This window comes from Streptomyces macrolidinus, assembly GCF_023887685.1.
Lineage (GTDB): Bacteria > Actinomycetota > Actinomycetes > Streptomycetales > Streptomycetaceae > Streptomyces > Streptomyces macrolidinus.
Genome location: NZ_JAMWMR010000007.1, coordinates 113,212 through 169,263 on the forward strand (window position 1 = coordinate 113,212; position 56,052 = coordinate 169,263).

Annotated in this window: 54 protein-coding genes and 1 tRNA gene (2 of these 55 cut by a window edge); 22 read left to right on the plus strand and 33 right to left on the minus strand. The window is 70.4% G+C overall.

The genetic code is table 11. The features are described 5' to 3' along the window. Both NGF19_RS11065 and NGF19_RS11070 read left to right on the plus strand, forming a co-directional pair. Nucleotides 1-260: the final stretch of an ABC transporter ATP-binding protein gene (locus NGF19_RS11065; protein ID WP_252424496.1), read on the plus strand. It extends 799 nt beyond the left edge of the window; the window shows 260 of its 1,059 coding nt (coding positions 800-1,059); its start codon lies off the left edge, out of view; it ends in the stop codon at nt 258-260. Next, nucleotides 247-1,146: an ABC transporter permease gene (locus NGF19_RS11070; protein WP_372505645.1), complete on the plus strand. Its 900-nt coding sequence runs from the start codon at nt 247-249 to the stop codon at nt 1,144-1,146. The genes NGF19_RS11065 and NGF19_RS11070 overlap by 14 nt, the downstream gene beginning before the upstream one ends. On the opposite strand, the gene NGF19_RS11075 is transcribed toward NGF19_RS11070, so the two are convergent. The 15 genes from NGF19_RS11075 to NGF19_RS11145 form a co-directional block, all read right to left on the minus strand. Further along, complete coding sequence (locus tag NGF19_RS11075; protein ID WP_252424498.1) at nt 1,136-1,693, minus strand: NUDIX domain-containing protein; 558 nt, start codon at nt 1,691-1,693, stop codon at nt 1,136-1,138. The two genes, NGF19_RS11070 and NGF19_RS11075, sit on opposite strands and share 11 nt — an antisense overlap. A 42-nt stretch (nt 1,694-1,735) precedes the next feature. Next, a complete protein-coding gene (locus tag NGF19_RS11080) occupies nt 1,736-2,896 on the minus strand; it encodes an amidase (protein WP_252424725.1) in 1,161 nt (386 codons plus the stop codon). Between the two features lie 59 nt (nt 2,897-2,955). Further along, nucleotides 2,956-4,161 (minus strand): tetrahydrofolate dehydrogenase/cyclohydrolase catalytic domain-containing protein, encoded by a 1,206-nt coding sequence (locus tag NGF19_RS11085; RefSeq protein WP_252424500.1) that lies wholly within the window; start codon nt 4,159-4,161, stop codon nt 2,956-2,958. Further along, complete coding sequence (locus NGF19_RS11090; protein WP_252424502.1) at nt 4,158-4,616, minus strand: hypothetical protein; 459 nt, start codon at nt 4,614-4,616, stop codon at nt 4,158-4,160. Before NGF19_RS11090 ends, NGF19_RS11085 begins: the two co-directional genes overlap by 4 nt. A gap of 24 nt (nt 4,617-4,640) precedes the next feature. Further along, nucleotides 4,641-5,753, minus strand: a complete 1,113-nt coding sequence (locus NGF19_RS11095) for a zeta toxin family protein (protein WP_252424504.1) — start codon at nt 5,751-5,753, stop codon at nt 4,641-4,643. Then, on the minus strand, nt 5,750-6,022 hold the full coding sequence (locus tag NGF19_RS11100) for a hypothetical protein (RefSeq protein ID WP_252424506.1): 273 nt from the start codon (nt 6,020-6,022) through the stop codon (nt 5,750-5,752). The genes NGF19_RS11095 and NGF19_RS11100 overlap by 4 nt, the downstream gene beginning before the upstream one ends. An 81-nt stretch (nt 6,023-6,103) precedes the next feature. Beyond that, nucleotides 6,104-6,490: a DUF4913 domain-containing protein gene (locus NGF19_RS11105; RefSeq protein WP_252424507.1), complete on the minus strand. Its 387-nt coding sequence runs from the start codon at nt 6,488-6,490 to the stop codon at nt 6,104-6,106. Beyond that, nucleotides 6,487-8,244: a type IV secretory system conjugative DNA transfer family protein gene (locus NGF19_RS11110; protein WP_252424508.1), complete on the minus strand. Its 1,758-nt coding sequence runs from the start codon at nt 8,242-8,244 to the stop codon at nt 6,487-6,489. Before NGF19_RS11110 ends, NGF19_RS11105 begins: the two co-directional genes overlap by 4 nt. Then, on the minus strand, nt 8,241-9,743 hold the full coding sequence (locus NGF19_RS11115; RefSeq protein WP_252424509.1) for a putative type IV secretion/conjugal transfer ATPase: 1,503 nt from the start codon (nt 9,741-9,743) through the stop codon (nt 8,241-8,243). The genes NGF19_RS11110 and NGF19_RS11115 overlap by 4 nt, the downstream gene beginning before the upstream one ends. Next, on the minus strand, nt 9,740-11,233 hold the full coding sequence (locus tag NGF19_RS11120) for an SCO6880 family protein (RefSeq protein WP_252424510.1): 1,494 nt from the start codon (nt 11,231-11,233) through the stop codon (nt 9,740-9,742). Before NGF19_RS11120 ends, NGF19_RS11115 begins: the two co-directional genes overlap by 4 nt. 102 nt (nt 11,234-11,335) lie before the next feature. Beyond that, the gene (locus NGF19_RS11125) at nt 11,336-12,550 is read right to left on the minus strand and encodes a hypothetical protein (RefSeq protein WP_252424511.1); all 1,215 of its coding nucleotides are present in this window, start codon (nt 12,548-12,550) and stop codon (nt 11,336-11,338) included. Between the two features lies 1 nt (nt 12,551). Then, nucleotides 12,552-13,328 (minus strand): DUF8175 domain-containg protein, encoded by a 777-nt coding sequence (locus tag NGF19_RS11130; RefSeq protein ID WP_252424512.1) that lies wholly within the window; start codon nt 13,326-13,328, stop codon nt 12,552-12,554. A 46-nt stretch (nt 13,329-13,374) separates the two neighbouring features. After that, nucleotides 13,375-13,674 (minus strand): hypothetical protein, encoded by a 300-nt coding sequence (locus NGF19_RS11135; RefSeq protein ID WP_252424513.1) that lies wholly within the window; start codon nt 13,672-13,674, stop codon nt 13,375-13,377. Nucleotides 13,675-13,858: 184 nt separating this feature from the next. After that, entirely contained in the window at nt 13,859-14,149 is a 291-nt protein-coding gene (locus NGF19_RS11140; RefSeq protein WP_252424514.1) for a hypothetical protein, read from the minus strand. Further along, nucleotides 14,146-14,592 (minus strand): DUF6668 family protein, encoded by a 447-nt coding sequence (locus NGF19_RS11145; protein WP_308288473.1) that lies wholly within the window; start codon nt 14,590-14,592, stop codon nt 14,146-14,148. The genes NGF19_RS11140 and NGF19_RS11145 overlap by 4 nt, the downstream gene beginning before the upstream one ends. 290 nt (nt 14,593-14,882) lie before the next feature. Between NGF19_RS11145 and NGF19_RS11150 the strand changes: the two genes are divergently transcribed. From NGF19_RS11150 to NGF19_RS11165, 4 genes are all read left to right on the plus strand, one after another. Then, entirely contained in the window at nt 14,883-15,920 is a 1,038-nt protein-coding gene (locus tag NGF19_RS11150; protein ID WP_252424515.1) for a peptidoglycan DD-metalloendopeptidase family protein, read from the plus strand. A 26-nt stretch (nt 15,921-15,946) separates the two neighbouring features. Continuing rightward, nucleotides 15,947-16,657: a hypothetical protein gene (locus NGF19_RS11155; RefSeq protein ID WP_252424516.1), complete on the plus strand. Its 711-nt coding sequence runs from the start codon at nt 15,947-15,949 to the stop codon at nt 16,655-16,657. A gap of 438 nt (nt 16,658-17,095) precedes the next feature. Next, nucleotides 17,096-17,887, plus strand: coding sequence for a hypothetical protein (locus tag NGF19_RS11160; RefSeq protein ID WP_252424518.1), 792 nt, complete (start codon nt 17,096-17,098; stop codon nt 17,885-17,887). A gap of 772 nt (nt 17,888-18,659) precedes the next feature. Beyond that, nucleotides 18,660-20,291: a tetratricopeptide repeat protein gene (locus NGF19_RS11165; RefSeq protein ID WP_252424520.1), complete on the plus strand. Its 1,632-nt coding sequence runs from the start codon at nt 18,660-18,662 to the stop codon at nt 20,289-20,291. Between the two features lie 114 nt (nt 20,292-20,405). Here NGF19_RS11165 and NGF19_RS11170 read toward each other — a convergent pair whose 3' ends face one another. The 13 genes from NGF19_RS11170 to NGF19_RS11230 all read right to left on the minus strand — a co-directional run bounded on the left by NGF19_RS11170 (nt 20,406) and on the right by NGF19_RS11230 (nt 36,696). Further along, complete coding sequence (locus NGF19_RS11170; RefSeq protein ID WP_252424522.1) at nt 20,406-20,669, minus strand: DUF6406 domain-containing protein; 264 nt, start codon at nt 20,667-20,669, stop codon at nt 20,406-20,408. Continuing rightward, nucleotides 20,666-22,327: a C2 family cysteine protease gene (locus NGF19_RS11175; RefSeq protein WP_252424524.1), complete on the minus strand. Its 1,662-nt coding sequence runs from the start codon at nt 22,325-22,327 to the stop codon at nt 20,666-20,668. Before NGF19_RS11175 ends, NGF19_RS11170 begins: the two co-directional genes overlap by 4 nt. A 356-nt stretch (nt 22,328-22,683) precedes the next feature. Continuing rightward, on the minus strand, nt 22,684-25,485 hold the full coding sequence (locus NGF19_RS11180) for an ATP-binding protein (protein WP_252424526.1): 2,802 nt from the start codon (nt 25,483-25,485) through the stop codon (nt 22,684-22,686). Beyond that, complete coding sequence (locus NGF19_RS11185; RefSeq protein ID WP_252424744.1) at nt 25,482-26,486, minus strand: hypothetical protein; 1,005 nt, start codon at nt 26,484-26,486, stop codon at nt 25,482-25,484. The genes NGF19_RS11180 and NGF19_RS11185 overlap by 4 nt, the downstream gene beginning before the upstream one ends. Before the next feature lie 195 nt (nt 26,487-26,681). Continuing rightward, entirely contained in the window at nt 26,682-27,095 is a 414-nt protein-coding gene (locus NGF19_RS11190; RefSeq protein WP_252424528.1) for an HD domain-containing protein, read from the minus strand. Between the two features lie 45 nt (nt 27,096-27,140). Then, complete coding sequence (locus tag NGF19_RS11195) at nt 27,141-27,800, minus strand: 3'-5' exonuclease family protein (protein ID WP_252424530.1); 660 nt, start codon at nt 27,798-27,800, stop codon at nt 27,141-27,143. Nucleotides 27,801-28,259: 459 nt separating this feature from the next. Then, nucleotides 28,260-28,451: a hypothetical protein gene (locus tag NGF19_RS11200; protein WP_252424532.1), complete on the minus strand. Its 192-nt coding sequence runs from the start codon at nt 28,449-28,451 to the stop codon at nt 28,260-28,262. Between the two features lie 101 nt (nt 28,452-28,552). Further along, nucleotides 28,553-29,509 carry an EamA family transporter RarD gene (rarD, locus tag NGF19_RS11205; RefSeq protein WP_252424534.1) on the minus strand — a complete coding sequence of 319 codons (957 nt, stop codon included), beginning with the start codon at nt 29,507-29,509 and terminating at the stop codon, nt 28,553-28,555. A gap of 259 nt (nt 29,510-29,768) precedes the next feature. Continuing rightward, a complete protein-coding gene (locus tag NGF19_RS11210; protein WP_252424537.1) occupies nt 29,769-30,848 on the minus strand; it encodes a 2-oxoacid:ferredoxin oxidoreductase subunit beta in 1,080 nt (359 codons plus the stop codon). Beyond that, on the minus strand, nt 30,841-32,769 hold the full coding sequence (locus tag NGF19_RS11215; protein WP_252424539.1) for a 2-oxoacid:acceptor oxidoreductase subunit alpha: 1,929 nt from the start codon (nt 32,767-32,769) through the stop codon (nt 30,841-30,843). The genes NGF19_RS11210 and NGF19_RS11215 overlap by 8 nt, the downstream gene beginning before the upstream one ends. A gap of 243 nt (nt 32,770-33,012) precedes the next feature. Continuing rightward, complete coding sequence (locus NGF19_RS11220) at nt 33,013-33,672, minus strand: LuxR C-terminal-related transcriptional regulator (protein ID WP_308288474.1); 660 nt, start codon at nt 33,670-33,672, stop codon at nt 33,013-33,015. Nucleotides 33,673-33,886: 214 nt separating this feature from the next. Continuing rightward, on the minus strand, nt 33,887-35,236 hold the full coding sequence (locus NGF19_RS11225; RefSeq protein ID WP_252424543.1) for a sensor histidine kinase: 1,350 nt from the start codon (nt 35,234-35,236) through the stop codon (nt 33,887-33,889). 266 nt (nt 35,237-35,502) lie between these two features. Next, nucleotides 35,503-36,696, minus strand: a complete 1,194-nt coding sequence (locus tag NGF19_RS11230) for a sensor histidine kinase (RefSeq protein ID WP_252424545.1) — start codon at nt 36,694-36,696, stop codon at nt 35,503-35,505. A gap of 237 nt (nt 36,697-36,933) precedes the next feature. Between NGF19_RS11230 and NGF19_RS11235 the strand changes: the two genes are divergently transcribed. From NGF19_RS11235 to NGF19_RS11295, 13 genes are all read left to right on the plus strand, one after another. Next, nucleotides 36,934-37,356 (plus strand): NADH-quinone oxidoreductase subunit A, encoded by a 423-nt coding sequence (locus NGF19_RS11235; protein WP_252424727.1) that lies wholly within the window; start codon nt 36,934-36,936, stop codon nt 37,354-37,356. Next, the gene (locus NGF19_RS11240) at nt 37,347-38,015 is read left to right on the plus strand and encodes an NADH-quinone oxidoreductase subunit B (protein ID WP_252424547.1); all 669 of its coding nucleotides are present in this window, start codon (nt 37,347-37,349) and stop codon (nt 38,013-38,015) included. Before NGF19_RS11235 ends, NGF19_RS11240 begins: the two co-directional genes overlap by 10 nt. Beyond that, entirely contained in the window at nt 38,012-39,238 is a 1,227-nt protein-coding gene (locus NGF19_RS11245; RefSeq protein ID WP_252424549.1) for an NADH-quinone oxidoreductase subunit C, read from the plus strand. The genes NGF19_RS11240 and NGF19_RS11245 overlap by 4 nt, the downstream gene beginning before the upstream one ends. 35 nt (nt 39,239-39,273) lie before the next feature. Further along, nucleotides 39,274-40,242 carry a complex I subunit 1/NuoH family protein gene (locus tag NGF19_RS11250; protein ID WP_252424551.1) on the plus strand — a complete coding sequence of 323 codons (969 nt, stop codon included), beginning with the start codon at nt 39,274-39,276 and terminating at the stop codon, nt 40,240-40,242. After that, entirely contained in the window at nt 40,242-40,910 is a 669-nt protein-coding gene (locus tag NGF19_RS11255) for a NuoI/complex I 23 kDa subunit family protein (protein ID WP_372505646.1), read from the plus strand. The genes NGF19_RS11250 and NGF19_RS11255 overlap by 1 nt, the downstream gene beginning before the upstream one ends. Beyond that, nucleotides 40,907-41,545: an NADH-quinone oxidoreductase subunit J family protein gene (locus tag NGF19_RS11260; RefSeq protein WP_252424552.1), complete on the plus strand. Its 639-nt coding sequence runs from the start codon at nt 40,907-40,909 to the stop codon at nt 41,543-41,545. Before NGF19_RS11255 ends, NGF19_RS11260 begins: the two co-directional genes overlap by 4 nt. Continuing rightward, complete coding sequence (nuoK, locus tag NGF19_RS11265; RefSeq protein ID WP_252424553.1) at nt 41,545-41,910, plus strand: NADH-quinone oxidoreductase subunit NuoK; 366 nt, start codon at nt 41,545-41,547, stop codon at nt 41,908-41,910. Before NGF19_RS11260 ends, nuoK begins: the two co-directional genes overlap by 1 nt. Continuing rightward, nucleotides 41,907-43,898 carry an NADH-quinone oxidoreductase subunit 5 family protein gene (locus NGF19_RS11270; RefSeq protein WP_252424554.1) on the plus strand — a complete coding sequence of 664 codons (1,992 nt, stop codon included), beginning with the start codon at nt 41,907-41,909 and terminating at the stop codon, nt 43,896-43,898. The genes nuoK and NGF19_RS11270 overlap by 4 nt, the downstream gene beginning before the upstream one ends. A gap of 6 nt (nt 43,899-43,904) precedes the next feature. After that, nucleotides 43,905-45,479 (plus strand): complex I subunit 4 family protein, encoded by a 1,575-nt coding sequence (locus tag NGF19_RS11275; protein ID WP_252424555.1) that lies wholly within the window; start codon nt 43,905-43,907, stop codon nt 45,477-45,479. Further along, a complete protein-coding gene (locus NGF19_RS11280) occupies nt 45,476-46,975 on the plus strand; it encodes an NADH-quinone oxidoreductase subunit N (RefSeq protein WP_252424556.1) in 1,500 nt (499 codons plus the stop codon). Before NGF19_RS11275 ends, NGF19_RS11280 begins: the two co-directional genes overlap by 4 nt. Nucleotides 46,976-47,187: 212 nt before the next feature. Next, nucleotides 47,188-48,051 carry a zinc metalloprotease HtpX gene (gene htpX / locus NGF19_RS11285; protein WP_252424557.1) on the plus strand — a complete coding sequence of 288 codons (864 nt, stop codon included), beginning with the start codon at nt 47,188-47,190 and terminating at the stop codon, nt 48,049-48,051. Then, nucleotides 48,048-48,440, plus strand: a complete 393-nt coding sequence (locus NGF19_RS11290) for a YccF domain-containing protein (protein ID WP_252424558.1) — start codon at nt 48,048-48,050, stop codon at nt 48,438-48,440. Before htpX ends, NGF19_RS11290 begins: the two co-directional genes overlap by 4 nt. A 77-nt stretch (nt 48,441-48,517) precedes the next feature. After that, a complete protein-coding gene (locus tag NGF19_RS11295) occupies nt 48,518-49,084 on the plus strand; it encodes an SMI1/KNR4 family protein (RefSeq protein WP_252424559.1) in 567 nt (188 codons plus the stop codon). 121 nt (nt 49,085-49,205) lie between these two features. On the opposite strand, the gene NGF19_RS11300 is transcribed toward NGF19_RS11295, so the two are convergent. Further along, complete coding sequence (locus tag NGF19_RS11300) at nt 49,206-50,432, minus strand: APC family permease (RefSeq protein WP_252424729.1); 1,227 nt, start codon at nt 50,430-50,432, stop codon at nt 49,206-49,208. A 234-nt stretch (nt 50,433-50,666) separates the two neighbouring features. Between NGF19_RS11300 and NGF19_RS11305 the strand changes: the two genes are divergently transcribed. After that, complete coding sequence (locus tag NGF19_RS11305) at nt 50,667-50,933, plus strand: GlsB/YeaQ/YmgE family stress response membrane protein (RefSeq protein WP_252424561.1); 267 nt, start codon at nt 50,667-50,669, stop codon at nt 50,931-50,933. Nucleotides 50,934-51,039: 106 nt separating this feature from the next. Here the strand turns inward: NGF19_RS11305 and NGF19_RS11310 are convergent, their stop codons facing one another. Further along, entirely contained in the window at nt 51,040-51,528 is a 489-nt protein-coding gene (locus NGF19_RS11310) for a YajQ family cyclic di-GMP-binding protein (RefSeq protein ID WP_252424563.1), read from the minus strand. Nucleotides 51,529-51,752: 224 nt separating this feature from the next. On the opposite strand from NGF19_RS11310, the gene NGF19_RS11315 reads away from it, so the two are divergent. Next, nucleotides 51,753-51,834, plus strand: a tRNA-Tyr gene (locus tag NGF19_RS11315). 202 nt (nt 51,835-52,036) lie between these two features. On the opposite strand, the gene NGF19_RS11320 is transcribed toward NGF19_RS11315, so the two are convergent. After that, nucleotides 52,037-54,259: a serine/threonine-protein kinase gene (locus NGF19_RS11320; protein ID WP_252424565.1), complete on the minus strand. Its 2,223-nt coding sequence runs from the start codon at nt 54,257-54,259 to the stop codon at nt 52,037-52,039. Between the two features lie 139 nt (nt 54,260-54,398). On the opposite strand from NGF19_RS11320, the gene NGF19_RS11325 reads away from it, so the two are divergent. Further along, on the plus strand, nt 54,399-54,611 hold the full coding sequence (locus NGF19_RS11325; protein ID WP_252424566.1) for a hypothetical protein: 213 nt from the start codon (nt 54,399-54,401) through the stop codon (nt 54,609-54,611). Nucleotides 54,612-54,650: 39 nt separating this feature from the next. Here the strand turns inward: NGF19_RS11325 and NGF19_RS11330 are convergent, their stop codons facing one another. Beyond that, nucleotides 54,651-55,307, minus strand: a complete 657-nt coding sequence (locus NGF19_RS11330; RefSeq protein WP_252424568.1) for an SDR family oxidoreductase — start codon at nt 55,305-55,307, stop codon at nt 54,651-54,653. A gap of 207 nt (nt 55,308-55,514) precedes the next feature. After that, nucleotides 55,515-56,052, minus strand: partial view of an amidohydrolase family protein gene (locus NGF19_RS11335; RefSeq protein WP_252424570.1) — the end only. The gene runs 713 nt beyond the window's last position; only the last 538 of its 1,251 coding nucleotides appear in the window; the start codon falls outside the window, past its right edge; its stop codon occupies nt 55,515-55,517.

Sequence of the window (56,052 nt, forward strand, 5' to 3'; positions counted from 1 at the left end):
CGGCCGGGGCGCGCGGCCGTCTCGTCGTACGAACCCCGGACACGGCCGACGCGGCTCGCGTGCTGAAGGAACAGGGCGTGGCCGACGTGGTGGTGGAGGAGGAGCGGGTGACGGGGGAGCCACCGGAGGGTGAACTGGCCGATCTGAACGCGGCGTTGGTCGTCGCCCGGGTGCGCGTACGCGGCTTCGGCGTCGAACGCGCCTCGCTGGAGGACGCGTTCGTGGCACTGACGGGAGAGGGCTTCGATGTCGCAGGTTGAGATGTCGGGGGCCGAGTTGCCGGCACCTGCGCTCCGTAAGCCGAACCCTCTGTGGACGCTCGGGTTGGTGCGCAGCGAGCTGGGGACCACCTTCCGGCGGTGGCGTACGCGGGCGCTGCTGGCCGTGCTGGCCGCCGTACCGATCCTGATCGGGATCGCCGTCAAGAGCGAGACCGGCGGGGGGACCGGTGGTGGCGGACACGGCGGCGACGCCGGTCCGGCGTTCATCGCGCAGGTCACCAACAACGGGCTGTTCCTGGTGTTCACGGCGCTGGCCGCGACCCTTCCGTTCTTCCTGCCGATGGCGATCGGCGTCATCGCGGGCGACGCGATCGCGGGCGAGGCCAACTCCGGGACGCTGCGCTATCTGCTGGTCGCCCCCGCCGGCCGTACCCGCCTGCTGTTCGCCAAGTACACGACCACGATGGTGTTCTGCCTGGTCGCCACCCTCGTCGTCGCCCTCTCGGCGCTGGCGGTGGGCGCCCTGCTCTTCCCGCTCGGCGATCTGACGACGATCTCGGGCACGCGTATCAGCTTCGCCGACGGGCTCGTACGGGCCCTGCTGATCGCCCTGGTCGTCGCCGCGTCCCTGGTCGGTGTGGCGGCGCTCGGGCTGTTCGTCTCCACCCTCACCAACAGCGGCATCGCGGCGATGGCGACGACCGTCGGCCTGGTGATCACGGTCCAGATCCTCGACCAGATCCCCCAGTTGCACGCGCTCCAGCCGTATCTCTTCTCGCACTACTGGCTGTCCTTCGCGGACCTCATGCGCGAACCGGTCTACTGGAACGACCTGCTCCGCAACCTCGGTCTCCAGGCCCTGTACGCGGCGGCGTTCGGCTCGGCGGCCTGGGCTCGCTTCACGACGAAGGACATCACGGCGTAGGGGGCTCAGGGGCGGTCCCATGCTCGAGGCCGAGCAGCAGGGCCATCACCCCCACCAGCGTGGCGCTGCTGACGATCTGCCCGTCCGCGATCAACGCGCGCAGCCCGGACAGCGGGATCCACTCCAGGCGGTCCGACTCGTTGCGTTCGGTCGGTTCGCCGACGCGGGTGGCGTCGTCCGTACGGAAGACGTGGTGCCGGGAGTCGGTGATGCCCGCGGCGGGCTGGGCGTGGACGAGCGGGCGCAGCGAGCCGGGGCGCCGGCCGGTCTCCTCCTCGAGTTCGCGCGCCGCCGCCGCGAGGGGCGTCTCGCCGTCCTCGACCAGCCCCATGGGCAGCTCCCAGGCCCAGGTGTCGGTGACGAAGCGGTGGCGCCACATCATCAGGACGCGGTCGTTGGCATCGACGGCCGCGACGACGGCGAGGTCCCGCAGCCGGACCACGTGGTAGTCGCAGCGGGTTCCGTCGGGTTGCTCGACATCCAGGGAGCGCAGGCGTACCCAGGGGGTGTCGTAGAGGGGACGTTCGCCGTGGATGGTCCAGCGCATGGGGGTTCGTTCCTCTCGGAGGTGCGGAGGTGCGGGGGTCCGTTACGGCGGGGGCATGTGGGCCTGGGCGAGGCTGATCAGCAGATCCTCCCTGCCGTGCGCAGCGACGATCTGCAGGCCCAGAGGGCAGCCGTCGGCACCGATCCCCGCCGGGATGCTGATCGCCGGATGCCCACTCAGGTTGAACGCCCAGGTCAGGGAGGTGGAGTAGCGCTCGCCGGGACCGTCGTGGCCGTGCGGGGGGTTGGGGGTCGTGGGAGTCAGCAGCAGGTCGGCGCCGTGGAAGAGGTCGGCCAGGCGTCGGTCGTTCACGGCCCGGATGCGCTGTGCCGCGTTGTGGTCGGTGCCGGGGGAGGAGCGCAGGGCGAGCCAGGCGGGGGCGGGGTCGTCGAGGCGGAGGGGCGTGTCGGGGCGTACGAGCCGTAGGGCCCCGGAGTCCGCGAGTCGATGGGCGGCGGCATGGGCGAGGGCGACGGGCTCCGGGTCGGGCGCGGCGAACCCGAGATCGGGAGACCAGACGGCGGTGGGCACGGCGGTGCTCCCCGCGCGCGCTTCGCCCGCCATCACCCGCCAGTACACCGCGACATCCGAGGCGCACCGGGCGAGGACGCCGGGGGCCGCGAGGCCCGTACGGTCGCCGGAGGGGAGCCGCCCGTTCGTGGACTTCAGCCCGACCACCCCGCACCACGCCGCCGGGATCCGCACCGAGCCCGCCCCGTCACTCCCGGTCGCCAGCGGAACGAGCCCGGCGGCGACGGCTGCCGCCGACCCGGCGGAGGAGCCGCCCGGGGTACGGTCGGCCCGCCAGGGGTTGACGGTACGGCCGTGGCGCCCAAGTCCCCATGTCTTCCAGGCGGTTCCCGGCCCGGGAACGGCGGTGGCGCCGACGGGCACACACCCGGCGTCGACCAGCGGACCCGCCGCCCGCAGCCCGTACCGCCCCTTGACCCCGATCGGCACCCCGGCCAGCGGAAGCCGCTCACCGCCCGCGACCCGAGCATCCACCTCCAGCGCCCACCGCACGGCGTCCTCGCCCCAGACCTCGACGAAGGCGCACAGCAGCGGGTCGACGCGTCCGATCCGCTCGAGCGCGGCCGTGACCACGTCGACGGCTGTTCGCTCGTGGGCGTGGACGGCTGCGGCGATCTCTTCGGCGGTGTCGATACTGGTGCTCCCTTCGTGGGCGGTGTCCTCAGCCGTCAGCGGCGGCTGCGTCGTGACTCGGGGTTGAGGTGCGCGGTGCCACGAGGGATGTCCGGGGCTCAGCGCCCAGGACCCGGGCCGGGAGGTGCCGGAGGCTTGGGGGCGTGGGTACGCGGCGGGGCCACGGGGCCCGGGGGCGGGGTCTGAGCCGACTGCGCGGGGCCGCCAGACCCGAGTCCGCGGAGTCTGGCGGCGTTGGCCACCGGATTGTTCGAAGCCGGGGTCGACTGTTGTGCCACGGACGTCTGCTGCGCGGAAGGCTCCGCTGTTGTGGCCGAGGCGCCGGAAGCTGTCGTCCCTTGGGCCTGCTGCTCCTTGGGCGTCTGCTGTGTGGGGGTTTGCGTGGTCGCGGCCGAGGCGCTGGGAGTCGTCGCCCCCTGGGCCATCTGCTCCTTGGTCAGGTAAGGGCGCGGCTCGACCTTCCAGGACTGCGCGTTCGGGTCGACCTCCTTACGGATCACCCGTTCCATGAGGGTGGCCATCTCGACCGGACCGATACCGCCGGGCACAGGGGTGAGGTGCTGCGGGATGTGGTAAGCCGCGTGCTGGACGTCTCCGCGCACGCTGCCATCCGCCTGCGGTACGAAACCGGAGTCCACGACCAGCCGGTGGTGCGGTTGAAGATGCTCGGGACCGAGAATGCCCGGATTGCCGGTGACCGAGACGACGATATCGGCGTCTCGTACCTTCAACAGGTCGTCACCGGCGTCGAGTTCCATGAGCCGGTGCCCCTGCTCCCGCAGGGTGGTGACCACGCCTTGGCCCACGAAGCCCTTGCTGCCCACGACCGCGATGGTCGGATCGTCCTGGGCGAATGGCTCCACCACGCGGCAGATGCCCTCGGCGGTGGCACAGGCCTGGTAGGAGGAGCGGCCTTTGAGGAGGGCATCGATGTCCTTCTGCGGATCCATCCGCTCCACGAGCGGTCGCAGATGGGCCGGCGGCGGGAACTGCACGATGATCGCGCGGGTTTGGGGATCCTGGTTGGCGCGTTCGAGAACCTCGGCGAACTGAGCACGCGTCGTCTCTGGTGGCAGGACGATGTGGTCGGCCTTGAAGCCGAGGTGCTCGAAGCTCTTCACCTTCTGTTCGGCGGAGACTTTCGAGGCCTGGAGCCGTATCTGCCAGTCGGGCGGATCGGTGGCGGCCGGCTCGAAGCGGATGATCGCCACTCGCCGATCCGTTGGCTCCACGGTGTCGCGATAGTGCTGGTACAGATTCCTGGCCTGCCGCAGGACGTCCCGTCCTGACACATGCTCGGTCACATGTCACCTGCCCCGCCGTGCCCGATGCGGGCCAGCACCTCGTTGACGGGTTGCAGCCGCAGCCCCTGGAACAGCTTCTCCACGTCCGACGTCGTGAGCGGCTGGTCACCGCTCAGATCGTCCCGGTGGCCAGCCTCGCCTGTAGTGAGAGCGATCCGGGTGAAGGTCTCGGGGCCCGCCGGGTCGTGGTACGAGAACTCTCCGAAGTGGGCGATCCACTCCACCCGACTGAGGTCCGAGCCAAAGGCCTGGCGCAGGGTCGGCAGCACAGCGTCGGCCACGCCGGCGAAGTCGTCCGTGATGCCGCGGTCGTCGGGATTGCTTGCCAGCTCGGACACGATCGCTACCGCCCGACGGGTGGCTGGGTCATAGACCGCACGGACCAGGGTGTGGGCCCTGCCCGCCCGGTGGTGATACCAGTCGACGATGTCTTCGAAGTACGCGTTGGCTGCCATCTCTTGCTCCTTGCTTGAAGTCGGTCAGCGGTGCGGACCAGGGTTCTTGGGCTGCTGCGGAAGGCCTGGCGTCTGGGAAACCGCCGAGCCCGATGGCCGGGAGGGGCCGGTGGTCGGTGTGCCCGTCGTCGATGCGGCGCCGTCGACGGAACGCAGGCGTCCGGCAGCGGCAACCCGCACGATGCTGTCGTCTCTCTTGAACACCGGAGCCTGGGCCTTCGGTTCACCGGACGTCAGCCCGCGTGTGGGGGAAGCCTGACTCGCCGCCTTGTCGAAGCTGCCACGGTCCGTCGTGATCAGCGCGGTGGCGAGCCCCTTCTCGGTGAGCTTCTCGGCGTTGTCACGGCCGATCGAGTAGCCTCGTCCCGACTCACTGCGCGCATAGAGGTCCTTGATCATCCCCTCGGGTGCCATGCGGCCGCCGTACGAGTCACGCCCCGCGTCGAATTCCCGCCGACCCGCCTCCCAGCGGGCGGCGTTCTGTGCGAGGCACTGCTCCAGGGGCACCTCCACGGAGAGAACGACGCGCTTGTCATAGCCCTCCCGTTGCAGATCCGCCAGAAGCCGGGAGTTCTTGTCGAGGTTCTTCAACGTGGCGTCGTACAGCAGGTTGTAGCCCTCGCTGCGGGCCCATACCTCGAACTGGTCCTGGAGAAGGGCCGACTCCCGGTGGAGGAGAGAGGCCATTTCCGACGGGGACAACCGCTTGCCGCCAGGGAAGCTCAGTTGCTCCGCCGTGAGTTGAGGCGCGCCTCCATGAGCGACGAGAGCGACCTTGAACTGATCGGGGTCCAGGGCCACATACCTACTCAGGTCGACCCCATGGGCACGTGCAAGCTCGCGGCCTAAATCCGAGTCCTCGCCCTGCCAGCGAGCCAGATTGTTCTGTGCCGAACCCTTGCCGGCGCCTGGTGCCCCCGCTGTCAGAAGCGCGGCATGGCCGTCCCGGGGCAGGCCTTGGCAGCGTGCCTGGAACTCTTCCAGAATCGCACCGTGCATGCGCCTGCGTTCCGGGGTCCACAGTCCTCCTTGTGAGAGGCGGTCGAAGGTGTCCTCCGGACCGGGTGCGAGATCGCCACCCGGGCCGATGCGGCGCTGCAGTTCCTGATAGAGCGGCCGGTAGTCGTCTCCGCTCATGCGTCCTGTGTCTTCCGTCGACGGTGGATCTCTTCGACGTCCTCTTCTGTGAGCCGTCCCAGCAGGCTCTCGCCGTAGATGACCGAGGCCGTGTTGTCCTGGTGGCTGGGCTCTGGCTGCGCCTCGTCCCAGTCCTCCTCCTCCAGAGGCCAGGCGGCAATGGTTTCCAGCATCTCCTCGCGCGGGATATCACCGGCTGCGTACCGCTTGATGTAAGCGCGGAGTGAACGTTCGTCAGCCACGGATAGTTCTTCTTCCTGTTCGGCCATCTGGATATGGCTTGGGGCCGTGAGTGGTGAGAGTCACGGGTCTGCCCATTGAACACGGGTGCGTCGCCCTGTCGGCTGCGGTCAACCGTCGTACGGCTCGACCACCGGCCCCGCCTTCGCCCGGTGGCTGCCCTCCTTGCATCCCGCGAACGGGCCGTTGGGGGAGCGGAGTTCGGTCAGTACCGGGCCGAGGTGGTCGCGGTGCCAGACGGCCGGGCCCGAGGCGCCCGCCGACGGGTCGGTGCACTCCTGCCAGGCCAGCCACAGGGCGTGCAGGCGGGCCACGGCCTCCAGGTGTTCCCACCAGCGCGGGCACCAGGGGTGGGAGGAGGAGACCTCGCGGCCGTAGACCGGGAGCAGGAGGTCGGAGACCCACAGGGCCAGGTTGCGCATCTCCTCGGCGTACTCGACCCCGTCGAGGTAGAGGATGAACGACGGTGCTGCGGGCTGGGCTTCGGACGTGGTCATCGGACGGCCTTCTCTACGGCGCGGGCGGTGATGGCTTGGACCTCGGCCTGGGCGGCGGCCTGGATGCGGTCGGCTCCGGGTTCGGCGTACCAGGGGCGCAGCTTGACCATGGCGGGCTTGATGCCGGTGGCCAGGAGCAGCGCGGTGCCCTTGGGCAGGGCGCGGATGCGGTCGGCGGGCAGGATGCGCTCCAGCCGGTAGGAGGTGGAGCGGGAGCGGCCGTCCTTGCTCTTGGAGTAGCTGACCGTCGACACGTCGTGCTCGCCGACCAGCCGGGAGACCTTCTCGACGAAGTCCGCGTCGTCCAGACCCGCGCCCAGCAGCTTGATGGTGGCCGCACCCCACAGGGCGTCCATCCCGGCCTCGCCCCACACGCGTACGCCCTGGCGGTAACTCTGCAGCAGGGTCACGATGTTGACGCCTCGGGAGCCGAGGTGGGAGTACAGGTCGGGCAGGTCGGAGATGCGGCAGACGTTGGCGGCCTCGTCCAGGACCGCGGTCATCGGCGGGTCGAGCCGGCCGCCCAGCCGTTCGGCCGCGACGACGCCCGCGCGCAGTACCGAGTCGGCCGCCGCCGCGATGACGCCCGCAGCCGACCCGCCGCCGTCCTTCGACAGCAGATACAGGGTGTCGCGGGTCAGGACGTGCCGCTCCGGGAGGAACTGCGGCATCTTCGGGTCCGGTGTCACCCAGGCGGCGATGGCCGGGTCCAGGAGGCAGGCCACGCACTGGCGGGCCGTCTCGTAGATGCCGTCCCGGGTTTCGACGGCACCCTGGATGGTGCCCTGCAACTGGTCCGCGAGCGCGGGCATGGCCGCGTCGCGCAGCAGGTCGATGGGGGTGCGGTCGGCCGGGTCGGCGAGCCAGGCCAGCACCTCGACGACTCCGCGCCCGCCGCGGTTGGCGGCGTGGAACAGCGCGGTGAGCGTGTTCTGCGCCGCCGAGATCCAGAAGTCGCGCTTGGACGCGTCGTCGTTGACCGCGCCCACGAAGTGACCCGCGAGGCGCCGCGCGCCCTCGATCGTGGCGGCGTCGGCGAGCATGTCCCACCACATCGCGCGCGGGGTGTGCGCGATGCCCTGAGGGTCGAACACCCATACCTGCCCGGCCCGTTCGCGCTCGGCGCGGGTGACGCTGTAGACGTCCGCCTTGTTGGAGGTCAGCAGCACACTGCCCTGCGCGCGCAGCACGCGCGGTACGGCGATGCCGGTGGACTTGCCCGCGCGCGGCGCCATCAGGTCCAGTTCCACGTCCTCGTAGCTGGAGCGCAGTTCGGGGCCGCCCGGTTCCAGGTTGCCCAGGAGGTTGCCGGTCTCGTCCGGGTGCAGCTTGGGCGACTTGGACAGCGAGGGGCGCAGCGCACGGGCCCGGTCGGCGGCTCCCTTGGGGAGCATCGCGGCCAGTTCCTTGCGTCCGGCGAGGCCGGAGGGGCGGGAGACCCGGCCGCGTACGAGGAGGACCAGGACGACCACGAGGGCGACGAACACTCCGAAGGTCGTCGCGATGCCCGCCGTCACCGCGGTGCTCGACGCGTTCGGCCACAGTGCGCCGGGGCCCTCCTTGACCAGCGTGGCCAGGGTCTTCAGCGAGAACGGGGGCGGGTTCCAGCCGCCGCCGGACAGTGCCGCGCCGAGTGAGCCGCCCAGCCAGGCACCGGTGAAGGTGCCGCCGACGAGGACGGCTGCTCCGGGGATGATCCACGGCAGCAGGTCGTCGCCTCCGGAGTGGCCCTTGCGCGCGGGACGTGCACTCATCTCGACGCCTCCGTCGGCTTCGTGAGGTTCAGTCCGTTTCCGGCCCAACGCGTGTTGGTGTTGTGGAGGTTGCGCTCCGTCTCCGTGATGGACACCTTGATCGGGATACCGGGACGGCCACCGACCTTGATCAGGAAGCGACCCCGGCCCGGAGGCTCCTCATGGCCGCCGGTGCTGGCCCAGCCGGGCGGCGACGACCAGGAGGAGACCAGCTCGATCTCGCGCTCCGACATGCCGACGATCTCGCCCAGTTCCCGCATCTCGGTCCGCGGAAGGCCCGCGCACACGACCATGCCGGCACGCTCGACGAAGCCGCGCGCCTTGGCCCGGTCGGCCTCACTGCCCAGCGCCTCCGCGTCCTTGAGGGTGTGCGTGATCTTGGCGTCGCCGAGGCCGAGCGACCGGTTGAGCCGGGTCAGGGCGTCGATCCGCTCGACGATGCCGGACGCGGCGCGCAGCGGTCGCCACAGCTCGTCGAGGACGGTGAAGAACCAGCGCTGCGGGGCGAGTCCGGCGTCCGCGAGCGCGTGCGCCGCCGACACCGTGCCGAGCCCGTCCGACCAGGCGGCGAGCATCGCCGCCGCGGTGAGCTGGGTGTCGGCCTCGCCGATCCGGGAGATGTCCACGCACACGGCGGGCGAGGCCGGGTCGATCCGGGTCGACGTCTCGGCCGCGAACGTGTCGCCCAGAGGACCGTCGAGGATACCGAGCAGCGAGCGGTGCAGCGGGTCGACGGCCTCCTGGTAGCGGGTGACGTCGCCACGGTCCAGGGTCACCGCGCGCACCCGGTCGGGGCCCTCGTCCAGGACCCGCAGCAGATCGGGCAGCAGCGGGGCGCGCCCGGGCTTCGTCCGCTCGGTCAGATGGTGCAGGCAGGCGGAGAGCACCGACTGCTCGTGGTCGTCCATCGGCCGGCCGCGCACGATCGTGATCAGCGCGGCGACCATGTTGAGGACACGGCCGTGCGCCTCGGCGGCCAGCACGCGTCCGCGCTCACCGCCGATCCGTACCGCGGCCTCGCCCATCGCGCCCGGGTCGAGGACGTTGATGCCGCCGACGCCGCGCCCGATGGAGATCACCTGGCCGCCGAGCGCCCGCACGGTGTCGGCGTAGTCGGGCTTGAGGTCGCCGAGCACGAGCGGGGTGATGCCGGTCGCCGCCATGCCGATCAGCATCCGGTTGACCAGGGTCGACTTGCCGAGGCCGGGCATTCCGAGCATGAACAGCGACGGGTTGGAGATGTAACGGGCCCGGGTGAACCAGGAGATGGGGTCACCGCACACGGTCGCGCCGGTGTGCAGATGCTGGCCCAGGGGCACGCCGGTCATCGGGGCGCCCGAACCGGCGGCGAACGGCCACAGACCGCAGGCCTGCACGGTGGTCGCGCGCCACATCGAGGGCGGGTCGACATAGCCGACCTGGCCGCCGCCCGGCCCGAGCCAGCCCCGAGGCGGGGCCACGGCCGGGCGCTGCGGACGCTGTTGCTTGCTCTTGCTCACAGAGCCTCCCTGACCTGGTACGGAACGAGCGTGTGTTCCCACGGGAGCAGTCCGACGGGCAGGGTGCAGGTGAAGGCGGAGGCCTGCATCCGGTCGGCCGGGCGCATCAGGATGCGGGAGGACGCCTGGAGGTTGCGTACGGTGATCGCCGCGTCCTGGAGTTCCCGCTCGCTGTCGACGGTGACCGTCACCATCAGCGAGAACTCCACGAGACCCGCGCCGGAGGCCTCCTCCGCCGCGGTCTGCTCGGCCGCCCGGATCTCGGAGCTGGCGCGTGCCTGGACGAGCCCGCCGCGCGAGCCGGCCATGAAGTGGGCGGCGCGGCGGTCGCCTTCCACGATGCGGGCGGAGGTCGCCGGGTCGATCGGCCGGTAGACGAGCGAGACCCGCTTGCGGCGGGTGCCGGGCGCGGGCTCCAGCAGGCCGCGCAGCACGCTGGAACGGACGGTGCCGCGCGGGGCGAGCGTCAGCATCCAGGTGCGGGAGACACCCGAGTCGTGCTTGTACGCGTTGACGGTCTCGACCGTGGCGGCCGGGCCGGCGTCGGCCCACTCCAGGCCGGTGGTGGAGTGCTCGGCGCGGGCGCTGAGGATGTCCGGTGCGACGGCCGGGTCGTAGGCCACACGCACGACCTCGGCGAGCCGTTCGGCCGAGAGCGGGTACGCGGAACCGCCGCCCGCGGCGACCAGTCCGGACAGCAGTCCGGGAAGCCGCATGGACAGGTCGGTGATGATGTCGTCGCTGTCCCGCTTGGGGCCGCCTGCCGGGCCGTAGGTGAGGGCGATGTACGTGTGCATCTCCGAGGAGGCGGTGGGGTAGCGCTCGACCACCTCTTCCATCACGGCGCGGGCCGCGGCGGGGGCGTCGGGGGAGATCCGGGGCAGCACTTCGGCGGCGAGCCGGGTGCCGGTGTCGGGCGCGGTCTCGACCACGACCTGGGCGCCGCGCAGACCGGGCTCGTGCGCGAGCCGGGCCAGCCAGTCGCCCCAGGACGCCACCCAGATGTCGACCTGCTCGGGGTCGACGAGCGAGCCGCCGTCGGGCTCACAGGCGAGGACCAGCGTGTAGAGGTTGCGGCCCGGGTGGTGAATCACGCCGAACGGCCGGTCGTAGGCGTCCCGGCCCTCGTACATCCTGGTACGGGCAAGCAGTCCGGGCGGCTGGAAGCGGCCCCCGGGGCGCTGGGACAGAGGCCCGGAGACATAGGTGGTCGAGCCGTTCGCCTTCCGCTTCATCCAGCCGATGCGCAGGGCGATGACCTGGTAGACGTTGCGGCCGTCGACGGTTCGCAGCGCGAGCGGGGCGAGGAGGAGCGCCACGGGAATGAGCACGATGACGGCCGCCGCGAGGGAGGCCAACGAGGCCAGCAGCGCCACCAGCAGCCCGGCGAAGGCGACGACGGTACCGAGGAGGCCCAGCGGGCCGAGGCCGGGGCGGCGAGGGCGCCGCCAGTTCCCGTAGGTGGGACGCGTCAGGGCGTCGGTGGACATGGGTTTCCTTCTTCCGGCTACTGCGGCAGGGAGGCTTGGCAGGTGAGAGGGGCGTCCGGGCCGGGGTGTTCTTCCCCGGCCCGGTATCGACGGTCCGACGGGTTACTGGTTGTGGCCCTTCATCCCGTCGTTGTCGTCGAGGGAGTTCACGACCTCCGAGGCCGCGGCGATCTGGGTCTGCACGACGAGTGCGGCAGCCTGTACGCCCATGGCCACGCCTGCTGTGGCGGCTCCGGCGGCTGCTCCGCCCGCGGCGCCGGCGCTACCACCTGCACCGCCGCCTCCGGCCGGGGCGCCCGCCCCGGCGGAGGGCGAGCCCTTCGGCCCACCGCCGCCTCCCCCTCCACCGCCGCCTCCGCCGCCCATGCTGGCCGCGCCGCCGGAGGCGATGCTGACGGCGCCGCTGGCCAGGTTGTTGACGGCGTTGAGGGTGACCGTGCCGCCGGAGGTGCTGCCGAGGGCCGCGGTGGCCGGGACGATCAGCTTCAGCAGGGCGGGCAGGGCGAAGACGGAGAGGATGAGCATGCCCATACCGGCGATGACCTGGTTCAGATGTCCGTCGCCGTTCTTCTGGCTGTGCGCGCTCTGGGTCAGGGCCGTCGCCGAGTAGATGATCAGCGCGGCGGCCGGCTTGTAGAGCAGCCAGGCGGCGAGCCAGCCGGTGTGCTTCTTCCACCATCCGTCGCCCCAGCCGGTCATGGAGGAGACGGCCGCGAGCGGCAGGGTGCCCACCAGCATGATCAGCACACCGATGCGGATGTACATGAGACAGATCTGGACGAAGGACGACAGCATGACCAGCAGACCGAAGATGAGGATGAGGCCGGGCGAGCTGAGGTACATCACGCCGAGGATCTTGTTGGCCGTGTCGCCGAGGTTGGACCGCTGGTAGATGTCATGGGCGTACGAGTCGGAGGCGGCGCTGAGCGCCTGGATGACGGGTACCGCGAGCCCGCCGACCAGAAGGACCTTCCACATGCCCATGAAGGCTTGCTTCATGGGCTGCCCTTTGCGGTCGATGGCCATCTTGACCGCCGCTATGAGCAGGCTTGCCACGGCTACGTAGCCGACCAGCCAACTGGTCACGCCGTGGATGCTCGTGGTGGGTGCGGACGGATCCCCGGCGTCGATGTTCATCCAGACGCCGTTGAGCGCCTTGAGCGTCTCAGACGTCGCGACACCGATCGCCTTGGCGAAGGCCTGCACGGCGCCGCCGGTGACGACCTCGCCGCCCTTCTCGAAGGGGAACTTGACGCCGTCCTTAACACACTGGAGCGGGTCGGCGGCACATTTGGCGAGCTTGTCTCCGATACCCATCTCACGCCCCCCAGGTGACGAAGCCGTCGGTGCCGTCCACGCGCGCCCCGCCGCTGTACACGGCGCCGTCCTGGTCGGGGGCCACCTTCCAGTCGCCGTCCTGCCAGCGAACGGTCACCGACAGGGAGCCGTACTGGTCGGTGTCCGGCACCCGTATCAGGAGCATCACCGTCGCCTCCCGCTTGCTGTACGAGAGGATGGAGAATCCCGCGTAACCCGATCCGTCCGGCTGGCCGGAGGCGGATGCGTCCTGCTGCTTCTCACGATTGGCGATGAACGCGTCTCGTCCCGGGCCCGGGACTACCTGCCGCTCGGCGACGTCACGCCACCCCGCGTATCCGAAGTGATGCGGGATGGCGTGGGCGGCGAAGACCGCACCCGTCGGCGTGTGGGCGAAGCAGGACCAGACGGGGCCGTCGAACTTCAGGGGCCCTGCGGACTTGGACACCGGCACCAGGTCGGTGCCGACGGCCTTCCAGGAGAAGTCCTTCGGCGGTGCCGTCGGCTTGGTCTGGTCGCTGTCGTCGGTGTGGCATCCGGCGGGCCGGTCGTCCTGACCGCTCTTGCCGCCCTTCTTGCCGTCCTGCGCGGAGGAACGGCTCGGGGTCGGAGAGCCAGACCCCTCCGTCGTATCGCCGCCGTTACGGGTCATCAGGGCGAAGCCGCTGAGGATGACCAGCACGAGCAGGAACCCGGCCGACAGGATCCAGCCCCGCTGCTGCCAGAACGGCTGCTCCCACTCTCCGCTGCCACCGCGGGACCGGCCGGAGTTCACCATGGCAAGATCTTCCTTCCGTTGAGGATGGGTCGAGGATCAACCCGGATCAGCCGAAGACGAAGGTGACGACGGGGCCCGCGGTGGCCACCAGGACACAGCCGCCGAGGACCATGCCGAGCCGGCCCATGTGCTCCGAGCCCTCGCCGCGGCGCATCGAGACCGCCATCATCGCGCCGGTGATCAACACACCGGCGACACCCGCCGCGGTACCGGCCCAGGCGAGGATGCCGAGGACCTTGTCGACCTTGCCGGTCAGCGCGCCCGGGGCGTTCCGCGTGGGGTCGGGCACCTTCCCGTCCGCGAGGATGACGTGCTGGTGGACCTTGGCTGCGAGCGCCTGAAACATGAACTCTCCCCGATTTGGGCCGACCAGCGGGCCGACCAAGTGTTGGTGCGTCAAGTACGCGTAGATGTAAGGGCGATGTGAGCTTGACGAGCGGAGTGGCCGACGGACAACCCGCGTAGCGATCTTCGATCGGGTCAGTGACGTGCTCGTGACAGATGGCACCGAGTGGGCACCTTCGTGATGGTCACGAGTTGGTGTTCCAGAAGTCCGCCAGCCCCGTGAACTGCACGATCGGCCCCGCACAGGCCCCGATGACACAGGCGCCCATCACGATGAGGTACTCGCGCAGATGTTCCTCGGCATCGCCCGTCTTCAGAGCGATGGCCATGCGGGAACCGACGATCAGCACACCGGCCACACCCGCCGCGGTGACCAGCCAGGCGATGTAACCGAGGACGTCGTCGAGCTTGCCGGTGACCGACGTCGGCGGGGTGTAATCCGGGTCGGCGGCGACCATCAACAGTGCGGCGTTCATGGGGTGTTCCTCACGTGTGTGTCGGGTACGGGCGGAGCGGCAACCAGGGCTGCGAGTCCGGCCGTCTCCCGTGGCGCGGGGACGGTGAGATCCCCCGTCCGCCAGGCGGGCACCCAGGGCACCCGGTGTACTTGCGCCACCGAACCGATCACCTTGATGCGCTGTTGCAGCGGCCGGGGCAGCCGCCCCGGCGCGTCCGCGACCAGTACGACAGCGACCAACTCCAGCCCCGGCGGGTACTCGCCGCGCCGGAAGGCATCGAGTACACGCGACACGGCCTGCAGCCCGGCGGCGTGTGTGCGGGCAGCCAACAGGACGCCATCCGGCTCCCCTTGGTCGGGCCGGGGCCAGGCGCAGCCGCCGTCGACTCCACCGAAGACCTCCGCCAGAGTGGAGGTGCCCGCGCCGCCGTGAGCGCCCACCCAGGCCAACTGGCGTCGCAAGCTGGGTACTTCGTGGGGTTGTGAAACAGCTACCGGGTCCGTGGCTGCGTTGATCGGTCCCCGAAGCCAGATCTCCGGGCCGCTCAGCGCGTTCCCTTCCACCGGTAACTCCTCTCCCCTGACGTGTCGTTGGCGGCTAACAGTCCGATCATCACTGATGACCGAGGGGCAGGTAACGCCCCGTGAGGCTCTGGGACGCATTTGTGACCGGTTGGTGACGCAAGTGCGCTGTGTTGCCAGAGAGACTCAACAGGCAGGTGCGAGGGGCTACTTGACTCTGAGGGGAGCGGATGTCGGAGAACGGGGGAGGGGTCGCGGCCTGGGTGGTCGGGGGTGGCATCGCCGCGGTGATACTGCCGGTGATCCTGATGGTCGGGGCCAGTGGTGTCGACGACGCGAGCGCCGAGGGCAGCGGCGGCGTCGGCGGGGGCCTCAAGAGCGGGTCGGTGCCCGCGGAGTACGTGCCCTGGGTGCTCAAGTCCGGCGCCCAGTGCGACGTGATCAAGCCGGCCGTCATCGCGGCGCAGATAGAGGCCGAGTCGGGCTGGAACCCCAAGGCCGAGTCCCCGGTGGGTGCACAGGGGCTGTCCCAGTTCATGCCCGGCACCTGGCCGTCATGGGGCCGGGACGATGACGGCAACGGCCGCGCGTCCCCGTTCGATCCGGCCGACGCGATCATGGCGCAAGGGCGCTACGACTGCGCCCTCGCCAGAGATGTCGAGGGGTACAAGAAACGAGGGCAGGCATCCGGCGAGACGCTCGACCTGGCACTCGCCGCGTATAACGCGGGCCCGGGGGCCATACAGAAGTACCACGGCATGCCGCCGTACACCGAGACGCAGAACTACGTCGCCCGCATCAAGTCGCTGATACCCAAGTACGCCTCGGTCGGCAAATCGATCGGCAAGATCCCGCCGGGGCAGCAGATGGCCATGCCGCTGCCTGGGAAGCCACCGGTCACCTCACCGTACGGCATGCGTATGCACCCGATCCTGCACGTCCGTAAGCTTCACACAGGTATCGACTTCGGAGCCGCGGCGGGTACGCCGTTCCGCGCCGCCCGCGATGGCAAGGTCACGTTCGCGGGCTGGTCCAACGGCTATGGCAACCGAGTGGTGATCTCGCACGGCACGGTCGACGGCAAGCAGATCGACACGACGTACAACCACATGTCGGCCCTCAATGTCTCCGTAGGGCAGCAGGTCAAGGTCGGCCAACAAGTGGGAGCGGTCGGTTCCACCGGCTACTCGACCGGCCCGCACGCCCACTTCGAGGTGATGCAGAACGGACAGTATGTGGATCCCGCACCATGGTTGGGGCTGAAGTGACGGGACGGGCCCGGGGGGAAGACACGATGAGGACACGTGGCACACGAGCCGGGTTCGGACGCAGGTCCGTGACCGGCGTGCTCGCGGTGGTCACCGGCCTCGCCCTGCTGTCGGGGTGCGGTCTGCCCGACCACCGTAAGAACGACGTGGAGCAAGGAGGGCAGGCCTCGAACGAGCCGTCCTTCACCCCCAAGGCACCCGTATCACACGGGAAGCCGCTGGGTCCCGACGCGCAGGTGCCGACTCCCGGAGTGGTCGACGACAACGACGCGACCGCCGTCGCCAAGGCCTGGGCCGAGGTCGTGTACGGCTACGACACCAAGTACGACACCAGCCCGCACGATGCCGTGCTGCGCGCCACCCGCTTCTTCACGGAGCGCAAGGCCGCTGCTGAGCGGTCCTACCAGTCGGCCAGTGGCCCCGGCGACGGCTGGAACACCTGGGCGAAGCACCAAGCGTGGACCAAGGTGACCGTCAGCAGCGAACTCGAGGACGACGCTCCACGCGACGCCGAACAGCTCGCGTACCGCTCCCTCATCGTGGACGGCACGGCTATCGGCCGGGATGGCTGGACCGGCACGGGACCGAGGCTCAACGCCTATGTCAAGCTGGTACGTTCGTCGGTCGGCAAACCCTGGCGGGTGGACGACGCGTCGGTGGTCGAGGCCGCAGCCCCACCGAGTCCGCAGCAGTCCTCCTCCTCTTCTTCCTCCTCCTCCGACTCTTCCGCCCAGTAGAGGGAACCGATGTCCAGATTCAGTCGCGGTGAGCGCAAGCGGCAGAAGGACCAGCCTGGACAGCAAGGCCCGGCTGCGGCTGGGCCGACGCCCATCGAGGTGCGTGTCTCGGCCGACGGGAGCGCCACGGTGGGTGGGCTGCCGGTGGCCGTGGGTTCCGGTGAGAGTGTCCAGAACGCGGTGTTGGACTACCTCCACCGTCTGGTCCTGGCCACGGGGTATCCGGTGGCCGCCACGGTCCGCGATGAACGGATCGGCTTCGTCACGCCGCTCCAGGTCGTGGCGGACGGCTCAAGTCACTTCACTGGGGAGCCGGTTCGGTTCGCGGCTGCGGCTGTGCCTGTGACTTTGCCTGTGGCGGAGGTTGCGCCTGCGGTCGCGGCTACACCTGTGCCCGTGACGGAGGTTGCACCTACGCCTGTGTCTGAAGCTGCGCCTGTGACCGAGGCGCCCGTCGCTGTGACGCCGCCGCAGCCGGTAGTCGACCGGGCGACGCGGGCGCTGAGGGCGGTACCGGATCCGGCACCCGCAGTGGTGCCCGAGCAGACGCCCGCCGTGGCGCCCGAGCCGATACCCGCCCCCGCGCCGGAGCCGACACCCGCTGCCCCTGCGCCGGAGCCGACGCCTGTCGTGGTGCCCGAGCCCACCCCCGCCCCCGCCCCTGCGCCTGAGTCGACACCCGTCCCGGTCGAGAGCAGTGAGCCCACGCCGGAACCGGTGCCCGTGGGCGCCACCGTCCCCGCCCTGCTCGCGGAGCCTGTTCAGCGGATCAACGACGCCATGCGGATGGGCCGGATCGAGTCGGCAGCGGCCATGGCGCAACAGAGCATTGCCTCGGCGACCCAGATGTGGGGAGCCGAGCACCCCGAGGTGCTGCAACTCCGCGAACTGGCCGCGTACATCGCCTACTTGGCGGGCGACGCGCATCGCTCCTTCGTCCTGTCCATGGCGCTCGCCCGAATTCGCAAGCACCAGAAGGACGTACGGGCGTACACCAACATACAGAGCGCCGCCGCCGCATGGCGCGCGCTGCAGGACCCGTCACAGGGTCTGACTCTCGGGCAGGAACTGATCGCCCTGTGGGACGAGTTGATCGCGGACGGCGGCCCCGCCGCAGCCGACACCCATCAACTCGACGCGGCCCGCGCCCGTATGGACCGCCTCGCCGAACGCGCCCGTGTTCTCGCGGACAACCCCTACGCACGGAGTCCCCACGCCCATGGCCAGTGACCGCAACGTCCCACACCCGGAACTCAGCGCGTTCGCCCGAGCGAACGGCGGCCGTGGCCGGGCGGCATCGGCCCGCCGCCGTTCACCTCGGCCCCGCGTCGAGGTGAGCATCAACGCGTTGAACGGCACCATGAGCTGGCGCACCATCAGGCCTGGTTCTGCCGGCGGAAGGCACGAACACCCAACAGGCGAACGGCAGGACGCGGCACTCACGGCGCGCGCCCGGGCCGCCGCATTCCGTTCGGCCGGACTCGACCCGGCACGCGCCCGTGCCCATGGCGCCGCCCCCGTCCCCACGGACCCCGCGACCGTCCGGGCCGCCCTGAGCACCCCCGTGGAATCCCTCTCCCCCGACCAACTGCACAGCTATATGGCCAGGGTCGGCGCGCTGCGCTCGCAAGTCGCGGGTGATCTGGGCCGTGGCGCGCACATGCCGTCGTCAGCGGCGGCCCGGTTGCGCTCCGCCGCCGTATCACCTGGTGGTGTCCACGACCTCACAGCCGCGCACACCGCGTCCGCACACATGCTCGGTCAGCGTGCCGGTACGGCGCCTCGCCCCGGACTGCCGCCTGTCGGCTCGGCACCGGCGCCAGGTCCACGGAGATAGCCAGGCTGCGGGAGGCGTCGGGCCCGCGGGAGGTGCCAGGCCCGGAGCGCGGAGCGTCTGGAACGAGCCTGTGACACCACGGTGATGTGAAACCGCGCGTCAGCGGAGAGACTCGACGGGTAAGCGTGTGACCGGTTCCCCCGGCACAGCAGAGTGAGGGAACAGATGCCTCGACCCAGCCGCGACAAGAAGCGGGAACAGCAGCTCTCGGAGCCCTCGGCCGTCCCGGCGGCGGCACCGATCGACGTTCGGGTCCCCATGACCGACCCCGGGGCGGGCGGCGCGTCGATCGGTGGCGTACCGGTCGTCGCGGCCGAGGGTGAGGAGATCCATCAGGCCGTGCTGGGACACCTCCATCGCATCGCTCTCGCCACCGGGCACCCCGTCCTGGCCACCGTCCATGACGAACGGATCGGGTTCGCGGTGCCGATCCGGGTCTCGGTGGACGGTGCGAGCGAGTTCGTGGGCCCGCCGACACCGCTGCCCACGCCCGAGACGCCCTCGCCGCATGCCGTACCGGCAACGGACCCCGCGCCACGGACGGCCGAGCCGGAGCAGCCCCGCCGCGACAAGCCGACGCACGTCCTGCGCGCGCTGGAGGAGCAGAAGCCGCCGGGCGGCACCTCGGACCGGACGGTGCCCCTGCGCGCGGTACCGGAGCCGAAGACGGGTCCGCAGAAGCCCGACGCCCAGCCGTCACCGGTGGTTCCGTACGCCGGGACGTCGGCACCGACGTACGTACTCCGGGCCGTGCCGGAAGCGACGGCGGATACGTCTCCCCAGGCGCCGGCACCGGAGCCCGCGGAGCCCCGTCGTCCCTCGACACCGCTGCCTCCGGCGCCGACGCAGCCCGCCCGGCACGGGGGTCCTGCGGTGGACAATCCGTACGCGCTGCCACATCCCCCGGAGCCCGAGCGGCAGCCGACCCCGGCGGAGGCCCCCCAACCCACCGCCGACACCTTCGTCTTGCGGGCCGTACCCGAACAGTCACTGCCCCCTGCTCAGCCCGCGCCGGCGCATGAGCTGCCGGAACCTGACCCCGTGGCCCCAGGGACGGTCGCCGCGCCGACCGGCGCCTTCGGCCCGCCCCCGTCGATCGCCGAGCCCGTCTGGAAGGCACCGGAGACAGGCCCGGACGAACCGAGAACGCTCAGGCCCGACTCCGCAGCCGTCGTCGACGCGTACTCCGCCCCCGCACCACAGAAGCCCGTCGAGGCCGGGGAGGATGCGGTGAAGGAGCCGCCGCTGCGAGGGTTCGACGCCGTGGCCGAGGCGGTGCTCGCGACCGACTCGGGATCGCTGCCCCCGGACGGCATGGGCAGGATGGCCGCCGAGTCCCTGGCCCGGATCAACGAGGCCGTGAAGCAGGGCCGGATCAACGAGGCCGCGGGCATGGCCGAGCGGGCCGTCGCCGAGACCTCCGCGACCCTCGGCCCGGACCATTCCGACGTCCTGCGCCTGCACGAACTCACCGCGTACATCGCCTACCTGGCCGGTGACGCGCTGCGCTCCTTCCACCTCTCCCTGGACCTGGCCCGGCGACGTCACCGCCTGCGCGACGCACGCGGCGCGTACGGCAACGTGCAGAGCGCGGCTGCCGCCTGGCGTGCTATCCGCGATCCGCTCCAGGGCCTGCATCTGGGCCGCGACCTCATAGGCCTGTGGAGCGAACTCGCCGCAGGCAACGGCCCCGCAGCCGACGACGTCGACCAACTCGAAAAGGCCCGCACCCGCATGGACCGCCTCGCGACCCGCGCCCGAGCGGTCTCGGCGGGCGAGAACCCGTACCGGTGGTGAACTCGGGAGGGTGTCTCTGGAGCTGGCTCACCTGTCGCCGACTCCGTTCCAGCGCTTCGGGGAGTCGGCGCACGGCTCATCCCCCCGCTGTTTGCTCTTCAGGTGCTGCAGTCGTCACTTCACTCGGCTGAGCATCACAGTCCAGTCTCCGGTCGGGGAGTGGAGATCGATGATCCGATCCAGTTTCCACTCCTGGTCCTGCACCGGGAAAACATCGCCGAGTGCGAGGGAATAGTGTGTATCGACGCCATTTGATTCGACGGCGAGTCGGACCATCGGGGCTTGCCCCTCGGGTGCGTAGACATGCATGACGCTGAAGCTTCCGAAGGGTCGGTTTGCCTGCACGCCAGCATAGAGTTCGATTTCCTGAGCTTTCATTTGGGCTCCAGGGTTGTATAGAGAGGTAGAAAGTGTGTCTGGAATTCCTTGAATGTCAATGGCTCTGTCGGGTGGTTCCTGTTGTACGGGTTGCGTAAGTGGATGAGCCGTCTGTCATCCACTCCTGTAACCTCGTAGGCATGACCGCCAACGATTCCCTTGGGTAGTTGGGTGTTCACCTTCGGCCTTCGACTTCCAACGATGATCGGAAAGTTGCCCGCCAGCTGTTCCTTGAAGTGGTCGATGACCTGTCGCTCCGGTTTACGGCCTGCGTAATCGTATCCAGTGGGAACGTCCCATGTTGCCGCGGGTAGTCCTGTCAACTGCACCAATAGCTCTGCGCGTTCGTCCGATTTGGTGCCATCGTCCAATCGTACGTACCCGGTTCGCAGGTTGTCGGGCCTGTTGTGTGTGACCTTCCAGGAAGCGCGACGCTCATCGGTCCATGTCTGGTCGAGCCCGGCGATCGCCTTCTCCATGATGGGTGCCCAGGCCGTCTCGGTGCTCACCGAGTCGGCAAAGACGGGCATCCCGGGGAATTCATCGTAGACGGGGAGATCGGGTGTCACGGTCAGCCTGATGCTGTCACCGGTGGGCTCGTACCGACCGATGCCGACGCTCTTTGCTCCGTGGAAATGGACCTCGTAGGTGCCGTCCTCGTTCTCCCGGATGGCGTTCGAGATGTCCTGGGGGCGATGTCCGGCCACCGCTCCCAGTGTCGCGATGATGCCACAGTCCCCAAGCGCGCCCTGCCTGGTCTGCTCCCGCTTCGGCGGCCCGTTGAAGAGTGGCGTTCGCGTGCCATCAGGTCGGTCGAGGGGAGTCCCGTAGCGGTCCGGCGGGAGAAGCCTCTCGGGTACCTGGAATTCCGGTTTGTCTACAAGTTCAGAGATCTCCCTGAACTGAGGTGATCTGTCACCGAACACGCTCTTTATGCGGTCCCGTATGTGTCCTTGGACCGGTGTGTCTTCGGATGGTGCGATCGCTGACTTCTCGGGCTGCTCAGCCTCGAACGGCTCCAGGGGTGCGACTTCCTCCGCCCGCTCCGGCCCTTCGGAGAGACGTGAGGCTTCCAGACGTTCGGATGCTTCGTCAGGCTCGGACGCCGCCCCGGAGTCCGATGGCTCTGCGGGCTTCGGTATCTCCAGAGAGTCCGCTGAGTCCTGTCGCTCCTGTGCCTCAAGCGGGTCGGGCGGTTCGGGCGGCTCGGGTGCCTCAAGGGACTCTCCCTCGTACCCGCTCTGCACAGCGGCTGTCTCGGCGGTGTTCTCGCCCCTCTCCGGATTCGGTACTTCGAACGGATTCCGCGCCTCCAACGGGTCCGGAACATCCATGTCGTCCGTCGGGGACTGCGTCTCCGAGACATCCGGTGTACTCGGCTCGTCATGGTCGGCGAAGCCCGATTCGGGTGCCGAGACGGCCTCGGGTGCCGCGAAAGGTTCAGGAGCCTCACGGGCGGGTGCGTCGTCCCGCGGGGTGGTCTCGCCAAGTGCAGGTTGCTCCGGCGATTCAGTGGGCGCGGGCGCCTCATCTGGGTCCGCCGCCTCAGCGGGTTCCGGTGCGTCCAGGGGGTCTGGTGCCTCTGTGGTGGGTGGCGCGTCTACGGAGGGTGGTGTCTCCATGGCGTCCGGCACGTCCGTGGTGTCCGGCGTGTCCATGGAAGGTGGTGTGACCGGGGCGTCGACGGCGGCCGGTGGTTCTGGTGCGTCGAGGGGTTCCGCTACCTCAGTGGGTTCCGGTGCCTCCTCGGCGTCCGACGCGTCCGTGGCTTCCAGTGCGCCTGCAGAGGGGAGTGTGTCCCGAGGCTCAACGACGGCCGGCGGTTCCGGTGCGTCCAAAGGGTCCGGGGCATCGCGGGGTTCCGCCGCGCCCCCGGTCTCCGCGGTGCTGCCGGGCTCCGGTGCGGCGCCTGCGTTCTCTCCCGCACCCCCTGTCCCCTCCGGATCCGGAGCCTCCATCGGCTCCGGCGCGGCTGGCGCCTCCGGCTGTGTCGGTCGCTCGACAGGGCGGTCGCTCACGTGTCACCCCCGGAGGACAGGTGCGTGCGGTACAGACGCACCCACGGGAGAGTCTTGCGTTGCCAGGCCGAGCGGACGACGTGGATGAAGACGCAAGCCCGGTAGTCCGACAAGGAGGCGGGCGTGGTGTCCCGGTCCGGGAGCGGGACCCTGTCCGCAAGGTCGCTGATCCAGGCCGCCGTGGACTGCCACCAAGCCGCCTGTTCCGGCTTGGACTTCGGGTACGTCTTCACCCGTTCCCGCAACTCCTTCCCGTCCTCCGGCCACACCGCCGTCCCCGCTCGGGACCGGAACGCGCAGCGGTGGCTGCAGCCCTCGCACTCCGGGAAAGGAGCCAGCGCTTCCGTCACCGGACGTTTCGAGGCGGCGAAGTCGCGGAAGCGGGCGGTGAGTTGATGTGAGGTGGCCAGGGGAGCCCGTGGTACCCCCGCCTCGCGGGCCGCCGCGGCGCGTACGTCCGGTACCGCGACCAGGGCCGGGCGGTCCAGACGGTCATGGTGGGCGAAGGCCTGGAAGGGCTCCAGGGTGGCCGCGTACCGCTCCTGGTCAGGAGAGAAGCGCATGGTGCCGCCGATGAGTTCGCGGTCCTCCGCGGCCGGCAGGCGGTGCATCACCTTCAGGTTGGTGTTCTTGTACGCGTCCTCCACCAACTTGCCCGGCACCTGCTCGACGATCACGATGCCCTCGCCGTACTTTCGGTTCTCCGCAAGGGTGTTGGCGAAGACCTGGGCCGCGCGTGCCTGGGCGTTGCCTTCCTTGGCGTCGCCGGACTGCCCGACAGGCCGGCCGAGCAGGCGGTGCGCCTCCTCGATCACGGTGATGTGGGCGAGGGAGCCGCCCGAGCGGTTCGCCTTGTAGTGCTCGGTCATCGACTGCAGGATCAGCGCGGTGACCAGTGACTGTTCCTTCTCGTTGTCGCCCACCGCTGCGAGCTCCATCACCACAGGGCGGCTCAGCAACTCGGCCACGGGATACGACCGGGCCACGTCCAGCGTGCTGCCGCAGGGGCCCTCGGCCAGCGCCTCGGCGCGCAGCACGGAGGCGGCGATGATGTTGTCCCGTACCTCGCCGGAGTAGTCGAGTGCTTCGCACTGCTTGCGCATCTCGGCGGTGAAGTCCCGCAGGGTGGGCCACTCGTGCGCCTCACTCGCGATGTCCGTCGGCACGATGCCCCTGCGCGTGTACGTGGCCCGCAGGGCCCGGTTGTAGATGCTCGGCAAGGGGTCCCACAGGCCGAACGCCGCGTCGAAGCAGGCCATCAGCCCGGCCATGTGTGTGCTGATCCGCACCCCGGTCGGCACCTCGAAGGGATTCAACCGCAGGGGAGCCGTCGTCTCATCCCCCACGGTGAGGACGAGGAGGTCCTCGAAGCCGGGCCGGGTGGCGAGCCAACGGTAGTCGTCCAGCTCGGAGTTGACCGGTTCGAGGACCAGGAAGGGCACATGGTGGTCGCGCCAGAGCTGCTCGCAGAACGCCAGCGTCGTGTTCGTCTTGCCCGAGCCGGTCGTTCCCACGAACAGCGCGTGGCGCGTCAGGTCGCCCAGGCCGATACCGAGCGGCCCGGCGGATGTGTCGTTGACGAGTTGACGGCCCAGGGTGATCGACGGCCCCTCCGCGCGGTACGCCGTCTCCCCGGCGAGCCCCGGACGCCGTACCGGAAACCCGGCCATGTGGCCGCTCACGGCCAGCGGCAGCCGGAAGGCGGCACCCGCCTCACGGGCGTCGACCAGATCCGCCAGCAGGCGCAGCGGTGGGGCGAGGACCTCGGGCAGTCGCCAGCCGTGGTCGCCACCCCAACGGGTCTGTTCGAGGGTGGTCAACCCGTGCCAGGCGGCGGGCAGTTCACCTGACGCGGGCCAGATCACGCAATGTGCGGGACCGGTGAACGTCTCGGTGAGTACGCCTTGTTCGCGTGCCTGCTCCTGCGGAGAGATCGTCGCGCCGACCAACTCGGCCAGGGACTCGGGCAGTCGGGCGGGCGAGGCAAGGGCGATCCGGAGGCGAAAGGCGCGGTCGGTGTAGCGTCGTGCGGCGTCCGCGTAGACCCGGGAGGCGTCCACGGCGAAGGAATCCGGGGCGAGTTGAACACCCGGTGACCACAAGCCGTCCGGCAACTGCCCCTGGGTACCGAGCCGTCCGTACTGAGTGGCGACCCGGTGCAGCAGTGGTCCCAGGTCGTCCGGGATGACGTACGGCTCCAGGCCCACGGTCAGCATCACCGGGTACGGGTGCTCCGTCAGCGCCCTCCACAGGGCGTCCCACGGTGGGGCGGACGCGGTGAACGGCTGCGGCGAGAGGTAGTACCGCACCCCCGCGTCCGGGCGGTTGGGCACACCCGTGCGGTACCGCTTGCGGATCTCGGCCACACCGGCGACCGCCTCGGGCGTGAACGGCGTGAGCAGCCGGGCCACTTCGGCCGGTTCCTCGACCGGGCTCGCGATCACATGCCGCGGCAGCGCGGCGAGCCGGGCTCGCAGGGTCAGCGCGGCGGCCTCCGCCCCGGCTCGCGTGGGCGCCTGGACGCGGCCGAGCAGAGCGCAGGAGATCCGGCGCTCGGACGGGTCGGTGAGATACCGCAGTTCGAGCCGTTCGCCGTGCGCTGCGTCCCACTGTCCGCTCAGCCACGCCGTCTCGGCAGCGACCGCCTTGACCCGGCGCTCCGTCTCCGCCAGGTCCGCGTACTCCTTGGTCTCGGTGAGGTCGGCGGCGGCATCGATCCGCACGGCCGTCCAGGCCCACACGGTCATGCCGTCGGAGACGGTCAGCACACCGGCGCCCGAGGCCCCGTGTCCGCTCAACTACCGTTCCAGCCAGGCGTGTTAGGCCCCGGCTGCGGAGGTGCGGGCGGTCCGGGCGGACCCGGGCGACCGCTGAGGCCGAGGGTGTTGACGTCGTTCATCGGGCCGGTGGCAGGAGCGGGTCCTACGGGTCCGCCCGGCATCGGCCCCGGCGGAGCGTAGCCGGGACTGGGCGGGGCCGACGGGGTGGGCGGAGTCGATGGGGTGGGCGGGGCCGGGGAGACTGTCACCGTCTGGATCGGAGGTTCCTGGCCGAACGTCGAGGCCAGGGGGACCTCGATGCCCTGGATCGCGATCTCCACGCCCTCCCTCGCCGCCGAGTGCACGGCCTCCCGCATGGCGCGCGGCCGGTCGGTGCGCAGCATCTGGTTGAGGCTGCCCGTGCGGTTCACCACCGAGCCGATGATGTCCTTCAGGAAGTGCCCGATGACGACGGCACCCGGACGGCTGCGCCACATCGTCCAGCCGACGTACAGGCTGGTGCCGTAGGCGAAGACGGTCACGTACGCCACGTATCGGGCGCTCTTGACGACGAGCCGGTTGTGTACGACTTCAGGGACGATGTCGCTGCGGACCCGGGTGGGTACGGCGGTGACCGGTATACGGCGGCGGGCCAGGGAACCGTAGATCGCGGCGTACGCGGAGGAGGAGGCCGCGGCCTTGTCCTCCAGGAGCGTCTTCCACTCCGAGATCGGTTCGTTGAGTCGCGTCAGCAGGAGGGCGAGCCAGAAGACGACTATCGAGATGGGCAGAGCGGTATCGAGGGCGTCGATGTTTCCTTGGGAGATCGCGGGCAGCACACCGAACAGGAAGAACACGAAGAACGACGCCATCGCGGCCAGCAGCCAGAGCCGCTTGACGGTCTTGAAATCGACCGATTCGTCGAAGCCCAGTTCGACGTCGCTGTACCGCAGTGTCTGGTTGCGGTATGCCGCGTTCGGACCTGCAGCGCCGGAAGCAGCCCAGGTGGCGTGGGGACCTCCTGTGGGTACAGCGTCCATCGTTCCCCCGATGTTCTCGATGACCCCTTGGGTTCAAGGCAGTTGATCACCTTAGTGCACCGGGCGGCCGGGCCGTCGGCCTGTCGGACGCGGACCTTCTTCACCGTCTGCGTGACGCGTGCGGTGCGTACGGCAAGGTGAGTAATTCCGCCTGCTTCAACCGCGACTGCGCGTCAGCCCCCCGCTGCGGGTGCCTCACCCTCCAGGTGGCGGTAGAACTTCCGCCACTCCTCGAAGGCCGCCTCGAACCACGGGACCCCCTGCGGCGAGGGGTACCACGTGGCGGCACGTCTCGCGGTAGTAGGAACGCCTGGGACGCGGGTGTGTGTCGAGTCGCTGCTGCTCACCGACCTCCCCGGCCGTGCGGTCGGTGTCCTCCACGACATCGTGGAGTACGGCCGCGATCAGCAGATCCTCGTCGCGGACACCGGCGCCGGAGACGAGGATCTCCACCACCTCCAGGAGGTGCTCCCCGTACGGCTCACCGGCGGGCCTCTTCTGATCCCCATGGGCCTCTTCGGCGAACGAGACGGCCTCTCCGAGGCGCTGAGCCGAAACCTCCGGAGCGAGCCCGCCGACTGTCGGCGGGCGGTGCCCCAGTCGTGCCACGCGCCGAACGCTCGATGGGGCGAGGCAACTCCTGATCCGCAGCTTTCAGCCGCCTCTTGTATTCCGCCCATCGAGGCGCGCCGACGGCAGCTCGCCGGCCCTCGCTCGAAGGTCAGCCTCTGATCTCTTCCACTGCATCAAGTTCTGGAACAACTCGGCCTGTTCGATCGCGTCGTCCAGCGCATTGTGTGTATGCGGGCGTGTGGGGAGCAGCTGTTGCGGCATCGAGCGCTTCGTCGATCCAGTGATCGGCGAGTCTGATTTCGTCGCGTACAGGGTCTTGATGTCCAGACATCGGGAATGACCAAAGGGGGAGCCATTGCTGGCGAATCGCATGAAGTACCAGTACATCCACATCCAGTCGTAGCTCAGTGGATAGGCTACGAACACCGGAGTGGCGCGCAATTCGTCGGAGACGTCGGCCAGCCAGGCGGCCGCGGCGTCCATGGCCTGGGAGGGTTCTTGCCCTTCACGTGCCAGGTGGTCGCGGTCCAGGCCGCTGACCGCCAGGGCTTCTGGGTCGTAGGCGTCGCTGATCGGCTTCAGTTCTGCATAGAAGGTGCGCTCGGCCGGATCGAATGCCTTGAACGCAATGCCGTCGTGCATGCCCGCGACCGCCAGTCCGAAGCTGGACATCGAGAACGGGCCCGGAATGGGACCGTCAGCCTCCATGTCCGCCGAGACGTAGAATTCTGGTTTCGCCATGATTTCCCCCGTTCGATCTTGGATTTGGAGATCGACCTTACAAAGCATCGCAGTAAAGGATCGACTGGTTCAGTGAAGTCCTCGCCTCGGGGTTCTGGCGTCGCCTCACCCTCGTGCATGCGTCACAGATATTGACGAGTCGGCGCATGTGAGACACGGGCACCGTCGCGTTCGAGCCCACCGTGCCGGAGGCCACCCCGTCGGCGGCGCCACCGGTCCGTCCGGAACCCGACATCCCGTTCACCCGCCCCCGTCCCACCCTCTGCGTAAGTCCCCTTGCTCTTCGGGTAGTTGGCCTTGATGATGCCCGACCTCGGCATTCGAACGCCACCGCCTTGCTGGGCGCGTCGTCCAAGGCTTGAGTGCACGGCCCCAGTCGCACGGAAGCCCTGCCAGGACCACTCCTGGCAGGGCTTCCGCTGTTCGTGATGTGCGGTCGGCGTGTGACCGTGCGTGCGTTCACGTGTCGCCGAAGTCCTCGGCGGCCTTGCGAATCCCTTCGTCGACGCTGTCGTCGCGCGCCCGGACACACAGGTCGCGGAGAGCGGCGTCCAGGCCGAGGTGGTCGAGCAGTTCGGCCATGCACCGGTAGTCGTCGCCCTCCGCCGCCTCGTCCGGCAGCTTCAGCCAGGAGCAGCAGCGTCTCGTCAAATGTGTCGAGTTGCTTCAGGGCGAGAAGGGCTCCCGCTCCGGCTCGCTGTTCGACACTTCAGCGCCCCCTTTCACTTGGCCGCTTGAGCACTCGAACTCGGCTACACGTCCGCGTCCACCCGCGCGGAGTCCACCCGGGAAGCCCCCGGCACGCTGATCCGGGTCCGCGGCCTCCGTACCGAGCGCCATGCGTCGCCGGTCAGCAGGATCAACGCGAGCCAGACCAGGGCGAAGCCCGCCCAGCGCTCGGGTGGCATGGCCTCGTGGAAGTAGAGGATGCCCAGCAGGAACTGGAAGACCGGCGCGAGGTACTGGAGCAGGCCGAGCGTGGACAGCGGCACCCGGATCGCCGCCGCGCCGAAGCAGACGAGGGGGAGGGCGGTGACCGCGCCGGTCGCCGCGAGCAGCGCCGCGTGCCCGGCGCCCTCGGTGGTGAACGTCGACTGGCCGTGCGTAGACAGCCACACCAGATACGCCAGCGCGGGCAGGAACTGCACCGCGGTCTCCGCGGCCAGTGACTCGATGCCGCCCAGGCTGACCTTCTTCTTCACCAGGCCGTACGTGGCGAAGGAGAAGGCGAGGCAGAGCGAGACCCACGGCGGGCGGCCGTAGCCGATGGTCAGGACGATCACCGCGGCGAAGCCGACCCCGACCGCCACCCACTGGAGAGGACGCAGCCGTTCCTTGAGGAGCAGTACGCCCATCGCGATGGTCACGAGCGGATTGATGAAGTAGCCGAGTGAGGCCTCCACCACATGGCCGGAGTTCACGGCCCAGATGTAGATGCCCCAGTTCACGGTGATGACGGCCGCGGCGACCGTGACCAACGCCAGCTTGCGCGGCTGCCGCAGCAGCTCGCCCGCCCAGGCCCAGCGCCGCATCACCAGCAGGGCGACGGCGACCAGGAGCAGGGACCAGACCATTCGGTGGGCGAGGATCTCCATCGCCCCGGCGGGCTTCAGCAGGGGCCAGAAGAGGGGGACGAGCCCCCACATTCCGTACGCCGCGAAGCCGTTCAGCAGACCTGTCCGCCCCTCGCCCTTCGGCTTCTCGGCCACGGGCCCTCCTTCTCGTGCACATGGCTGCTCCCGTGCAGCCTCCAAGAAGGTAAACCCGCGCACCCTCGGAAGTCATGCCCGTATCGCCATACGGTCATGACATCGGCGGGACGAGGTCGATACGGACGTGACGCCCCCGGGGTGGGGTTGTACGGGCACGGGGAGGCGCCTCGGCTGCGCGAGGTCGGTCCCATGCACAGGACGTGGTGAGGCCCGGACGCACACGGCGTCCGGGCCTCGTGAACGGCGGTCGGGGCGGTCAGCCGACGACGGTCCAGGTGTCGCCCCCGGCGAGCAGCGCGGCGAGGTCGCCCTTGCCGTGCCGTTCGGTGGCGGCGTCGAGCTGGTCGGTCATCTGGCTGTCGTAGACGGGGCGTTCCACGGAGCGGAAGACCCCGATCGGGGTGCCCTGAAGGGTGTCCGGGTCGGCGAGCCGGGACAGCGCGAACGCGGTGGTCGGGGTCGCGGCGTGCGCGTCGTGGACGAGGATGTCCGCCTCGTTGTCCGGGGTGACCGTGACGACCTCGAGGTCCCCGGTCCGCGTGTTCCGTACGACGCCGCGCGCGTTGTCGACGCCGAAGCGGATCGGCTGCCCGTGCTCCAGCCGGATCACGGCCTCCTCGGCGCGCTCACGGTCCTTGAGGACGTCGAAGGCGCCGTCGTTGAAGATGTTGCAGTTCTGGTAGATCTCGATCAGGGCGGTGCCCGGATGCGCGGCGGCCTGGCGCAGTACCTCGGTCAGGTGCTTGCGGTCGGAGTCCACGGTGCGGGCGACGAACGACGCCTCCGCGCCGAGCGCCAGCGACACCGGGTTGAAGGGGGCGTCCAGCGAGCCCATCGGCGTCGACTTGGTGATCTTGCCGACCTCGGAGGTGGGCGAGTACTGGCCCTTGGTCAGACCGTAGATCCGGTTGTTGAACAGCAGGATCTTGAGGTTGACGTTGCGGCGCAGGGCGTGGATGAGGTGGTTGCCGCCGATGGACAGCGCGTCGCCGTCACCGGTGACCACCCACACGGACAGGTCACGGCGCGAGGAGGCGAGCCCCGTCGCGATCGCGGGCGCCCGGCCGTGGATGGAGTGCATGCCGTACGTGTTCAGGTAGTACGGGAAGCGGGAGGAGCAGCCGATGCCCGAGACGAAGACGATGTTCTCTCTGGCCAGGCCCAGCTCCGGCATGAAGCCCTGGACGGCGGCCAGGATCGCGTAGTCCCCGCAGCCGGGGCACCAGCGCACTTCCTGGTCGGACTTGAAGTCCTTCATGGACTGCTTGGCCGCGGCCTTGGGGACGAGGGCGAGCGCCTCGGTCGTGCTCCTGCCGTCCGTGGACGTCTCAGCCATCGATGGCCTCCTTGAGCGCCGTGGCGAGTTGTTCGGCCTTGAAGGGCATGCCGTTGACCTGGGTGTAGGGGCGGGCGTCGACCAGGTACTCGGCCCGGACGAGGGTGGTGAGCTGACCGAGGTTCATCTCGGGGACCACGACCCTGCCGTAGCGGCGCAGCACCGTACCCAGGTTGGCGGGGAAGGGGTTCAGATGCCGCAGGTGGGCCTGCGCGATGGACTCACCGTCCGTGCGCAGACGCCGTACCGCCGCGGTGATCGGCCCGTACGTCGAGCCCCAGCCGAGGACGAGCGTCCGGGCGCCGTCCGGGTCGTCGACCTCGATGTCGGGGACGTCGATGCCGTCGATCTTGGCCTGGCGGGTACGGACCATGAAGTCGTGGTTGGCCGGGTCGTACGAGATGTTGCCCGTGCCGTCCTGCTTCTCGATGCCGCCGATGCGGTGCTCCAGACCCGGCGTGCCCGGGATCGCCCACGGGCGGGCCAGGGTCCGCGGGTCGCGCTTGAACGGCCAGAACACCTCGGTGCCGTCGTCCAGGGTGTGGTTGGGACCTTGCGCGAACCGCACCCTGAGGTCCGGGAGTTCCTCCAGGTCGGGGATGCGCCAGGGCTCGGAGCCGTTGGCGAGATAGCCGTCGGACAGGAGGAAGACGGGGGTGCGGTAGGTGAGCGCGATCCGCGCCGCCTCCATGGCCGCCTCGAAGCAGTCCGCCGGGGTGCGCGGGGCGACCACCGGGACCGGGGCCTCGCCGTTGCGGCCGTACATCGCCTGGAGCAGATCCGCCTGCTCCGTCTTGGTCGGCAGGCCGGTGGACGGGCCGCCGCGCTGGATGTCGACCACGATCAGCGGCAGCTCCATGGACACCGCGAGACCGATCGTCTCGCTCTTGAGCGCCACGCCGGGACCGGAGGTCGTGGTCACCGCGAGCGAGCCGCCGAAGGCCGCGCCCAGGGCGGCGCCGATCCCGGCGATCTCGTCCTCCGCCTGGAACGTCCGTACGCCGAAGTTCTTGTGCTTGGACAGCTCGTGCAGGATGTCCGAGGCCGGGGTGATCGGATACGAGCCCAGGAACAGCGGCAGATCCGCCTGGCGCGAGGCGGCGATCAGACCGTAGGCCAGCGCCAGATTCCCGGAGATGTTGCGGTACGTCCCCACCGGGAACGCCTTCGTGGCCGGGGCGACCTCGTAGGAGACCGCGAAGTCCTCCGTCGTCTCGCCGAAGTTCCACCCCGCCCGGTACGCGGCGATGTTGGCCTCCGCGATCTCCGGCTTCCTCGCGAACTTCGACTTCAGGAACGCCTCGGTGCCCTCCGTGGGCCGGTGGTACATCCACGACAGCAGGCCCAGCGCGAACATGTTCTTGCTGCGCTCGGCCTCCTTGCGGCTGAGGCCGAACTCCTTGAGCGCCTCGACCGTGAGGGTCGTCAGCGGCACGGGGTGGACGTTGTAGCCGTCCAGCGACCCGTCCTCCAGAGGGCTCGCGGCATAGCCGACCTTCTGCATCGCCCGCTTCGTGAACTCGTCCGTGTTCACGATGATCTCCGCGCCCCGCGGCACATCGCCCAGGTTCGCCTTCAGGGCGGCCGGGTTCATCGCCACCAGGACGTTCGGCGCGTCCCCCGGCGTGAGGATGTCGTGGTCGGCGAAGTGCAACTGGAACGAGGAGACACCCGGGAGCGTGCCTGCGGGGGCACGGATCTCCGCGGGGAAGTTCGGCAGAGTGGACAGATCGTTGCCGAAGGACGCGGTCTCCGAGGTGAAACGGTCACCCGTGAGCTGCATACCGTCGCCCGAGTCCCCCGCGAACCGGATGATCACCCGGTTCAGGCGCTGTACGTCCTTCGTTCCCGCCGGTTTGCGCTGTTCCGTAACGACGGCACCATCGGCCTGCTCCGCTGGACTGCTGACCTGGCTGGTCACTGAACTGGACCTCCCTCGAGGCTGCTGTTCTGGGAGCAGCCGTCCCGCCGGCCTTCCCAGGATCAACCCTACGTCGGTGAGGGTCGCCTTCCCTGGGCCGTTCGTACGACGGAACCCATCGCACGACGGTCCTACGCCCCGGTTCGTCACGGTCTGCACGGCCCTCGGGCGCTGCTGGGTGAAGACGGCCCCTGCTCATCCTTTAGTTCTGGTACTTCAGAGGTACGAGTCAGTGTCGGACGATCAGGAGTTGAGGTAGGTGAGCACGGCCAGAACACGCCGGTGATCCCCGTCACTCGGGGACAGCCCGAGCTTCAGGAAGATGTTGCTGACGTGCTTCTCCACGGCTCCGTCGCTCACCACGAGCTGCCGGGCGATCGCGGAGTTCGTCCGCCCCTCGGCCATGAGTCCCAGGACCTCCCGCTCGCGCGGGGTGAGCGCGGCCAGGACGTCCTGCTTGCGGCTGCGGCCGAGCAGTTGAGCCACCACCTCCGGGTCCAGCGCGGTGCCGCCCCGGGCCACCCGCACCACGGCGTCCACGAACTCGCGCACCTCGGCGACCCGGTCCTTGAGCAGATAGCCGACGCCGCGACTGGAACCGGCCAGCAGCTCGGTCGCGTACCGCTCCTCGACGTACTGCGACAGCACCAGCACGCCCAGGTCGGGATACCTCGCGCGCAGCGTCACCGCGGCCCGGACGCCTTCGTCCGTGTGGGTGGGTGGCATGCGGACGTCGGCGACGACGACATCCGGCAGCTCGCCGCCGTCCGCCAGCTCGGTGATGGTCTTGATCAGCGCGTCCCCGTCCCCGACCCCGGCGACGACGTCATGCCCGCGGTCGGTCAGCAGCCGGGTCAGCCCCTCCCTGAGCAGCACTGAGTCCTCGGCGATGACCACTCGCACCCTGTCCTCCACGATCTTCGGCCCCCCACAGCCTCTTCCCTGCCCGCACCTGGCACGGGCCGGGGTCGATTGCCGTCTGTTCCCGTCTCAACGGCAGCCCCCAGCATCTCAGCATTCCTGTCGGTGCGCGCACCGCCTGTGGATAACAGGCGTGGCCCTCACGCGGCCGGTGAGGGGACCGACCGCGCGAGGGCCGCGGGGGAGCGGGGGTGTGTCACGTCCGCCAGGGCAGCTCCGCGGTGATCCGGGTGGGTCCCCCGGGCGGCGAGTCCACGACCAGGACCCCGTCCACGGCGTCGAGGCGCGCCGCCAGCCCCGCGAGGCCCGAGCCGTGGGCGGCGTCGGCGCCGCCGATCCCGTTGTCCGTGACCTGGAGCAGCAGCCGGTTCTCCACCCGCCACACGTCCACCGTCGCCCGCGACGCCCGTGCGTGCTTGCTGATGTTCTGCAGCAGCTCGGAGACCGTGAAGTACGCGATCCCCTCGATCGCCGGGACCGGCCGTGCGGGAAGGTCGACCTCCACCTGCACCGGCACGGTGCACCGCGAGGCGACCGACGACAGCGCGGCGTCCAGGCCGCGGTCGGTGAGCACCGCGGGGTGGATCCCCCGCGCGAGGTCCCGCAGCTCCTGCAGCGCCGTCTTCACCTCGCCGTGCGCCTCGTCCACCATCCGCGCCGCCGCCTGCGGGTCCTCGGTGAGCTTCTCCTTCGCCAGCCCCAGATCCATCGCCAGGTTCACCAGCCGGGCCTGCGCGCCGTCGTGCAGATCGCGCTCGATGCGCCGCAGATCGGCCGCCGCCGTGTCCACGACGACCCCGCGGTCCGACTCCAGCTCCACCACCCGCGTCGCCAGCCGCGACGGCCCGAGCAGCCCGTACACCAGCAGCCGGTCCACCGACGTCAGCCCCCGGACGATCCATGGCGTGGCCAGCGTGATCAGCAGCCCCACCAGGGCGGTCACCGAGATCTCGAGCGGGTTGTCGAGATAGACCCGGTGCATGTCGTCGCCGTAGAGCTGGATGCCGCCCTGACCGCCGAACATCGGGAAGACCCAGAACCACAGCGGATAGCTCAGCAGCGCCCACCCGGTCGTCCAGAAGGCCACCCCTACGATGAACGAGAACACCGCCCACGGGAACTGCACCAGTGTGTACAGCAGTTGACGCCAGGACGTGCCGCTCTTGAGCATCGCCCCGATCCACGCCATCGGCCCGTCACCCTTGACCACCAGGGGTTCCGGAGCGGCCACGTCGAGCCCCAGCAGCCCACGCGCCCTGGCCCGCTCCAGCGCCCCGAAGCCGCGGCAGGCCGCGAGGGCCCCCGCGAGGACGGGGATCCCCAGGAACGTCACCAGCAGGCCGGCCCCTGCGGAGACCAGGGTGACGCTGCATGCGAACATCACGATCCCGATCGGCAGGCCCAGCAGCAGATAGCAGAACTCGCCCCAGGTGCGCCCCTCGAACGGCGCCCGCAGCGCGGCCGGAAGCCGGTGCGCCCGTTCCCCGGCGCCCTGGGATCCAGGGCCGCCCCACTCTCCGTACCCCTGCCCGTAGTGCGTGGCCATCGGTGTCGTCCGTTCTCCTCGTAGCCCAGCCCGACCCGGTCCGCCCGCGCGGCCGACCGTGCTCTCCACTCTGCTGCCCGCGCGCCCGCCCGACCATGGAGCCGGTCGGCGTCTTGGACCGGGGGTTTTCCCCACCCCCATTCCCGGGCATCCGGCTTCCCGGGCATCCGGCCCCGCGTACGGCGAAGCGGTCGCACACCCTCGTGTACGACCGCTACGACCGCGTCCTGTCTCTGTCCGGCCTGCTTCCGTTCTCTCTGCTCGGCCTACTTCCGTTGCGGCTCGCTCTCCCGGTCGCGCCAGGGCAGTTCCGCCGTGACGGTCGTCGGGCCACCGGTCGGCGAGTCGATGACGAACAGGCCGTCGACCGCGCCCAGCCGCTCCGCGAGTCCCGCCATCCCGGTACCGCCGTCGAGCCGGGCGCCGCCCCGGCCGTCGTCCCGTACCTCGATGAGCAGCCGCTCCCCGCTCCGCCACACGTCGACGGACGCAGACGCGGCCCCGCTGTGCTTGCTGATGTTCTGCAGCAGCTCGGAGACCGTGAAGTAGGAGATGCCCTCGATCGCCTCGGCAGGGCGCGCGGGCAGGTCCACGGTCACCCGCACCGGCACCGTGCACCGCGAGGCGACCGACGACAGCGCGGCGTCGAGGCCGCGGTCGGTGAGCACCGCGGGATGGATTCCCCGTGCGAGGTCCCGCAGCTCCTGCAGCGCCAGCTTCACCTCGCCGTGCGCCTCGTCGACCATGGCCGCCGCCGCGTCCGGGTCCTCCAGCAGCTTCTCCTTGGCCAGCCCGAGCCCCATGGCCAGGTTCACCAGCCGGGCCTGCGCGCCGTCGTGCAGGTCGCGCTCGATGCGCCGCAGATCGGCCGCCGCTGTGTCCACGACGACCCCGCGGCCCTGCTCCAGCTCCCGGACACGCCGCTCCAGCTCGTCGGAGGGCGACAGCAGCCCCCGCACCATGGCCCGGTCCACGTTCGTCAGCCCGCGGGCGAGGTACGGCAGGAGCGGCCACAGGACGAACAGCGACACCAGCGTCACCGTGAAGGTCAGGATCCCCCAGGGCAGCCGGATGAAGTCGTACAGGCAGGTCCGCCAGGCCACCGGGTCCTTCAGCGCCATCCACAGCCGCTGGAACATCCCGCCGCCCTTGCGCAGCGGCATCGGGCTCGGCTCCTGTATCCGCACCCCGAGCAGCGCCCTGGCCCGCGCCCGCTCCAGCTTGCCCAGTTGCCGCGCGCCCAGCAGCCCCAGCGCAAGCGCCGGGAACCCGATCACGGTCACCGTCAGCCCCACGCCGAGCGCCAGCACCGTCACCACGTAGATGAACCCGACCAGCGACGTCAGCAGGTTCATGAGGAGATGCGCGATCTCGCGCCAGGTGGACGCGTCCAGGGCAGGACGTACGGGCGGCGGACGCTCGCCGTCCGGGGCACCGGGGTTCGTCTCGCGTGCGGTCATATCCGCCTGCCTCGTTCGCTCATGCCCGCAAGCCTGCCGTAACGCCGCGTCCCCGTGCCATGAGGCGGACCGCCGAGGTTCACTGGGGGAAACCCCACCTCGTGCAGCAGTCTGCTTACCCTCTCTTTAGCAGGGCCTAGACTCCCGTGCGTACTGAACGTCGACCACGACGTTCACCAGGGTCACGAGGTCAGGGAGCGAGGAGCTGACGTGCCGGATCCGACCGCCGTCGCTGTCATGGCGGAGACCGGGAGCGCGAGGACCGCCGGGAACGCCGGAACCGTCGTCGCGGCGGGCTACTTCCACTCCTACTCCGTCGTCGGGCTGCTCGCCGTCGTCGGCGTGCTCTTCGTCGCCGTCGCCTTCGGCGCGGGCCGCCTGCTGCGCCCTGTCGTGCCCACTCCCGAGAAGCTTCTGACGTACGAGTGCGGGGTGGACCCCGTCGGCGAGGGCTGGGCGCACACCCAGATCCGCTACTACGTCTACGCGTATCTGTACGTGATCTTCGCGGTCGACTCGATCTTCCTCTTCCCGTGGGCGACGGTCTTCGCCGATCCCCGGTACGGCGCGACCACGCTCGTGGAGATGTTCGTCTTCCTCGGCTTCCTGGCCGTGGGACTGCTGTACGCGTACAAGAAGGGCGTTCTGTCATGGACGTGAACCCCTCGACTCCTGCGGCTTCCCGTGAGCCGGTGTCCGTGCCGGAACCGCAGCGGCTCGGCACGCTCGCACGCCTCGCCCCCGAGCCGATGAAGGTGGTCCTGAACTGGGGCCGCCGCTACTCGCTGTGGGTCTTCAACTTCGGCCTCGCCTGCTGCGCGATCGAGTTCATCGCCGCGTCGATGGCCCGCCACGACTTCATCCGTCTCGGGGTGATCCCGTTCGCACCCGGCCCGCGCCAGGCCGACCTGATGGTCGTCTCCGGCACGGTCACCGACAAGATGGCCCCGGCCGTCAAACGCCTGTACGAGCAGATGCCCGAGCCGAAGTACGTGATCTCCTTCGGCGCGTGCTCGAACTGCGGCGGCCCGTACTGGGACTCGTACTCCGTCACGAAGGGCGTCGACCAGATCATCCCGGTGGATGTGTACGTCCCCGGCTGCCCGCCGCGCCCCGAGGCACTGCTCCAGGGCATCCTCAAGCTCCAGGAGAAGATCGCGCGCGAGTCGCTGGCGCAGCGGTACGGGACGGCGCGGCCGTCGGCCGCCGCGTTGCAGAGCGGTCTTGTCCGGCCGCCGTCGACGACGGGCTCGGGGAAGACGGGTTCGGAGACGACGGGCTCGGACACGACGGGTTCGGACACGGGGGAGGGGCGATGACCGGGGTCGGCTGGCTGCCCGCGTCCGCCGAGGACCTCTTCGGTCCGCAGGCCACGGCCGAGGAGTCGTACGACGTCCTGACGGTCGACGTACCGCCGGCGGACTGGACCGAGGCGCTGCGCGTGGCGCGCGACGAACTGGGCTGCACCTACTTCGACTGGCTGAGCGCCGTCGACGAACCGGGCACGGGCCTGCGCGTCGCGGCGCATGTCGTGGCCCTGTCCCCGGTACGCCGCCTGCTCGTCCGTACGACCGTCCCGCACGAGGCACCCGTGCTGGACTCCGCCGTGGCGGTCTACGCGGGCGCGGCCTGGCACGAGCGCGAGACCCACGAGATGTTCGGCGTGACCTTCGAGGGCCACCCGGCGCTGGACCACCTCCTCCTGCCCGAGGGCTTCGAGGGCCACCCCCTGCGCAAGGACTTCGTCCTGGCCGCCCGGGTCGCCAAGGCCTGGCCCGGCGCGAAGGAACCGGGCGAGTCCGAGCACGGCGGCCCCAAGCGCCGCCAGATGCTGCCCCCGGGCGTCCCCGACCCGAACGAGTGGGGTCCGCTGAAGGGCCAGCTTCCCCCGGCACCGGCCCGTCGCCCGGCAGGCGACCGCCCGGTACGCCGCACCCGCACGGCAACCGAGGGCTCGGCAAGCCAGACCCCGGCCGCCGCCCCCGAGACACCGACACCGCCACGTCGAGCGCGCAGCGCGTCGGAGGGCTCGGCCTCGCAGCGCGGCGCGGCGGGTCCGCGTCGTGCGCGGAGTGCGTCGGAGGGTTCGGCGTCGCAGCGTGGTGCGGAGGTTTCCGGGGCGGGTCCGGCGGCTTCGGCGGGTCCGCGTCGTGCGCGGAGTGCGTCGGAGGGCTCGGCCTCGCAGCGTGGTGCGGCGGGCGGTACGGGACCGGGGACCGGCCCCGCAGGCCCCCGGCGCGCACGCAGCGCCTCCGAAGGCTCCGCTTCGCAACGGGCCGACGCGTCAGCATCCCAGGACGCGCCCGCCGAGCCCCCTGCCGTGACGCGCAGCGCGGACGCCCCCTGGCACCACGCCCGCCCGGCCTTCGACGAGCCCGAGCCCGAGCCCGAGCCCGCGCGCAAGCCCGAGCCCGAGTCCGCCACCGAACCGCCGACCGAGGCGCGGGAGGACAGCGAGGCCGGCCCCGGTGAAGCGCGCCCGGGTGAAGCCCACCGCGGCGGTGCCCGACCCCCGCAGCCCGCACCCCCCTACGAACCCTAACCCCCCACCCCCGACGACCCCTCCGGAGGCACGCAGTGAACGGCGCTCTCGACGTCGCCCTGCGACTCCTCGCCGTGTTCGTCGTCTTCCTCACCTTCCCCTTGATCGTCGGCCAGACCGAGCACAAGGTCATGGCCCATATGCAGGGCCGCCTCGGCCCGATGTACGCGGGCGGCTTCCACGGCTGGGCCCAACTCATCGCCGACGGCGTGAAGTTCGCGCAGAAGGAGGACGTCGTCCCGACGGGCGCGGACCGTCGCATCTTCCAACTGGCCCCCGCTGTAGCCCTGTTGCCCTACCTCCTCGTCCTCCTCGTCATCCCGATCGGCCCGAGCGAGGGCGCCGTCGGGCAGGCCGTCGACGCGGGCATCTTCTTCGTCCTGGCCGTGATGGGCGTCGGCGTCCTCGGTTCCCTCATGGCCGGCTGGGCCTCCGCCAACAAGTTCTCCCTTCTCGGCGGCCTGCGCACCGCCGCCCAGCTCCTCGCCTACGAACTCCCCATGCTGCTCGCCGCGGCCTCGGTGGCGATGGCGGCCGGCACCGTCTCCCTGCCCGGCATCACCGCCGCCTTCGAGTGGTGGTGGCTGCCCTGGCAGATCATCGGCGCACTCGTCTTCTTCGTCGCCGGCCTGGCCGAACTCCAGCGCCCGCCCTTCGACATGCCCGTCGCCGACTCGGAGATCATCTTCGGCGCCTACACCGAGTACACCGGCCTCCGCTTCGCCCTGTTCCTCCTCGCCGAGTACGCCGGAATCATCGTCCTGTGCGGTCTGACCACCGTCCTCTTCCTGGGCGGCTGGCACGGCCCCTGGGGCGCCGTCGGCCTCGGCTGGCTGTGGACGCTGGTGAAGACCGCGCTCCTCGCCTTCGTCGTCATCTGGTTGCGCGTGACCTACCCCCGCCTGCGTGAGGACCAGCTCCAGAAGCTCTCCTGGACCGTCCTCGTCCCCCTCGCTCTCGTCCAGATCGCCCTCACCGGCATCGTCAAGGTGATGATCTCCTGATGTCCCGCCCCTCGCCCGACCCTCGCCACCCCTCGGCGCCCGCCGAGCGGACCCGCAAGTCGATCCCTGGCTCCGGTCTCGCCAAGGGCCTGGCGGTCACCCTCCGCACGATGACCAAGAAGTCCGTCACCGAGCAGTACCCGGACACCCAGCCCGCGCTCCCGCCGCGCAGCCGCGGTGTCATCGGCCTGTTCGAGGAGAACTGCACGGTCTGCATGCTCTGCGCCCGCGAGTGCCCGGACTGGTGCATCTACATCGACTCCCACAAGGAGACGGTCCCGCCCGCCACCCCCGGCGGACGCGAGCGCAGCCGCAACGTCCTCGACCGTTTCGCCATCGACTTCTCCCTCTGCATGTACTGCGGTATCTGCATCGAGGTCTGCCCCTTCGACGCCCTGTTCTGGTCCCCGGAGTTCGAGTACGCCGAGACCGACATCCGCGACCTCACCCACGAGCGCGACAAGCTCCGCGAGTGGATGTGGACGGTGCCCGCCCCGCCCGCCCTGGACGCGGGCGCGGAGGAACCCAAGGAGATCGCCGCCGCGCGCAAGACCGCCGAGAAGCTCGCCGCAGCCCAGCCGAACCCGACCGACCCGACCGACCCGACCGGTCCCACCGGTCCCGCCAGTTCCCCTGACCCCACCGATCCCCGGAAAGGAGAGTCGTGACCCCCGCCTCCGCCGCACTGACCACGGCCACGGCTGCCGCCGGCACCCACGGCTTCCTCTCCCCGACCGGCGTCGAGATCGCCTTCCTCCTCGTCGGCATCGCCACCTTCGGTGCCGCGCTCGTCACCGTCACCACCAAGCAGCTCGTGCACGCCGCCCTGTGGCTCGTGGCGACCCTCGGCGGCCTCGCCGTCGAGTACCTCCTGCTCACCGCCGAGTTCATCGCCTGGGTGCAGGTCCTCATCTACGTCGGTTCCGTCGTCGTCCTCCTCCTGTTCGGTCTGATGCTCACCAAGGCCCCCATCGGCCCGTCCCCGGACGCCGACTCCGGCAACCGCTGGGCCGCCCTCACCGTGGCGGTGGCCGCCGCGGGCGCCCTGGTCTGGGTGGTCGTGGACGCCTTCCGCACGACCTGGATCGACCTGAGCGGCCCCGCGTCCGGCTCCACCAAGGTCACCGGCGCGAGCCTGTTCCGGTACTGGGTCCTCCCCTTCGAGGCCCTCTCCGTCCTCCTCCTCACCGCCCTGGTCGGCGCGATCGTCCTCTCCCGCAAGGCCAAGGCCGACACGACGCCCACCCCGGCGGGCACCCCGACCGTCCCGGGCAGCCGACGCGAGAAGGAAGGCGCCCGCTGATGCACCTCGCCTATCCCGCCGTGCTGTCCGCCCTGCTCTTCTGCACGGGCCTGTACGGCGTCCTCGCCCGCCGCAACGCGGTCCTCGTCCTGATGTCGGTCGAGCTGATGCTCAACGCCGTCAACCTCAACCTCGTCGCCTTCGACGTCTGGCTGAGCAGGACCGCCCGCGAGACGCTGCACTCCGGCCAGGCCCTGACCCTGTTCACCATCGCCATCGCAGCCGCCGAGATCGGCATCGGCCTCGCGATCGTCCTCGCCGTCCACCGCAACCGCGGCACCGCGGACATCGACCGGCTCCGCGACACCGCCGAGGGCCACGAAAGCGACGCCCCAGCGGCGGAGAAGGCTGAGGCCACCGCGTGACCACGACCACCCTCGCCGTCCTCGTTCCCCTCCTTCCGTTCCTGGGCGCCACGGCCGGCCTGCTGCTCGGCCGCACCGCCCCCGGCTTCGTCCGCCCGCTCGCCGTCCTGCCGACCCTCACCTCGCTCGTGCTGGCGGTACTGGTCGCGGCGCGCCAGGGCGGCGGCCGAGCCGTCGACGCGGCCACCGAGCTGACACCCACCGGCTCGGTTCCGATCGAACTCGCCCTGCACATCGACGGCTTCGCCGCCCTCGTCGCCGTCCTGGTCGGCGTCGTCGCCTCCTGCGTGCAGATCTACTCGACGGGCTATCTGCGCGACGACCCGCGCTACCCCTCCTATGCCGCTCTCGTCTCCCTGTTCACCTCCGCGATGCTCCTGGTCGTCTACTCGGGCGACCTGATCGTGCTGCTGGTCGGCTGGGAAGTCATGGGCATCTGCTCCTACTTCCTGGTCGGCCACTACTGGGAGACCCCCGAGGCCCGCGCCGCCTCCCTCAAGGCCTTCCTGGTCACCAAGCTCGGCGACGTCCCCTTCCTCATCGGCCTGTTCGCCCTTGCCGCCGACGCCGGCTCCTTCCGTATCACCACGGTCCTCGGTACCGTCGCGAGCGGCGGACTGCACCATCCGACCCTGATCGCGCTGCTGCTCCTGGCCGGCGTGGCGGGCAAGTCGGCGCAGTTCCCGCTGCACACCTGGCTCCCCGACGCGATGGCGGGCCCCACCCCCGTCTCCGCGCTGATCCACGCCGCGACGATGGTCGCCGCCGGTGTCTACTTCGTCGCCCGTCTCCTTCCGGTCTTCGAGGCCTCCTCGGCCGCGATGGTCGTCCTCGCCGTCATGGCCGCCGTGACGATGGCGGGTTCGGCGCTCACGGCGCTCGCCCAGGACGACATCAAGCGCGTCCTCGCGTACTCGACGATCAGTCAGCTCGGCTACATGACCGGTGCCCTCGCCGTCGGCGACCGCGGGGCCGCCGTCTTCCACCTCCTGTCCCACGGCGCCTTCAAGGCGCTGCTCTTCCTCGCCGCGGGCGTGATCATCCACGCCGCCGGCACCAACTCCCTGGCCGCCATGTCCCGTATGAAGGACCTGCGCGCCCGCGTTCCCGACGCCTACTGGACGATGACCGTGGCGCTCCTGGCGCTCGCCGCGATCCCGCCGTTCGCCGGCTTCTTCTCCAAGGAATCCGTCCTCGCCGCCGCCGAGCACGCCACCACCGGCCACGCCGAGCGCGCTCCCGGCGCCGCGGGCTGGATCGTTCTCGTCGTCGGCCTGGTCACGGCCCTGCTCACCGCCGCCTACGCGACCCGCCTGTGGCTGCTCGCCTTCCGCGGCCACGGGGCCGAGGCCCCCGACCACGGCAGACAGCCCCTCGTCATGAACGCCGTGCTGTGGGCGCTCGCCGTCCCCTCACTCACCTTCGGACTCGCCTACCGCGTCCTGCCCGACTGGTTCGGCGGAAGCGGCCTGACCCCGACCCTCACCACCTCCGTCCTCGGCACGGGCCTCGCCCTGGTCGGCGGACTCGTGACGTACGGCGTCTGGCAGCGCACCACGGCGCTCGCCGCCCGCGCCCCCCTGGGAGCGCTCGCGGCCCACCCCGAGGCGGACGCCGGGCTGGTCGAGGCCGAGGCCATCGCGAGCCACACGCCCGCGTACGGCGACGTGGCCAACGCGCCCGACCCCGCGGACCCCGGCCGCGTCCTGCTCGGCCCGCTGCACCGCCACGCGGCCGTCGGCTTCCACCTGGACGCCGTGTACGACGCGCTCTTCGTCCGCCCGGTCAGGGCCGGCGCGCGCCTCGTCCGCTTCCTGGACCGTGAGGTCGTCGAGACCTACGTACGCGCCGCCGGTGCCCTGCCCCGCCTGCTCGGCGCCGCCGTACGGCGCGCCCAGACCGGCAATGTGCAGACCTATGTGAGCGCGCTGCTCGCCGGCACCGTCGTCCTGGCGGTGGCCGCCCTCCTCGTCGCCACGGGAGCGTGAGCAGGCGTGATCGATATCAGCGAGTCCGTGATGCAGTTCCTTCTGGCATTCGTCGTCGTCGTGCCGCTCATCGGCGCGGTCGCCGCCCTCCTGCCCGCCCCGCCCGGACTGAAGGGGAAGTCGCCCGAGCAGGCCGTACTGCGCCACGGCGTGACGGTCACCGGAGCCGTGCTCATCGCGGCGATCGCCCTCGCGCTCGGCTTCGACCATGACCACCCGTCAAAGATGCAGGCCATGACCGACATCAGGTGGATCCCCGCACTCGACGTGCGGATCCACCTGGGCATCGACGGCATCTCGCTCCCCCTTCTGCTCCTGACCGCGCTGCTGACCTTCCTCTGCGCGCTCTACTCGTACGCCAAGCCGCCCACGGGCCCGTCCCCGAAGGCCTTCGTCGCACTGCTGCTCGTCCTCGAGACCGGCACCCTCGCGACCTTCGCCGTCCTCGACCTGCTGCTGTTCTTCCTCGCGTTCGAGACGGTCCTCATCCCGATGTACTTCCTCATCGCCCGCTGGGGCGGCGAGGGGAGGACCCGGGCGGCCTGGAGGTTCATCCTCTTCACGCTGCTCGGCTCCGTCGTCATGCTGCTCGGCCTGCTCCTGATCGGGATCAAGGCGGGCACGTTCGACATGATGGCACTCGCCACTGACAACGGCCGGTCACTCACCGCATCCGTGCAGGTCATCGCCGTTCTGGCGATCGGGATCGGGCTCGCGGTCAAGGCGCCGATGTGGCCTCTGCACAGTTGGCTGCCCGACGCCCACACCGCCGCGCCTACCGTCGGCTCGGTCCTGCTGGCCGGGGTCCTGCTGAAGATGGGCACGTACGGGTTCGTACGGATCCTCCTGCCGGTCGCGCCGCACGGCTTCCACACCTTCGCGCCGTATCTCGCGGCCTTCGCCGTGGTCGGGATCATCTACGGATCCCTCGCCTGCCTCGCCCTCGCCAAGCAGGGTGCCAAGGGCGACCTCAAGCGGCTGATCGCCTACTCCTCCGTCGGCCACATGGGCTTCGTGCTCCTCGGCATCGCCACGGCGACCCCCACCGGCGTCAACGGCGCCCTGTTCGCCAACATCGCCCACGGCCTCATCACCGGCCTCCTCTTCTTCCTGGTCGGCGCGCTGAAGGACCGCACCGGCACGACCGACCTCGACACCCTGTCCGAGAAGACCGGCGCCGCGCTCTACGGCAGGGCTCCCCGCCTCGGCGGCCTGCTCGCCTTCGGCGCCGTCGCCTCGCTCGGCCTGCCCGGCCTCGCCGGATTCTGGGGTGAAATGCTCGCGCTGTTCGGCGCGTTCAGGCCCGCCGCCGGGCTCAGCCGCCCGGCGTTCCTCACCTTCATGGCGATCGCCGCCTTCGGCACCCTGCTCACCGCCGCCTACATGCTCATCGTGGTCCGCCGCGTCTGCATGGGCGCCGCCCCTCAGGACGCCCCCCGGCTCGCCGACGTCCACAGCTACGATTTCGCGGCCTGGACACCGCTGGTCGTCCTCACCGTCGCCGCCGGCCTGTGGCCGAAGGCCCTCCTCGGCCTGACCGACCCGGCCGTGCAGCAGCTCCTCGCAGGAGGCATCCGATGAGTTCCCTCGTCCAGTCCGTCGACTGGACGGCGATCGCGCCGCCCACGCTCACGGCGGTCGTCGGACTCGTCGTCCTCGTCGCCGACCTCTTCCTCGAAGAGCGGCGGAAGACAGTCCTGGGGTGGATCTCCCTCACGGGACTAGCCGCCGCGATGCTCACGCTGCTGCCCCTGCTGGACGGTGACCGCGCCACCTTCTGCGTGAAGGGGAACCCGCACGTCTGCAGCTACACGGCAGACGGATTCACCCTCGCCATCCAGTTCCTCGTCCTCGCCGGCGCCTTCCTCACCGCCCTCCTGTCGGTCACCGCCCTCAAGGACGCCAAGAAGGAAGTCCCCGCGGGGGAGTTCTGGTTCCTGCTGCTCTCCAGCGCGGCCGGCGCCGCCCTGCTGCCCGCCTCGCGCGACCTGGCGACCCTCGTCGTCGCCCTGGAGGTCGCCTCCCTGCCCGCGTTCGCCCTTGTCGGCATCCGGCACGGCGACAGGAGATCGTCCGAAGCCGCCCTGAAGTTCTTCCTGTCCTCCGTCACGGCGACCGCCGTGAGTCTCATGGGCATCAGCTTCGTGTACGCCTCCACGGGCACCCTGTACCTCACCCAGATCGCCGACCGGATCCAGCACGTGGACGGCCAGCTCCACACACTCGCCCAGACGGGTGTCGTCCTCACCCTCGTGGGCTTCGCCTTCAAGACGGCGGCGGTGCCGTTCCACTTCTGGGTGCCGGACACCTACGTAGGGGCGCCTCTGCCGGTCGCCGCCTACCTGTCGGTCGTCGGCAAGGCGGTCGGCTTCTCCGGCCTGATCCTCGTCACCGTCGTCGCCCTCCCGTCGTACTCCGACGTCTGGGGCCCCGCGCTCGCCGCGCTGGCCGCCCTCACCATGACCGTCGGCAACGTCGGCGCACTCCGGCAGCAGGCCACGCGCGCGTACAGCGCGGTACGCCTGCTCGCCTGGTCCTCCGTCGGCCAGGCCGGCTACCTGCTGGTGCCGATCGCCGCAGCCGCCTACTCCGCGGACGCCCACAAGGCGATCGGGTCCACCGTGGCGTACGCCCTGATGTACGGGGCGGTGAACCTCGGAGCCTTCGCCGTGGCCGCCCTCGTGGGCCGTACGAGGGCCCGGAACCGCATCAGCGACTACCGCGGCCTGTACGCGGCCAGTCCTCTGGCCGCCCTGCTCCTGGCCTTCTTCCTGTTCTGCCTCGCGGGCCTCCCGCCGGGTGTCATCGGTCTCTTCGCGAAGGTCACCGTGTTCTCGGTGGCCGTCGACGCCGGCCTCGGCTGGCTTGCCGTGGTCATGGCGGTGAACGTGGTGATCGCGCTCGTCTACTACCTCCAGTGGACAGCTCTGCTCTTCCGCGCCCCCGAGGGCGAGCCCGCGGAACACCGCGTCCCGGCCCCGCTCACCGCCGCCCTCGGCGTGACCGCCGTCCTGGGAGTCGCGCTCTCCGTAGCGCCCCAGGTGGTCCTCCGCTTCTCGGCCCTCGGCCTCTTCTGACGGACGCCCTCACGCGCGCGGTCGTACAACGCGGCACGCGCGCGTGGCGGTGCCGCCAGGTCACCCGGACAGCTCCCCGGCTCCGGGCCGCGCACCAGGGAACTCGGCCTTCCCGCCTCGCGTTGACCAGTACGGGAGGGTCCACTGAGGAGTGGAGTCAACAGCATCCGCAGACAAGGGGTTCCCCTGCCGCACCACTTGGAGGGCGTACCGTGCACCGCCGGCACAACGGGCTCAGGACCGCAGTACTCCTCGGGGGACTGTCCGCGCTCATCATCGTCATCGGCAGCTTCTTCGGGCGTACCGGCCTGATCGTCGCGGCCCTCATCGCGATCGGCACGAACGCGTACGCGTACTGGAACAGCGACAAGCTCGCTCTCCGCGCGATGCGCGCGCGCCCGGTCAGCGAGTTCGAGGCACCCGCGCTGTACCGCATGGTCCGCGAGCTCTCCACCGAGGCCCGGCAGCCCATGCCCCGCCTGTACATCTCACCGACGGACGCGCCGAACGCGTTCGCGACGGGCCGCAACCCGCGCAACGCGGCCGTGTGCTGCACCGACGGCATCCTCCGCATCCTCGACGAACGCGAGCTGCGCGGCGTCATCGGGCACGAGCTGAGCCATGTCTACAACCGCGACATCCTGATCTCGTCGGTCGCCGGTGCACTTGCCTCAGTGATCATGTTCCTGGTGAACTTCGCCTGGCTGATCCCGGTCGGCCGCTCGGACGACGACGACGGTCCCGGCCTTCTCGGCATGCTGCTGATCATGCTCCTGGGCCCGCTCGCCGCGTCCGTCATCCAGCTCGCCATCAGCCGCTCCAGGGAGTACGAGGCGGACGCCTCCGGAGCCCGGCTGACCGGCGACCCCCTCGCGCTCGCCAGTGCCCTGCGCAAGCTGGAGATCGGCACCAGCCAGCTCCCGCTGCCTCCCGAGCCCCGGATCGAGACGGCGAGCCACATGATGATTGCCAACCCCTTCCGCCCAGGGCAGGGTCTCTCCAAGATGTTCTCCACACACCCGCCCATGGCGGAACGTATCGCCCGACTCGAACAGATGGCAGGTCGCCAGCGGTGAAGACGATTCTGAACGTGATATGGCTGGTCCTGAGCGGCTTCTGGCTGTTCCTGGGCTATTTGTTCGCGGGGGTGCTGCTCTGCATCACCATCATCGGCATACCTTTCGGCATCGCCTCCTTCCGTATCGGCGTCTACGCGTTGTGGCCCTTCGGCTATACGACGGTCGAGCGCCGCGACGCGGGCGCGCCGTCCTGCATAGGCAACGTCCTGTGGCTGGTCCTGGCGGGCTGGTGGCTGGCCATCGCCCACATCGTCACGGGCATCGCGCTGTGCGTCACGGTGATCGGTATCCCGTTCGGCATCGCCAACTTCAAGCTCATTCCGGTCTCGTTGCTGCCGCTGGGGCGCGAGATCGTGCCTACGAACCAGCCGTTCGCGACACGTTGACAAGCCGTTCACGGTAAGGCGCCGAGGGTTATCCACAGGCAGCCCCGGCTGTCAGTGGTTCCCTGCATCATGAACCCATGACCGAGAACGAGCAGTTGCTGGACAGAGTGGCGGAGCGGGCTCGCACCACCCGCCCGTGGGGCTGGCCTTCGCTCCCGCAGCCCGCGAGCGAAGCCGCGCTCGCTCGCGCCGAGGAGTCCCTGGGCTTCTCCCTGCCGCCACTGCTCGCCGCGCTGTATCTGCGGACCGGGGACGGCGGATTCGGCCCGGAGTACGGCCTGTTGCCCCTGCTCGACAGCTCACCGGCCGGCGAACCGGCCGCCGTCCCGCAGTACTTCGCCAACCGCGAGAGCGCCCGCACGGATCCCACCTGGCCCTGGCCCGAGGGCGTTCTGCCGATATCCCACTGGGGCTGCGGAATGTACGCGTGCGTGGACTGCCGCACCCCGCACGGCACGGTCCTGCTCTACGACCCGAACGCCGACGAAGCCGGCCATGCCTGGTATCTGGACGCCCCCGGCCTCGCGGAGTGGCTCCAGGCCTGGCTCGACGGCACAGGCTGGTACGAAGAGCACAACGACGGTGCAGAGTTGGCGCCGTGGGAGGACTTCCCGATACGTACGGCTGCCGGGCCGACGCCGTAGGAGACATCTCCGCGCCGACAGCCGTGCGGCGGGGGAGAGGTGAGGCGTACTCGGGCGGCGAAGGCAGCCCGGACCGTACGACGGCCGGAGCCTCGCGAGAGGTCCTGCCGCGCCCTGGCGGCTACCGCGCGGCACCCCACCGCCGTACGTGGTAGGCCACCACTCCCACGCCGAGCACCACCACGCCCACGCTCACCGACACCCCCGGCAAGGCGAACGCCAGCGCGCCGCACCCGAGGAGTCCGACAGCCGGTACGACGCGCGACACCGGCGCCGGACTCAGCGTCCAGGCAGACGCGTTGGCGATCGCGTAGTAGGCCAGCACCCCGAAGGAGGAGAAGCCGATCGCGCCCCGCACGTCCACCGTCGCGGCGAGCGCGGCCACCACGGTCCCCACAACCATCTCGGCCCGGTGCGGCACTTGGAAGCGCGGGTGCACGGCGGCCAGGGCGCTCGGCAGGTGCCGGTCGCGCGCCATGGCCAGCGTGGTCCGTGAGACGCCGAGGAGGAGCGCCAGCAGCGAGCCCAGGGCGGCCACGGCGGCGCCCACCCGCACCACCGGCGCGAGACCGGGCACGCCCGCCGCTCGTACCGCGTCGGCCAGCGGTGCCACCGCACGCCCCAGCCCCTCCGCACCCAGCACGGAAAGGACCCCGACAGCCACCACCACGTACACCACCAGCGCGATGCCCAGGGCCAGGGGGATCGCGCGCGGGATGGTGCGCGCCGGATCCCGTACCTCCTCTCCGAGGGTGGCGATCCGCGCGTACCCGGCGAAGGCGAAGAAGAGCAGTCCCGCCGCCTGGAGCACCCCTGTGACGCTCGCGCCCCCGACGGCCAGTCGCGAGGCATCAGCGGTACCCGACCCCAGACACACGACGACCACGGAAGCGAGGACCGCCAGGACCACCGCGACGATCACCCGTGTCAGCAGAGCCGACTTCCGCACACCGCCGTAGTTCACGGCGGTCACCGTGACCACGACCGCCACCGCCACCGCGTGCGTCTGCCCCGGCCGGACGTACGCGCCCACGGTGAGCGCCATCGCCGCACAGGAGGCCGTCTTCCCGACGACGAACGACCAGCCTGCCAGATACCCCCAGAACGCTCCGAGCCGCTCGCGCCCGTACACGTACGTGCCGCCCGAGGCGGGATACAGGGCGGCCAGCCGCGCCGAGGAGGTCGCGTTGCAGTAGGCGACCACAGCGGCGACCGCGAGCCCGTACAGCAGCCCGGACCCCGCCGCGCGCGCCGCGGGGGCCAGGGCCGCGAAGATCCCGGCACCGACCATCGAACCAAGCCCGATGACGACGGCGTCCCCGACGCCGAGGGTGCGGCGCAATCCCATGTCACCGGGTCGCTGTGCCCCGGGCTGTGTCACGGCACCGAACCCTACCGACCCGGGGCAACCGGCGACGGTTGCCGAGGCGTCCTTCCTCATGACGACACGGTCGTACGAAGCGCGGGAGCGAGCGCGACCGAGGAAGACCGACGGAAATCGAGCAGCGGCGTCGACGCATGAACGCGGCCTGACCTGAGCAGGAGCACGGCGCAGACACAGTGTGAGAGGCAGGGTCACGGCATGGGCGTTGTGAGCTGGATCGTTCTGGGGCTGTTGGCAGGCGCCATAGCCAAGTTCCTGCTGCCGGGCAAGGACCCCGGCGGCCTCATCGGCACGACCCTCATAGGCATCGCGGGTGCCTTCATCGGAGGCTGGATCTCCTCCCGCTGGCTGCACCACCCGGTCACCAAGCACTTCTACGACGGCACGACCTGGCTCGCCGCGATCGGTGGTTCTCTCGTGCTGCTGATCGTCTACCGCGTCCTGTTCGGCGACTCACGCCGCTGAGCGCACGACCGAAGCCCCGGTCGACAGCGGAGAAGGGTGGCCGCCCGCGTTCCGGGACGACCACCCTTCGTCGTATGTTCGGTGAACTGCCGTAACTGCCGTAGCTCTACCGGTAGTTGACGAACTGCAGCGCGAAGTCGAAGTCCTTGCCCTTCAGGAGGGCGATCACGGCCTGGAGGTCGTCGCGGCTCTTCGAGCTGACGCGCAGTTCGTCGCCCTGCACCTGCGCCTTGACGCCCTTCGGGCCCTCGTCGCGGATGATCTTCGCCACCTTCTTCGCGTTGTCCTGGGAGATGCCCTCCTCGATCGACGCGAAGATCTTGTACTCCTTGCCGGAGAGCTGCGGCTCACCGGCGTCCAGCGACTTCAGCGAGATGCCGCGCTTGATCAGCTTCGACTCGAAGACGTCGAGGATGGCCTTCACCCGGTCCTCGGAGTTGGCCTGCATCAGGATCTTCTCGCCGGACCAGGCGATCGAGGCGCCGACGTTCTTGAAGTCGTACCGCTGAGAGATCTCCTTGGCGGTCTGGTTGAGGGCGTTGTCGACCTCCTGCCGCTCGACCTTCGAGACGATGTCGAAACTGGAGTCGGCCATGTCCTGTGGCTCCTTGTATCGGGATGGATCGGGGTGCGTATCGGCGTGCGGGACCGGGCCGCCCGGCCCGGCATCGATCCCGGGCCGCATCCGCATAAGCCTAGCCACCCCACCCCCCGTGGGCTGCTGATCTATGGGGTGGCGAAGCACCCCCGTGCATCAGGTATCGTTTACGTCGTTGCCGGGGAGCACCGCCGAGAGGTGGACTCCACAGCAGCAAACTTGGCGGTGTGCCCGAGCGGCCAAAGGGAGCAGACTGTAAATCTGCCGGCTCAGCCTTCCCAGGTTCGAATCCTGGCGCCGCCACAGAGAGGAAGACCCCCTCTGACCAGCCCTTAGGGCAGGTCAGAGGGGGTCTCTTCGTTGTCGAAGGACACCCTGGCGTGGGGAAGATCATAAAGAGGCGGCCGTCGGTGCCGTGCTGCCCCAACTCCGCGTGCAGAAGGGCGGGAAGGGCCGGTCGAGAGCGCGGCCGACCTGGCGCGGCCGATGTCCCGTGCCGCCCGGATCAGCCCGACTTCGGTGGCTTCTGCGTGTCGAAGGCGAAGAGGGTGTTCTTTGCCGCGGCCACGATCACCACACGCCCCGCAACGGTCACGCGCGGGCTCGCGCCCTGCTCGCCCGTCAGACCATCGGCCCGCGGGTCCGTCGTCCACAGGGGTTCACCGTCGTCCGGCGACAGCGCGACCACTCGGCCGGTGGCCGAGCTGAAATACAGCGCGTCCGCTCCCGCGACGGGACCCGACGCCCCCTCCACGCTCGTCTGCCGCGACCACTTCTTCCGGCCGGTCGCGGGATCGAGCGCGGTGACGAGACCGGTCTGCCCGCTCACGTAGACGGTGCCGTCCGCCATGCCCGGCGTCCCCGCGTATGTCTTGGTCAGCCGGGAGTACGTGACCTTCCGCGAGGCGGGGTCGACCCGGGCCACCCCGTCGTAGCCGGCCAACGCCGGTCCCTCCAGGTGCTCCTGAAGGAGTACGAGTCTTCCGTCGGCGACGCCCACCGGCACGGCGGGGCCGTCGACCGCGATGGGCCTGCCCAGGTTCCCCGAGGCGCGGTCGACCTCGTACAGGGTGGGGTGGCGCACCTCCGAGGCGTCCAGTTCCGTGTCCGTCGCGCACATCGCGAGGAGCCGCGTGCCCACCAGGACGGGAGCGCACCGCGTCCCCGCGGGGAACGCTGTCGTCCAGGCGACCTCACCGCTGTGCGCGTCCCGGGCCTCGAAGCGGGAGTCGGAAGCGTCGACCGTCACGACGGCGGAGCCGACCACGACGGCGTCCTGAGTCCGACCCGTGACGGCCGTCGACTGGGCGCCGGACGGTACGGACCACAACTCCCGGCCGCTGTCGGCGTCGAGGGCCACCACCTCGCTGGGAGGGCCCTGCGGTGCGTCCTGGGCGGCGAAGCGGTATCCGAGCACCGTGTCGTCGGTGGCGCCCACCAGGTGCATGCCCTGGACGGGGACGCCCGGGCTCTTCGCCGTCCACACCCGCGAGCCGTCCCGGACCTCGATACGGGCCGCGACGACACCGCCGCCCCCGCAGAACGCCGCGTCGCCGCGCGCTACGCAACGCAACTCGTCCGGGATGTCCGCGCGACCGCCCGGCACAGTCGTGCGCCACGGCTTGAAACCGTCCGGAAGCGCGGCACCCGCTGCCGCGACACTCCTGCCCTTGTCGCCGCCGCTGTTCCCCCCGAAGCCGCCCGCCTTCAGGGCGACGCCGCCCCCGCCGATCGCGGCCACCGCGAGCGCCGCCGCGAGCACAGGACGCCATCGGCGACGCGGACGACGGCCGACGGGGGAGCTCGTGCTCGCTGTATCGGGACCGGCCGGGGCCGGGGTGCCCGCCGTCGCGAGGTGATGCTGGGTGATCACGTCACGGGTGCAGCCCGCGCCGACCCCGTTCGCGTCGGTCCCGCCGAGGTCCGACGGCAAGTCCCGCAACAGCACGAGGAGTTCGTCCGCAGAGGGGCGCCCCGCGGGCTCCTTGTCCAGGCACGACTCGACGATCGCGCGCAGAGCCGCTGGTACGGCGCCCAGCGACGGCTCCTCGTGCACCACCTGATAGGCCGTCATGTACGGGCTGTCCGCGTCGAAGGGCCCGCGGCCCGTCGCCGAGTACACCAGCAGCGTCCCCAGCGAGAAGACATCGGACCGCGGCCCCACGCCACGCGGCGCCTGCAACTGCTCCGGCGACATGAAGGGCGGCGTACCGATGACGCGCCCCGTCATCGTCAGCGTCTGCTGGTCCACGGCGCGTGAGATGCCGAAGTCGATGACGCGCGGGCCCTCGGGCGAGAGCACGACGTTCGAGGGCTTGAGGTCACGGTGAACGACCCCCACCCGGTGGATGTCGCGCAGCGCCTCCGCCAGTCCGATGGCGAGCTTCCTCAGCTCCGCGCCGTCCAGCGGGCCCTTCGCGGCGATGTGCTGGGCGAGCGTGTCCCCCTCGATATAGGTCGTCGCCATCCATGGCTGATCGGCCTCGGGGTCGGCGTCGACCACGGCGGCGGTGAACGCGCCGCTCACCCGCCTCGCCGCGGCCACCTCCTGCCGGAAACGGATGCGGAACTCGTCGTCCCCCGCGAACTGCTGGTGGATCAGCTTGATCGCGACAGGCCGCCCCGAACTCGTACGGGCCAGATAGACCGTGCCCATGCCACCCGAGCCGAGCCGCGCCTCGAGCGGATAGCCGCCGATCTCGGCCGGATCACCCCCGCGCAGCGACACTCTCCCCGACCTCCCCGTCCCCCGTGCATGTCTGCCGCCACGGGCCTGCGTACTTGTCCTCCGGACAAACTAGCCGCACGTCAGTACGGGAGAGCAAAGCGGGGGAGGCACAGAGAGCCGTCCGTCGTACGCTGAGGGCATGTCGTCACGCCGCAGGAGTTGTCCCGAGTGCCGTCGGGAAATCGCCGTCGTCGCGGGGCGGTTCGCGCGGCACGACCCGCCCGGGGCGCGGGGTGACGGGACGCTCGTCTCGTGTGCCGGGTCCCGCAGGCTCGCCCAGGCCGACGCGGCACAGCCCACCCTCGATGGCTACGCCCTGCCGGAGTTCCCAGGTCAGCTTCCCCTCTTCTGAGTCCCGCTCTTCCGAGTCCCGCGCCCACCTGACGAGACCTCAGTTCCCCGCCACTGCCTTCACGGCCACCGACACCGGGGTCGAACCGCTGACCAGTTCCAGGGTCAGACCGGCCGTCGCGGGCGTGTCGATCAGTTCCGCCAGGACGGCCGCCACATCGTCACGCGGGACCGTGCCGTGGCCGGTGTGTGCCTCCAGGCGTACGAGGCCCTTGCCCGCGTCGCTCGTCAGCGAGCCGGGGCGCAGGATCGTCCACTCCAGGGACTTGTGGGCGCGGACGTACGCGTCGGCCTCGCCCTTCGCACGCAGGTAGACGTCGAAGACCTCGTCGCCCGTGTGCTCCGGGTCCGCGTTGATGGACGAGACGACGAGGAAGCGGCGGACGCCCGCCCGTTTTGCCGCCTCCGCGAACAGGATCGCCGCGTCCCGGTCCACGGTGTGCTTGCGGTCCGCGCCGCTGCCCGGACCCGCGCCCGCCGCGAAGACGGCCGCGTCGGCCCCCTCCAGATGCCCCGCGACTTCCTCGACCGACGTCGACTCCAGATCGCACACGATCGGTTCGGCGCCCGCTGCCCGCAGGTCGTCGGACTGCTCCGCATGACGGATGATCCCCGCCACCTCGTCGCCGCGCGCGGCGAGCAAGCGCTCCAGCCGCAGCGCGATCTGACCATGACCACCAGCGATGACAGTGCGCATGTTTCCGACCGTACGCCCGGACGGACGCCTTCGCCGTGCGATCACCGTGCGACTTCACGTATGTCTCGTTCGCACATGTGTCGTTCACCTATGTGTGGTCCACCCATGTCACCCATGTGCGGTTCGCCCATGTCTCGTCCGCACGCGCATGTCTCGTCCGCACGCGTGCACCTGCGCCGCGCATACGAGCACTTCACGTCCCCCGCCCTACGCCTCCGTCACCCGCCCCTGCCGAGGCAGATCCAGCGCCACGGCCGCCGAGTCGCAGTACTCCCGGACCGCGCTCGTACGCGCCACCACGCGCCCCCGGTGCACCACCACGCGGCTGTACGCGAGCGAGAGCGCGCCCGCCAGCCGGTCGCCGCGTACCGCGAGAAGCTCCGCGGGGAAGCCGGCCTCCACGCGGACCTCGGGCAGGCCGAGCGCGGCCCGTGCCGACGCGCTCACCATGGCGTACGCCGCCTCGGGGCTCAGTCCGTCCCGCGACGCCAGCAGATACGCGGCCTCCAGCGGATCCCCGCGCCCCACGGGGTTCGACACGTCCCGAAGCGCCCCGCTGCCCGCCGCCACCCGCACCCCGGCCGACCGCAGCAGCCGCACCGGAGCCGTGCCGCCGCGCCGCTCGACGCCGCCACAGCCCCCCTGCGGCAGACAGATCACGGTCACTCCGGCGGCCGCGAGCTGGTCGGCGGCACGGGCGGCGGCCTCCGTCGGAAGCCGTCCCAGACCGGCGCACGGGCCGAGG

What these genes read in the sequence shown, in the direction of transcription:
- NGF19_RS11175 (WP_252424524.1), bottom strand. Translation starts at nt 22,327, where the DNA reads ATGGACACGCCGGACACCACGGACGTGCCGGACGCCATGGAGACACCA.
- NGF19_RS11125 (WP_252424511.1), bottom strand. Translation starts at nt 12,550, where the DNA reads ATGGGTATCGGAGACAAGCTCGCCAAATGTGCCGCCGACCCGCTCCAG.
- NGF19_RS11235 (WP_252424727.1), top strand. Translation starts at nt 36,934, where the DNA reads ATGGCGGAGACCGGGAGCGCGAGGACCGCCGGGAACGCCGGAACCGTC.
- NGF19_RS11255 (WP_372505646.1), top strand. Translation starts at nt 40,242, where the DNA reads ATGTCCCGCCCCTCGCCCGACCCTCGCCACCCCTCGGCGCCCGCCGAG.
- NGF19_RS11075 (WP_252424498.1), bottom strand. Translation starts at nt 1,693, where the DNA reads ATGCGCTGGACCATCCACGGCGAACGTCCCCTCTACGACACCCCCTGG.
- NGF19_RS11170 (WP_252424522.1), bottom strand. Translation starts at nt 20,669, where the DNA reads ATGAAAGCTCAGGAAATCGAACTCTATGCTGGCGTGCAGGCAAACCGA.
- NGF19_RS11100 (WP_252424506.1), bottom strand. Translation starts at nt 6,022, where the DNA reads ATGGCCGAACAGGAAGAAGAACTATCCGTGGCTGACGAACGTTCACTC.
- NGF19_RS11325 (WP_252424566.1), top strand. Translation starts at nt 54,399, where the DNA reads ATGTCGTCACGCCGCAGGAGTTGTCCCGAGTGCCGTCGGGAAATCGCC.
- NGF19_RS11225 (WP_252424543.1), bottom strand. Translation starts at nt 35,236, where the DNA reads ATGGCCACGCACTACGGGCAGGGGTACGGAGAGTGGGGCGGCCCTGGA.
- NGF19_RS11070 (WP_372505645.1), top strand. Translation starts at nt 247, where the DNA reads ATGTCGCAGGTTGAGATGTCGGGGGCCGAGTTGCCGGCACCTGCGCTC.
- NGF19_RS11295 (WP_252424559.1), top strand. Translation starts at nt 48,518, where the DNA reads ATGACCGAGAACGAGCAGTTGCTGGACAGAGTGGCGGAGCGGGCTCGC.
- NGF19_RS11130 (WP_252424512.1), bottom strand. Translation starts at nt 13,328, where the DNA reads ATGGTGAACTCCGGCCGGTCCCGCGGTGGCAGCGGAGAGTGGGAGCAG.
- NGF19_RS11105 (WP_252424507.1), bottom strand. Translation starts at nt 6,490, where the DNA reads ATGACCACGTCCGAAGCCCAGCCCGCAGCACCGTCGTTCATCCTCTAC.
- NGF19_RS11280 (WP_252424556.1), top strand. Translation starts at nt 45,476, where the DNA reads ATGAGTTCCCTCGTCCAGTCCGTCGACTGGACGGCGATCGCGCCGCCC.
- NGF19_RS11165 (WP_252424520.1), top strand. Translation starts at nt 18,660, where the DNA reads ATGCCTCGACCCAGCCGCGACAAGAAGCGGGAACAGCAGCTCTCGGAG.
- NGF19_RS11095 (WP_252424504.1), bottom strand. Translation starts at nt 5,753, where the DNA reads ATGAGCGGAGACGACTACCGGCCGCTCTATCAGGAACTGCAGCGCCGC.
- NGF19_RS11330 (WP_252424568.1), bottom strand. Translation starts at nt 55,307, where the DNA reads ATGCGCACTGTCATCGCTGGTGGTCATGGTCAGATCGCGCTGCGGCTG.
- NGF19_RS11210 (WP_252424537.1), bottom strand. Translation starts at nt 30,848, where the DNA reads ATGGCTGAGACGTCCACGGACGGCAGGAGCACGACCGAGGCGCTCGCC.
- NGF19_RS11135 (WP_252424513.1), bottom strand. Translation starts at nt 13,674, where the DNA reads ATGTTTCAGGCGCTCGCAGCCAAGGTCCACCAGCACGTCATCCTCGCG.
- NGF19_RS11185 (WP_252424744.1), bottom strand. Translation starts at nt 26,486, where the DNA reads ATGGACGCTGTACCCACAGGAGGTCCCCACGCCACCTGGGCTGCTTCC.
- NGF19_RS11090 (WP_252424502.1), bottom strand. Translation starts at nt 4,616, where the DNA reads ATGGCAGCCAACGCGTACTTCGAAGACATCGTCGACTGGTATCACCAC.
- NGF19_RS11240 (WP_252424547.1), top strand. Translation starts at nt 37,347, where the DNA reads ATGGACGTGAACCCCTCGACTCCTGCGGCTTCCCGTGAGCCGGTGTCC.
- NGF19_RS11230 (WP_252424545.1), bottom strand. Translation starts at nt 36,696, where the DNA reads ATGACCGCACGCGAGACGAACCCCGGTGCCCCGGACGGCGAGCGTCCG.
- NGF19_RS11305 (WP_252424561.1), top strand. Translation starts at nt 50,667, where the DNA reads ATGGGCGTTGTGAGCTGGATCGTTCTGGGGCTGTTGGCAGGCGCCATA.
- NGF19_RS11120 (WP_252424510.1), bottom strand. Translation starts at nt 11,233, where the DNA reads ATGTCCACCGACGCCCTGACGCGTCCCACCTACGGGAACTGGCGGCGC.
- nuoK (WP_252424553.1), top strand. Translation starts at nt 41,545, where the DNA reads ATGCACCTCGCCTATCCCGCCGTGCTGTCCGCCCTGCTCTTCTGCACG.
- NGF19_RS11155 (WP_252424516.1), top strand. Translation starts at nt 15,947, where the DNA reads ATGAGGACACGTGGCACACGAGCCGGGTTCGGACGCAGGTCCGTGACC.
- NGF19_RS11310 (WP_252424563.1), bottom strand. Translation starts at nt 51,528, where the DNA reads ATGGCCGACTCCAGTTTCGACATCGTCTCGAAGGTCGAGCGGCAGGAG.
- NGF19_RS11195 (WP_252424530.1), bottom strand. Translation starts at nt 27,800, where the DNA reads ATGGCGAAACCAGAATTCTACGTCTCGGCGGACATGGAGGCTGACGGT.
- NGF19_RS11140 (WP_252424514.1), bottom strand. Translation starts at nt 14,149, where the DNA reads ATGAACGCCGCACTGTTGATGGTCGCCGCCGACCCGGATTACACCCCG.
- NGF19_RS11245 (WP_252424549.1), top strand. Translation starts at nt 38,012, where the DNA reads ATGACCGGGGTCGGCTGGCTGCCCGCGTCCGCCGAGGACCTCTTCGGT.
- NGF19_RS11300 (WP_252424729.1), bottom strand. Translation starts at nt 50,432, where the DNA reads ATGGGATTGCGCCGCACCCTCGGCGTCGGGGACGCCGTCGTCATCGGG.
- NGF19_RS11150 (WP_252424515.1), top strand. Translation starts at nt 14,883, where the DNA reads ATGTCGGAGAACGGGGGAGGGGTCGCGGCCTGGGTGGTCGGGGGTGGC.
- NGF19_RS11110 (WP_252424508.1), bottom strand. Translation starts at nt 8,244, where the DNA reads ATGAGTGCACGTCCCGCGCGCAAGGGCCACTCCGGAGGCGACGACCTG.